Source organism: Kordia sp. (genome assembly GCF_022447245.1).
Lineage (GTDB): Bacteria > Bacteroidota > Bacteroidia > Flavobacteriales > Flavobacteriaceae > Kordia.
The window spans coordinates 1-57,671 of the sequence record NZ_JAKVBC010000030.1 but is presented as its reverse complement, the minus strand read 5'-3'; the positions used below and the strand labels follow the sequence as shown (position 1 = coordinate 57,671).

56 protein-coding genes and 1 pseudogene (1 of these 57 running past the window's edge) are annotated in these 57,671 nt (G+C 33.1%); 25 read left to right on the top strand and 32 right to left on the bottom strand.

Translation table 11 applies throughout. From position 1 onward, the window contains the following. The 6 genes from secDF to MK119_RS18005 form a co-directional block, all read right to left on the bottom strand. Nucleotides 1-2,469: the 5' portion of a protein translocase subunit SecDF gene (secDF, locus tag MK119_RS18030; protein ID WP_290681652.1), read on the bottom strand. Its footprint begins 582 nt before the window's first position; the window shows 2,469 of its 3,051 coding nt (coding positions 1-2,469); its start codon is at nucleotides 2,467-2,469; the stop codon falls past the left edge of the window. Between the two features lie 219 nt (nucleotides 2,470-2,688). Then, nucleotides 2,689-3,318, bottom strand: a complete 630-nt coding sequence (locus MK119_RS18025; RefSeq protein ID WP_290681649.1) for a hypothetical protein — start codon at nucleotides 3,316-3,318, stop codon at nucleotides 2,689-2,691. A gap of 96 nt (nucleotides 3,319-3,414) precedes the next feature. Further along, complete coding sequence (locus MK119_RS18020; RefSeq protein WP_290681646.1) at nucleotides 3,415-4,386, bottom strand: hypothetical protein; 972 nt, start codon at nucleotides 4,384-4,386, stop codon at nucleotides 3,415-3,417. An 80-nt stretch (nucleotides 4,387-4,466) separates the two neighbouring features. Further along, the gene (locus MK119_RS18015) at nucleotides 4,467-5,120 is read right to left on the bottom strand and encodes a DUF4412 domain-containing protein (protein ID WP_290681643.1); all 654 of its coding nucleotides are present in this window, start codon (nucleotides 5,118-5,120) and stop codon (nucleotides 4,467-4,469) included. 135 nt (nucleotides 5,121-5,255) lie between these two features. Further along, nucleotides 5,256-6,182: a malate dehydrogenase gene (gene mdh / locus MK119_RS18010; protein ID WP_290681640.1), complete on the bottom strand. Its 927-nt coding sequence runs from the start codon at nucleotides 6,180-6,182 to the stop codon at nucleotides 5,256-5,258. 99 nt (nucleotides 6,183-6,281) lie between these two features. Beyond that, nucleotides 6,282-7,328, bottom strand: coding sequence for a DUF6588 family protein (locus tag MK119_RS18005; RefSeq protein WP_290681637.1), 1,047 nt, complete (start codon nucleotides 7,326-7,328; stop codon nucleotides 6,282-6,284). A gap of 203 nt (nucleotides 7,329-7,531) precedes the next feature. On the opposite strand from MK119_RS18005, the gene MK119_RS18000 reads away from it, so the two are divergent. Next, a complete protein-coding gene (locus tag MK119_RS18000) occupies nucleotides 7,532-7,915 on the top strand; it encodes a hypothetical protein (RefSeq protein WP_290681634.1) in 384 nt (127 codons plus the stop codon). A gap of 26 nt (nucleotides 7,916-7,941) precedes the next feature. Further along, nucleotides 7,942-8,163, top strand: a complete 222-nt coding sequence (locus tag MK119_RS17995) for a T9SS type A sorting domain-containing protein (RefSeq protein WP_290681631.1) — start codon at nucleotides 7,942-7,944, stop codon at nucleotides 8,161-8,163. Between the two features lie 78 nt (nucleotides 8,164-8,241). On the opposite strand, the gene gyrB is transcribed toward MK119_RS17995, so the two are convergent. Then, complete coding sequence (gene gyrB, locus MK119_RS17990; RefSeq protein ID WP_290681628.1) at nucleotides 8,242-10,179, bottom strand: DNA topoisomerase (ATP-hydrolyzing) subunit B; 1,938 nt, start codon at nucleotides 10,177-10,179, stop codon at nucleotides 8,242-8,244. 377 nt (nucleotides 10,180-10,556) lie between these two features. On the opposite strand from gyrB, the gene MK119_RS17985 reads away from it, so the two are divergent. After that, a complete protein-coding gene (locus MK119_RS17985) occupies nucleotides 10,557-11,570 on the top strand; it encodes a T9SS type A sorting domain-containing protein (RefSeq protein ID WP_290681625.1) in 1,014 nt (337 codons plus the stop codon). Nucleotides 11,571-11,843: 273 nt separating this feature from the next. On the opposite strand, the gene MK119_RS17980 is transcribed toward MK119_RS17985, so the two are convergent. Beyond that, nucleotides 11,844-12,287, bottom strand: a complete 444-nt coding sequence (locus MK119_RS17980) for a hypothetical protein (RefSeq protein WP_290681622.1) — start codon at nucleotides 12,285-12,287, stop codon at nucleotides 11,844-11,846. Between the two features lie 196 nt (nucleotides 12,288-12,483). Between MK119_RS17980 and MK119_RS17975 the strand changes: the two genes are divergently transcribed. From MK119_RS17975 to MK119_RS17955, 5 genes are all read left to right on the top strand, one after another. Then, complete coding sequence (locus tag MK119_RS17975) at nucleotides 12,484-12,675, top strand: hypothetical protein (RefSeq protein ID WP_290681619.1); 192 nt, start codon at nucleotides 12,484-12,486, stop codon at nucleotides 12,673-12,675. A 266-nt stretch (nucleotides 12,676-12,941) separates the two neighbouring features. Next, nucleotides 12,942-13,250: a hypothetical protein gene (locus MK119_RS17970; protein ID WP_290681617.1), complete on the top strand. Its 309-nt coding sequence runs from the start codon at nucleotides 12,942-12,944 to the stop codon at nucleotides 13,248-13,250. Nucleotides 13,251-13,305: 55 nt separating this feature from the next. Then, complete coding sequence (locus MK119_RS17965) at nucleotides 13,306-13,689, top strand: hypothetical protein (RefSeq protein WP_290681614.1); 384 nt, start codon at nucleotides 13,306-13,308, stop codon at nucleotides 13,687-13,689. Between the two features lie 91 nt (nucleotides 13,690-13,780). Continuing rightward, nucleotides 13,781-14,365, top strand: coding sequence for a hypothetical protein (locus MK119_RS17960; RefSeq protein WP_290681611.1), 585 nt, complete (start codon nucleotides 13,781-13,783; stop codon nucleotides 14,363-14,365). A 142-nt stretch (nucleotides 14,366-14,507) separates the two neighbouring features. Further along, a complete protein-coding gene (locus MK119_RS17955; RefSeq protein ID WP_366512841.1) occupies nucleotides 14,508-15,563 on the top strand; it encodes an AAA family ATPase in 1,056 nt (351 codons plus the stop codon). A gap of 15 nt (nucleotides 15,564-15,578) precedes the next feature. Here MK119_RS17955 and MK119_RS17945 read toward each other — a convergent pair whose 3' ends face one another. Further along, entirely contained in the window at nucleotides 15,579-16,598 is a 1,020-nt protein-coding gene (locus MK119_RS17945; protein WP_290681609.1) for a dipeptide epimerase, read from the bottom strand. Between the two features lie 42 nt (nucleotides 16,599-16,640). On the opposite strand from MK119_RS17945, the gene MK119_RS17940 reads away from it, so the two are divergent. Next, nucleotides 16,641-16,844, top strand: coding sequence for a hypothetical protein (locus MK119_RS17940; RefSeq protein WP_290681607.1), 204 nt, complete (start codon nucleotides 16,641-16,643; stop codon nucleotides 16,842-16,844). Nucleotides 16,845-16,928: 84 nt separating this feature from the next. Here MK119_RS17940 and asnB read toward each other — a convergent pair. After that, nucleotides 16,929-18,614: pseudogene (gene asnB / locus MK119_RS17935) on the bottom strand (asparagine synthase B). 421 nt (nucleotides 18,615-19,035) lie between these two features. Here asnB and MK119_RS17930 point away from each other — a divergent pair. Then, entirely contained in the window at nucleotides 19,036-19,575 is a 540-nt protein-coding gene (locus MK119_RS17930; RefSeq protein WP_290681604.1) for a DUF2911 domain-containing protein, read from the top strand. 132 nt (nucleotides 19,576-19,707) lie between these two features. Here the strand turns inward: MK119_RS17930 and MK119_RS17925 are convergent, their stop codons facing one another. The 4 genes from MK119_RS17925 to MK119_RS17910 form a co-directional block, all read right to left on the bottom strand. After that, nucleotides 19,708-21,111 carry an AraC family transcriptional regulator gene (locus MK119_RS17925; RefSeq protein WP_290681601.1) on the bottom strand — a complete coding sequence of 468 codons (1,404 nt, stop codon included), beginning with the start codon at nucleotides 21,109-21,111 and terminating at the stop codon, nucleotides 19,708-19,710. Between the two features lie 46 nt (nucleotides 21,112-21,157). Next, nucleotides 21,158-22,783: an amidohydrolase family protein gene (locus MK119_RS17920; protein ID WP_290681598.1), complete on the bottom strand. Its 1,626-nt coding sequence runs from the start codon at nucleotides 22,781-22,783 to the stop codon at nucleotides 21,158-21,160. Between the two features lie 251 nt (nucleotides 22,784-23,034). After that, nucleotides 23,035-24,789 carry a TonB-dependent receptor gene (locus MK119_RS17915; protein ID WP_290681595.1) on the bottom strand — a complete coding sequence of 585 codons (1,755 nt, stop codon included), beginning with the start codon at nucleotides 24,787-24,789 and terminating at the stop codon, nucleotides 23,035-23,037. A gap of 52 nt (nucleotides 24,790-24,841) precedes the next feature. Then, nucleotides 24,842-27,877 (bottom strand): tetratricopeptide repeat protein, encoded by a 3,036-nt coding sequence (locus tag MK119_RS17910; protein ID WP_290681592.1) that lies wholly within the window; start codon nucleotides 27,875-27,877, stop codon nucleotides 24,842-24,844. A gap of 396 nt (nucleotides 27,878-28,273) precedes the next feature. Between MK119_RS17910 and MK119_RS17905 the strand changes: the two genes are divergently transcribed. The 5 genes from MK119_RS17905 to MK119_RS17885 all read left to right on the top strand — a co-directional run bounded on the left by MK119_RS17905 (nucleotide 28,274) and on the right by MK119_RS17885 (nucleotide 31,801). Beyond that, the gene (locus tag MK119_RS17905; RefSeq protein WP_290681588.1) at nucleotides 28,274-28,423 is read left to right on the top strand and encodes a hypothetical protein; all 150 of its coding nucleotides are present in this window, start codon (nucleotides 28,274-28,276) and stop codon (nucleotides 28,421-28,423) included. Between the two features lie 131 nt (nucleotides 28,424-28,554). Continuing rightward, on the top strand, nucleotides 28,555-29,235 hold the full coding sequence (locus tag MK119_RS17900) for an ATP-binding cassette domain-containing protein (protein ID WP_290681584.1): 681 nt from the start codon (nucleotides 28,555-28,557) through the stop codon (nucleotides 29,233-29,235). Continuing rightward, nucleotides 29,228-29,992 carry a class I SAM-dependent methyltransferase gene (locus MK119_RS17895; protein ID WP_290681582.1) on the top strand — a complete coding sequence of 255 codons (765 nt, stop codon included), beginning with the start codon at nucleotides 29,228-29,230 and terminating at the stop codon, nucleotides 29,990-29,992. The genes MK119_RS17900 and MK119_RS17895 overlap by 8 nt, the downstream gene beginning before the upstream one ends. Continuing rightward, nucleotides 29,964-30,860: a glycosyltransferase family A protein gene (locus MK119_RS17890; RefSeq protein ID WP_290681579.1), complete on the top strand. Its 897-nt coding sequence runs from the start codon at nucleotides 29,964-29,966 to the stop codon at nucleotides 30,858-30,860. Before MK119_RS17895 ends, MK119_RS17890 begins: the two co-directional genes overlap by 29 nt. Then, entirely contained in the window at nucleotides 30,860-31,801 is a 942-nt protein-coding gene (locus tag MK119_RS17885; protein WP_290681576.1) for a glycosyltransferase family 2 protein, read from the top strand. Before MK119_RS17890 ends, MK119_RS17885 begins: the two co-directional genes overlap by 1 nt. Before the next feature lie 59 nt (nucleotides 31,802-31,860). Here the strand turns inward: MK119_RS17885 and MK119_RS17880 are convergent, their stop codons facing one another. Beyond that, nucleotides 31,861-32,286, bottom strand: a complete 426-nt coding sequence (locus tag MK119_RS17880; RefSeq protein WP_290681573.1) for an FdtA/QdtA family cupin domain-containing protein — start codon at nucleotides 32,284-32,286, stop codon at nucleotides 31,861-31,863. 3 nt (nucleotides 32,287-32,289) lie between these two features. Continuing rightward, nucleotides 32,290-33,375 (bottom strand): glycosyltransferase family 4 protein, encoded by a 1,086-nt coding sequence (locus MK119_RS17875; RefSeq protein WP_290681570.1) that lies wholly within the window; start codon nucleotides 33,373-33,375, stop codon nucleotides 32,290-32,292. Between the two features lie 38 nt (nucleotides 33,376-33,413). Between MK119_RS17875 and MK119_RS17870 the strand changes: the two genes are divergently transcribed. After that, nucleotides 33,414-34,568 (top strand): glycosyltransferase, encoded by a 1,155-nt coding sequence (locus MK119_RS17870; RefSeq protein ID WP_290681567.1) that lies wholly within the window; start codon nucleotides 33,414-33,416, stop codon nucleotides 34,566-34,568. 147 nt (nucleotides 34,569-34,715) lie between these two features. Beyond that, nucleotides 34,716-34,943, top strand: a complete 228-nt coding sequence (locus tag MK119_RS17865; protein WP_290681564.1) for a hypothetical protein — start codon at nucleotides 34,716-34,718, stop codon at nucleotides 34,941-34,943. A 41-nt stretch (nucleotides 34,944-34,984) separates the two neighbouring features. On the opposite strand, the gene MK119_RS17860 is transcribed toward MK119_RS17865, so the two are convergent. From MK119_RS17860 to MK119_RS17850, 3 genes are all read right to left on the bottom strand, one after another. Next, nucleotides 34,985-35,437, bottom strand: a complete 453-nt coding sequence (locus MK119_RS17860; RefSeq protein WP_290681561.1) for a tRNA (cytidine(34)-2'-O)-methyltransferase — start codon at nucleotides 35,435-35,437, stop codon at nucleotides 34,985-34,987. Beyond that, nucleotides 35,437-35,676 (bottom strand): hypothetical protein, encoded by a 240-nt coding sequence (locus MK119_RS17855; protein WP_290681558.1) that lies wholly within the window; start codon nucleotides 35,674-35,676, stop codon nucleotides 35,437-35,439. Before MK119_RS17855 ends, MK119_RS17860 begins: the two co-directional genes overlap by 1 nt. 182 nt (nucleotides 35,677-35,858) lie before the next feature. Further along, nucleotides 35,859-36,317 carry a CIA30 family protein gene (locus MK119_RS17850; RefSeq protein WP_290681555.1) on the bottom strand — a complete coding sequence of 153 codons (459 nt, stop codon included), beginning with the start codon at nucleotides 36,315-36,317 and terminating at the stop codon, nucleotides 35,859-35,861. A 185-nt stretch (nucleotides 36,318-36,502) separates the two neighbouring features. Here MK119_RS17850 and MK119_RS17845 point away from each other — a divergent pair, with 185 nt between their 5' ends. Continuing rightward, nucleotides 36,503-36,991, top strand: a complete 489-nt coding sequence (locus tag MK119_RS17845; RefSeq protein WP_290681552.1) for a DapH/DapD/GlmU-related protein — start codon at nucleotides 36,503-36,505, stop codon at nucleotides 36,989-36,991. A gap of 290 nt (nucleotides 36,992-37,281) precedes the next feature. On the opposite strand, the gene MK119_RS17840 is transcribed toward MK119_RS17845, so the two are convergent. From MK119_RS17840 to MK119_RS17825, 4 genes are read right to left on the bottom strand one after another with little or no spacing between them, the layout of a single operon-like run. Then, nucleotides 37,282-38,022: a transferase gene (locus tag MK119_RS17840; protein WP_290681549.1), complete on the bottom strand. Its 741-nt coding sequence runs from the start codon at nucleotides 38,020-38,022 to the stop codon at nucleotides 37,282-37,284. Then, nucleotides 38,019-39,506, bottom strand: a complete 1,488-nt coding sequence (locus MK119_RS17835; protein WP_290681546.1) for an oligosaccharide flippase family protein — start codon at nucleotides 39,504-39,506, stop codon at nucleotides 38,019-38,021. The genes MK119_RS17840 and MK119_RS17835 overlap by 4 nt, the downstream gene beginning before the upstream one ends. A 17-nt stretch (nucleotides 39,507-39,523) precedes the next feature. Further along, nucleotides 39,524-40,633: a DegT/DnrJ/EryC1/StrS family aminotransferase gene (locus tag MK119_RS17830; RefSeq protein WP_290681542.1), complete on the bottom strand. Its 1,110-nt coding sequence runs from the start codon at nucleotides 40,631-40,633 to the stop codon at nucleotides 39,524-39,526. After that, nucleotides 40,630-41,502 (bottom strand): GNAT family N-acetyltransferase, encoded by an 873-nt coding sequence (locus tag MK119_RS17825; RefSeq protein ID WP_290681539.1) that lies wholly within the window; start codon nucleotides 41,500-41,502, stop codon nucleotides 40,630-40,632. The genes MK119_RS17830 and MK119_RS17825 overlap by 4 nt, the downstream gene beginning before the upstream one ends. Nucleotides 41,503-41,749: 247 nt before the next feature. Here MK119_RS17825 and MK119_RS17820 point away from each other — a divergent pair, with 247 nt between their 5' ends. Genes MK119_RS17820 through MK119_RS17810 form a run of 3 tightly spaced genes read left to right on the top strand, consistent with a single transcriptional unit; the run spans nucleotide 41,750 to nucleotide 43,441 of the window. Then, nucleotides 41,750-42,091, top strand: a complete 342-nt coding sequence (locus MK119_RS17820; RefSeq protein WP_290681536.1) for a hypothetical protein — start codon at nucleotides 41,750-41,752, stop codon at nucleotides 42,089-42,091. 30 nt (nucleotides 42,092-42,121) lie between these two features. After that, a complete protein-coding gene (locus MK119_RS17815; RefSeq protein ID WP_290681533.1) occupies nucleotides 42,122-42,784 on the top strand; it encodes a hypothetical protein in 663 nt (220 codons plus the stop codon). Nucleotides 42,785-42,844: 60 nt separating this feature from the next. Further along, nucleotides 42,845-43,441, top strand: coding sequence for a hypothetical protein (locus tag MK119_RS17810; RefSeq protein ID WP_290681530.1), 597 nt, complete (start codon nucleotides 42,845-42,847; stop codon nucleotides 43,439-43,441). Nucleotides 43,442-43,451: 10 nt separating this feature from the next. Here the strand turns inward: MK119_RS17810 and MK119_RS17805 are convergent, their stop codons facing one another. From MK119_RS17805 to typA, 5 genes are all read right to left on the bottom strand, one after another. Next, the gene (locus MK119_RS17805) at nucleotides 43,452-44,930 is read right to left on the bottom strand and encodes a hypothetical protein (RefSeq protein WP_290681527.1); all 1,479 of its coding nucleotides are present in this window, start codon (nucleotides 44,928-44,930) and stop codon (nucleotides 43,452-43,454) included. Next, nucleotides 44,923-46,311 (bottom strand): class I SAM-dependent methyltransferase, encoded by a 1,389-nt coding sequence (locus tag MK119_RS17800; protein WP_290681524.1) that lies wholly within the window; start codon nucleotides 46,309-46,311, stop codon nucleotides 44,923-44,925. The genes MK119_RS17805 and MK119_RS17800 overlap by 8 nt, the downstream gene beginning before the upstream one ends. Then, the gene (locus tag MK119_RS17795; RefSeq protein WP_290681521.1) at nucleotides 46,301-46,513 is read right to left on the bottom strand and encodes a hypothetical protein; all 213 of its coding nucleotides are present in this window, start codon (nucleotides 46,511-46,513) and stop codon (nucleotides 46,301-46,303) included. The genes MK119_RS17800 and MK119_RS17795 overlap by 11 nt, the downstream gene beginning before the upstream one ends. Nucleotides 46,514-47,168: 655 nt before the next feature. Further along, on the bottom strand, nucleotides 47,169-47,408 hold the full coding sequence (locus MK119_RS17790; RefSeq protein ID WP_290681518.1) for a uroporphyrinogen decarboxylase: 240 nt from the start codon (nucleotides 47,406-47,408) through the stop codon (nucleotides 47,169-47,171). Nucleotides 47,409-47,553: 145 nt separating this feature from the next. Beyond that, complete coding sequence (gene typA / locus MK119_RS17785) at nucleotides 47,554-49,353, bottom strand: translational GTPase TypA (RefSeq protein WP_290681515.1); 1,800 nt, start codon at nucleotides 49,351-49,353, stop codon at nucleotides 47,554-47,556. 325 nt (nucleotides 49,354-49,678) lie between these two features. Here typA and MK119_RS17780 point away from each other — a divergent pair, with 325 nt between their 5' ends. From MK119_RS17780 to kdsA, 4 genes are read left to right on the top strand one after another with little or no spacing between them, the layout of a single operon-like run. Continuing rightward, entirely contained in the window at nucleotides 49,679-51,331 is a 1,653-nt protein-coding gene (locus tag MK119_RS17780; protein ID WP_290681512.1) for a DUF4836 family protein, read from the top strand. Between the two features lie 25 nt (nucleotides 51,332-51,356). Beyond that, nucleotides 51,357-51,989: an ATP-binding cassette domain-containing protein gene (locus tag MK119_RS17775; protein WP_290681510.1), complete on the top strand. Its 633-nt coding sequence runs from the start codon at nucleotides 51,357-51,359 to the stop codon at nucleotides 51,987-51,989. Then, a complete protein-coding gene (locus MK119_RS17770) occupies nucleotides 51,986-53,179 on the top strand; it encodes a hypothetical protein (protein WP_290681508.1) in 1,194 nt (397 codons plus the stop codon). The genes MK119_RS17775 and MK119_RS17770 overlap by 4 nt, the downstream gene beginning before the upstream one ends. 27 nt (nucleotides 53,180-53,206) lie before the next feature. After that, the gene (gene kdsA, locus MK119_RS17765) at nucleotides 53,207-54,025 is read left to right on the top strand and encodes a 3-deoxy-8-phosphooctulonate synthase (RefSeq protein WP_290681505.1); all 819 of its coding nucleotides are present in this window, start codon (nucleotides 53,207-53,209) and stop codon (nucleotides 54,023-54,025) included. A gap of 83 nt (nucleotides 54,026-54,108) precedes the next feature. On the opposite strand, the gene MK119_RS17760 is transcribed toward kdsA, so the two are convergent. The 4 genes from MK119_RS17760 to MK119_RS17745 all read right to left on the bottom strand — a co-directional run bounded on the left by MK119_RS17760 (nucleotide 54,109) and on the right by MK119_RS17745 (nucleotide 57,594). After that, nucleotides 54,109-54,456 carry a DUF1801 domain-containing protein gene (locus tag MK119_RS17760; RefSeq protein ID WP_290681502.1) on the bottom strand — a complete coding sequence of 116 codons (348 nt, stop codon included), beginning with the start codon at nucleotides 54,454-54,456 and terminating at the stop codon, nucleotides 54,109-54,111. Between the two features lie 19 nt (nucleotides 54,457-54,475). After that, nucleotides 54,476-55,459 (bottom strand): hypothetical protein, encoded by a 984-nt coding sequence (locus MK119_RS17755; RefSeq protein WP_290681500.1) that lies wholly within the window; start codon nucleotides 55,457-55,459, stop codon nucleotides 54,476-54,478. Between the two features lie 156 nt (nucleotides 55,460-55,615). Then, the gene (locus MK119_RS17750) at nucleotides 55,616-55,918 is read right to left on the bottom strand and encodes a class I lanthipeptide (RefSeq protein WP_290681499.1); all 303 of its coding nucleotides are present in this window, start codon (nucleotides 55,916-55,918) and stop codon (nucleotides 55,616-55,618) included. Nucleotides 55,919-56,016: 98 nt separating this feature from the next. Continuing rightward, nucleotides 56,017-57,594, bottom strand: coding sequence for a helix-turn-helix domain-containing protein (locus tag MK119_RS17745; RefSeq protein ID WP_290681497.1), 1,578 nt, complete (start codon nucleotides 57,592-57,594; stop codon nucleotides 56,017-56,019). Nucleotides 57,595-57,671: the final 77 nt, after the last annotated feature.

Below are 57,671 nucleotides of genomic sequence, written 5' to 3'. Positions count from 1 at the left end.
TTGCATAATACCGACTGTCTTATTTTCTGCTCCATCAACAAACGTCGTATACTTCATTCCTGATGGCAAGTAACTTCCTAAACCTTCGTGTAATTTCTTCTTGATTTCATCATCAATATCAGTTCCCGTCTCGTTTACTTTATAGTTCGTAGTAATCTTTAACTGATTATCTTCTCCAAAAGTTTTTACTTCTAACGAAACCGCATTTTCTCCATCAACAAATACATTTTGTAATGAAGCTTTTACATCTTGTGGACTTACTGTCTTCTCAAAACGTACTTGGTACGAACGTCCTCCAACAAAATCAACTCCTTGATTCAATCCACTTCCTAAGGTAATTGACCATAAACCAACAGCAATAATAACTCCTGAAATGATATATGCAACTTTACGCTTCTTTAAAAACTCAATATTCATGTTTCTAAATAAGTTCTTTGTAGCTCCTGTAGAGAATGCCAATTCCTTTCCTTTTCCAATATACCAATCAATTAGTAATCTTGTGATAAAGATTGCAGTAAATAACGAAGTAGCAATACCGATTAATAAAGTAGTTGCAAAACCTTTAATTGGTCCTGTTCCGAATAAGAATAAGATCAAGGCAGTTAAACCAGTTGTAATGTTGGCATCAAAGATAGAAGACATAGCTCCTTTCCAGCTAAATGCATGATTGATTGATTCTTGTAATGACTTTCCTTTTGCCAATTCTTCACGAACTCTTTCAAATAAAAGTACATTTGCATCCACCGACATACCAATGGTTAATACGATACCGGCAATACCAGGTAGTGTTAACACCGCTCCTAAGTTTGCTAATACACCAAAGATTAATAGAATGTTAAACGCTAAAGCTACATCAGCAAAAAGTCCAGCTCTACCATAGTAGAATACCATCCAAACTAACACCAATCCCAAGGCAATTAAGAATGACATTAAACCACTGTTAATAGCTTCCTGACCTAATGATGGTCCAACTACTTCTGATTGTAAAATTTCAGCTTTAGCAGGTAATTTACCAGCTCTTAATACGTTTGCTAAATCTTTTGCCTCTTCAATTGAAAAGTTTCCAGAGATTTCTGTATTTCCTCCTGTAATAGCTCCTGTCGTTACACTTGGTGCAGAGTATACAATATTATCTAAAACTACAGCAATGTTTCCATTTGCTTTATGTACTTCTCCAGTTAACTTCTCCCATTGCTTTGCTCCTATACCATTCATTTTCATTGTTACAACTGGCTTCATGTCGTTACCATAGCTTTGTTGTGCAACGTCAACCACATCACCTTTCATTTGTGGTGTAGCTTGTCTTCCTTTACGCTTTCCACTTAAAGCATACATTTTTACTCTTCCTTGTGCATCTACCTCTTTTCCAAAAGCAAAACGTACATTACGTAAGTTTGCAGGCAATACTTGCTTTAAAATTGAATTATCTAATAAAGCTACAACTTCACTTTTATCCTCTTCTTTTATTGTAGCTACAACACCACCAGTATTTGATCCAACAGGAGAAAGTGCTAACTTACCTAATAATGGTTGCACAACAGCTGCTGAATCTTGCTCTGTAGAAGTCGTTAACTCATCTAAATCAGTATCTGTAGTATCTTTTACTTTTTCTACTGCAAATTCAGGAAGTTCTTTCAACTTTGCATCAGCTGTAACTAAATATGAAAGCAATTCAGAGTTATTATTGTTTGTTTTCCAAAACTCTAATTCTGCAGTTGTTTGTAATAATTTTTCAATACGAATTACATCTTTCGCACCTGGTAATTCAATTAAGATACGTCCAGAAGTTCCTAAACGTTGAATGTTTGGCTGTGTTACACCAAATTGGTCAATACGTTTGTTTAATACTTCTTTTGCAGATACAACAGATTGATCAATTTTTCTTCTAAGTACATTTTTAACAACATCATCAGGCGTGTTAAATGTTTCTTTCTTTAATTCATCTTGTAAAGATGCCGTATAAAAAAGGGTTGGATCTGCCAATTTTAAACCAGCAGGCTTTAATTCATCAAAAGCTCTAAAGAAAGATTCTACATAATCTTCTTGTGCATCTTTTTGTAATTCGTCTGCTCTATCTAAAGCTTTCTTGAATGTTTCATTTTCTGTGTTATTAGCCAATCCAGTAAGAATGTCTCTTACAGAAATTTGAAGAATTACGTTGATTCCTCCTTTAAGGTCAAGACCTTTGTTTAATTCTTTTTCCTTCGCTTCACTGTATGTAAACTCTGCGAATCCGAAGTTGATAGGTTCATTCCTATCAATAGAATCTAAATACGTTTCTTCTACAAGACTTCTAGCGTCTGCATTTTCTTTTGTGTCAGCACCATCTACTGGTTTTGGCACTTGTGTTACCGCGTAGGCTTTTGCGTCTGTTTCAATTTTATTCGTAATAAATGTGAATGATAATTGGTAAATACTTACCAATCCGAATAAAAGCGCAAATAATTTTACGAGTCCTTTGTTCTGCATTATTCAGTTTTTTTGGTCAAATTTTTTAAACGGGCAAATATATCATTTACCGTCACATTTGACAATTATTTTTTTTGTGATTTGATTGTGATTTTAAGTGCTCTTTGATTCATCATCAAAAACACTATTTGACATGCTTATAGACTATGTTGATAGTTTTTAGCATGCATTGTGGTGAGATACACTTTAAAAAGTAAAATCAATGATAATTTTTAAAACTTAAGAAAGTATAATTGTGAAAGGGCCTGCGCGAACGTCAGGAATTTCGTAAGAAATATTTTCTTTAAAAGTGACCGTATAATCAGATTCGCTATACGTTAACACTAATGAGTTTACATCAAAATCTCCCGTAATAAAGGAATTAGCATTCGCAAATGAACTCGATGTTGGAGATTTATCATATTCTTTTTGTAAGTCTAAAATGTATTTTCCGTGTGTCCCTAGATATGAATCAGAAGTCGTTTGCAATTCGTAGATATCTAACTTGTAGCTATCTGCATTGGCAAAAATTTCATGACTTCCTGTTTCTTCTGTTGGTGTTTTCGGCAACTTTTTTGAAGCAAATCCTTTTTCGATAAGGAATTCCTTAATCACTGCAACATTTTCATCACTATAATACGCAATAGCAAGTGTATTATTTGCTAATTGACGCACTTGAATGTTGGTAACACCTAAAGACTCTAATTGTTCTTTGATTGCTAGAATTACATCTTCCGTTTCTTCAGAAACTACCTCATTCTGAGAAAATTGAAGTTCAATTTCCTGATTAGGGACAGGTGCTTGTTCTTGGTAATAACCAAGCAAGACTAAGAAGATTATTAAAGCACTAAAATACTTTTTTGCAATCATGCACCAAATATAAAAATAAAGAGGAGACTAACGTAGTGTTTTCTTAATTAATTTCGTTTTAAGTAATTGGATTATATCACTCTACACGGGAAATTTTTAGTTTTTCTGAAAATATCGCTTAAGAATAGTTTCTTGCAAAATTTTCATTTTTGGAATGGAACCTGCACGAAATGCGTTTGCCAAATCCATCGCTTCTTCTTCGGTAAAATTTCCTGAGATCTGCGTTTTTCCTCCCGAAATTGGCCCAGTAAAAACCGAAGGCGCCATGTATACATAATTATCTACAGCAACAGCAATATTACCATTGTTTTGATATACCTCCTCAGTCAATTGTTCCCAAATATAACTTCCATCTGCATTCATCTGTATATTTATGATCCAATTTCCAAGTTGATCATATCCTACAGCAGCATCTGTTACATAACTCCCATCAAGCGATGCATTATTTTCAGCAGTTACATATACAGCATATAATTCATATAGATCTTTACGGTCGCTTTTTCCTAACAAAAACTTTATTTTTTTTTCTAACCCATTTATTGAAAATGGTTCTTTTTGCAACAATTTTTCAGCTACTTTTTTTCTATTTTCTTTCGGAACTGTAGCAAAAACAGCATCATTTATAGTATTTAAAGAAAGACCTAAAGTACTATCAATAGCCACTTTATCATTTTTTACTTCCGTTAGAAGCTTGTCTTGTTCTTCGAAAGTTTCATCTATTTGACGTAGATATTTGTACAGTAAATTTTTCTCTTTACACACTTCAAAAAACTCTAGTTTTCCTGAAAAAGTAAAGCTTTTACGTAGTTTTTGAGGTTTTATTTTTCCTTGAAATTCAACTGTTATTTTTTGATCTTCCTCCTCAGTAATAGCGACATTCTCTGCACCAACCGACACTAAACGTCTTTCTATATTTCTGATAGCACGTGTCTTTTCTTCTGGTGTTAAATTAGTTTCTTCAATTTGCAATTGAATACTATAAATAGACTGCTTAGCAATAGTCTCACAAGCCGTAGTTATCACTACCAAAAAAAGTAAGCATGAGAAAATAGAATATTTTTTAAACATGGAATCGTTTTTAATTTTGAATTTAAAAAGAAAGGCTACAATAGAGCATTCTAGCCTTTAACATTTTGCAGTGTCAAATTTTATTGACCTTTCATGTTTTTGTATCCTTCTGGTGGAGTTGTATCAAATAAATCAGAAGAAACTGATTGTGGCTCAATCTTCGTTACTACCGTAGTTACCGTCATGTCAATTCCCATTTGGTTCATTTTCACTTCAGCATATAAAGGAAATCCTTTGATTTTGTCTCCTAAAGATGTTGTTTGTTGAGAAACTACTGGAATTGCTTCTGTGGTATATAATACCATATCTACTTTTACACCGTCTTTTGTGATGCTTGTTGTATATTTCTGGCACGTATATCCTAAAACCGTTTTAGTTTCGCTTCCTTTAGTAACTGTTACACTTTTTAAATCCTCTTCACTTAAAGAAATATCTTCCACAGAATACATTTTTCCTAATGCAGGATTACTCATCAGCACTAACATTTTTTTTGTATCAGAGTTGATAACAGTTGTTACTTTACCTGACATTGGATTATCTAATTCAGATCTTGAGCTTTGACCTTTGAATAATGTTACTGTTTCCATATCACCAATCATAGCCAACTGCGCTTGCATTTGCTCATTATCTGTAGATATTGTTTGCTTAGAAATGATTTTTCCTTCTGTTATTTTTTTCTGAGCAGAAACCATTACGCTAAATGCCAATGCTGTTAATAAGAATATTTTTTTCATGTTTTTAGTTTTTGTTTATTTACAACTATTAAGGTTTGTATCGATTTGTACAAATATGTTACATTTTATGGACATAAAAAAAACCTCAAAGCAATTAGCCATGAGGTTTTAGGGTATTTTTTATAAATAACGAGATTATAATTCTAATAATCCGTTTGTTTTCTTAACACCTTCTGCACTTGCAGCTAAGTGTGCTTTTTCTGCATCACTTAAGTCAATTTCTACGATGTTTTCAATTCCGTTACTTCCTAAGATTACAGGAACTCCGATACATAAATCATTTAATCCGTATTCTCCATCAAGTAAGGCTGAACATGGGAACATTTTCTTTTGATCACAAGCAATTGCTTGAACCAATCCTGAAACTGCTGCTCCTGGCGCATACCATGCAGAAGTTCCTAATAATTTTGTTAATGTTGCTCCACCAACTTTCGTATCTTCTTTTACTTGGTTTAAACGCTCTTCAGATAAGAACTCAGATACTTTGATACTGTTACGTGTTGCATGTGCAGTTAAAGGAACCATACCTTTATCACTGTGTCCACCAATTACCATTCCGTCTACATCAGAAATTGGCGCTTCTAATGCTTCCGCTAATCTGTACTTGAAACGAGCGCTATCTAAAGCTCCACCCATTCCGATGATTCTATTCTTTGGCAATCCAGTTGTTTTGTGAACTAGGTATGTCATTGTATCCATTGGATTACTTACTACAATGATAATTGTATTTGGAGAATGCTCAATTAAGCTAGCAGAAACTGATTTTACAATTCCAGCGTTGATTCCGATTAATTCTTCACGAGTCATTCCTGGTTTACGTGGAATTCCAGAAGTAATTACACAAATATCGCTACCAGCTGTTTTTGAATAGTCGCTTGTACTTCCTGTGATTTTTGTATCAAAACCATTTAAAGAAGCTGTTTGCATTAAATCCATAGCTTTTCCTTCTGCAAATCCTTCTTTGATATCTAATAAAACGACTTCTGAAGCAAAATTTTTAATTGCAATATATTCTGCACAACTAGCGCCTACTGCTCCTGCCCCTACAACTGTAACTTTCATATTTTTATAATTTTTTTGATGTATTGTTTTTAAAGCTGCAAAGGTCATATTTTTTACATTGAAAAACAATGATATTTTGAATTATTTACATCAAAACTATTATCGAATACTTACAGCGAGTCCTGCGCTTAATGTATTGAATTTCTGAAAAGTGTAGTCTCCAAAGATTTTTACAGGCCCCAAATTGAATCGCGCTCCTAATGTTGTTCGGACTCCATTGGCTTCAAAATCGAGATTCACTGGATTTGAAATAGTTTCATTTATGGTTGACACTACATTTCCACTACTATCTTGCACATCATAAGTAAGATTGTAATCACCTTTGATATTGATCTCAGATTTTCCTTGATTGTATCCAAACCCACCATACAATGTGATGATTTTAAAATCTAAAGAACCTAAAGCTTGAATTGTCCACGCACTCATTGTAAAATCAGCTTCTCCATTTCGGATAGTCACATTATCTGAAAAACTGTCGTCATTGATAGCATAGGTTGCATTCAAACGTGTATAGGCTGCTAAAACCGAAACATTCAAAGGCAGTTTATCAATTGGGCCTAAATATTGTGTGATATCGTGTTGCAATCCTATTCCAAAAAGACCTGCTTCCACATCGTCATCAAAACTCAATTTAGGTACATATCGCAATTTTATATCGGTACGAGAAGGCAATCCGACACCAACTTGAATCATGGGTGCTGGAACCGCGTTGATTGGAAAGTCTTCTGCTATTCCGCCAGGCATTTCAAAACTTCCAACTTTGAATGTATTAGTGCCATCAATAGGAATTCGAACATCCATCGTAGTTTGCGTACCATCTTCGCTCATTACTGCAGGAATCGATGTTTCTCCGTTTGCAGTTAATAAAAATTCATAATCTGCAGGATTAAATGTGAAACTTTGACTTGAAGTAGGCACAAAACTTGCGCTTGCTGAGATTGTGACATCAAAACCAAATTTTTTATGTGTTTTTGCAGTAGTATACCATCCTCCATTGATACTATACAACAGTCCTTTCATCAATGGATTCATGTAGTTTTCAGTCAATTTACTAGCATCGTCACCAGCTAACAATAGACTCTCTAGTTCTTGGGCTTGCAATGCAGAAAAGCATAGCACAAGAAGTAATGTAATTCTTTTTTTCATTTTAAGTGTAGGTTTGTTTGTTAAGCTAAAAATAATGAAATCACCCAAGACTATTTACAGGAAATAGCCCCTTTTTTTTACTTTTTTTCCATAAAAAAATGATATAAAAAATTGCACTATTAATTTGCATATTTTTCGCCTTTCACCTAGGGTTTGCACAACAAGATTTACTGAATAATGAAAACAAGTGGTTCTTACACTACATGGTTATTGAAGGAACTACAATTAATGTTCCTCAAGCACCGTTACCCATGTACATTCCGGGAATTCGATTTTTAGTAACTGATGCTAGTAATTATAATTTTACTGCTAATGTAGCCGGCATTAACAGCGCCTTTGATTTAGCTCCTCCACTTGCCATCTCTCCAACTTCGTTTACAGTTCAACAACCAAGTGTAACGCTAGGAGATTGCTCTCCAAATTGCCTTCTTGAAAGTCAATATTCACCTACAATTATCTTGGGAAACGCAGAACCTTCAAGAACACTTAATTATGAAATTGTGGATGAAGGCAATAATGGGAAGACGTTAACAATCACATCACCAGAGGAAACATTGCTGTTCATGGAAATTGTATCCTTCCTTTAAAGAAATTTGATAAGAAACGATTTTTGATGTACCCAAATCCTGTAAAAAACAAATTACATTTTGACTTAAAAGGGTATTCCACCGAAAAAATTAATGTACTCTCAATAGTAGGCGCTAGTATCTTTGAAACGGAAGTTTCACGTCAACAAAATTTCTTAGACTTATCGTTTTTAAAACCTGGAGTTTACTTTTTAAAAACGACGTATCAAGACGGAGATGCTACTATTTCTCGTTTTATTAAAGAATAGTGACATTAAAAACACTGCTTAACGCAAAAAAAACACCTCAAAAAGAGGCATTTTCAATTTTTTTATTATGTATGTGTATTATGCATCAATATTTGCATATACTGCATTTTTCTCAATAAATTCTCTACGTGGCGGAACTTCGTCCCCCATTAACATTGAGAACACACGATCTGCTTCTCCTCCATTATCGATCATTACTTGGCGTAATGTTCTAAATTCTGGATTCATGGTTGTATCCCATAATTGCTCTGCATTCATCTCTCCAAGACCTTTGTATCGCTGAATATTAGCGCCTCCACCAAATTCATCAACAATAGCATCACGTTCTTGATCGTCCCAAGCATATCTACGTTTTGCACCTTTTTTCACTAAGTATAATGGTGGTGCTGCAATATATATGTGTCCGTTTTCAATCAATTCTTTCATGTAACGGAAGAAGAATGTTAAGATTAATGTTGCAATATGTGATCCATCGACATCGGCATCACACATAATTACAATTTTATGATATCTTAGTTTTGAAAGGTTGAGTGCTTTGCTATCTTCTTCTGTTCCAATGGTCACACCTAAAGCTGTAAAAATGTTTTTGATTTCCTCATTTTCAAATACTTTGTGCTGCATTGCCTTCTCTACATTCAAAATTTTACCACGCAATGGCAAGATTGCTTGAAAATTTCTATCACGACCTTGTTTTGCAGTTCCACCCGCCGAATCTCCCTCAACGAGGAATACTTCGCATTTTGCAGGATCTTGCTCAGAACAGTCACTCAATTTCCCAGGTAAACCTCCGATGCTCATCACCGTTTTACGTTGCACCATCTCACGTGCTTTTTGCGCTGCATGACGTGCTTGTGCCGCAAGGATTACTTTTTGTACTATTGTTTTTGCATCATCTGGATGTTCTTCCAAATAATCCGTTAACATTTCAGATACTGCCTGACTTACAGATGCAGACACTTCACGGTTTCCTAATTTCGTTTTCGTTTGCCCTTCAAATTGTGGTTCTGCAACTTTTACAGAAATAATTGCCGTTAATCCTTCACGAAAATCATCACCAGAAACATCAAATTTTACTTTGTCGAGCATTCCAGAAGTTTCCGCATATTTTTTCAATGTGTGCGTTAAACCTCTTCTAAATCCAGACAAATGTGTTCCTCCTTCGTGCGTATTGATATTGTTTACATACGAATGTAAATTTTCAGAATACGACGTGTTATACGTCATCGCAACTTCTACAGGAATTCCGTTTTTCTCTCCTTCAAAGGCAACCACATCTGCAATAATTTGCTCACGGTTTCCATCTAGGTATTTGATAAATTCTTTTAAACCTTCTTCAGAGAAGAAAACTTCTTGAATGAACTCACCTTTTTCATCTTTATTACGTTTATCCGTAAGTGTGATGGTAATTCCTTTATTTAAATATGCTAATTCACGCATACGATTGGCAAGCGTTTCATAGTTATATTCTAAGGTTTGTGTAAATATAGAAGCATCTGGCTTGAACGTTACTACTGTACCATTTTTATCAGAATCTCCAGTAGCTTTTACAGGATATAATGGTTTTCCTCGTTCGTATTCTTGCTCCCAAATTTTTCCTTCTCTAAAAACAGTTGCTTTTAAATGATCCGATAATGCATTCACACAACTCACACCAACTCCGTGCAATCCACCGGAAACTTTATACGAATCCTTGTCAAACTTTCCACCTGCTCCAATCTTTGTCATTACAACTTCTAGGGCAGAAACTCCTTCTTTTTGGTGAATTCCAACTGGAATACCACGTCCGTTATCTTCTGTGGTAATTGAGTTGTCTTCATTGATAGTTACACTAATGGTATCACAGTGACCTGCTAATGCTTCATCAATAGAGTTATCGACAACTTCGTATACTAAATGGTGCAATCCACGTACACCAACATCTCCAATATACATGGAAGGACGCATACGTACGTGCTCCATTCCTTCTAGTGCCTGAATACTATCGGCTGAATATTGTTTTTTTGCTTCTTCGCTCATAAATATTCTCCTTAATTTTATATTGTTTGGAACAACTTGTATTGTTCTTTTTATTTCAGTTGTAAAAAAACAAATATAAGATTTCAAAAATTCATTTTAGCATACTTTTAAGCAGCTTTTAAAATAGTTATTAACATTTATCCTTTTTAATGAAAATTGCTTAAAATGGCTAAAAACACCCTTTAAAGCATTTTTAGAATGTTTTTTTCTGTAAGTCTGGTTGAAAATTTTAAAAAACGCTTAGAAGTCGTTTAAATTCGTTTTGTTTTTTGTGTAAAAACCCACAAAACGACTTTTTTTCCAACAGAAACAACCTTTTAGTAACATTGTTTTAGTAGTTTTACATTACTAATAACTTTTCTACTAAATATTTATCAATGAAAACAAAATTACTCGTACTTGCATCACTTTTTAGTATTGCAGGATTTTCTCAAACTATTTCAACCTACGAAAGTGATGATGGCACAGATTTTACCATCCTTGCTGCTTCTGGTGCTTTGGATCAATCACCAACTGGAGCAAATGTTTTTTGGACATTTAATGGGCTAACTCCAGAAGGGACAAACATTGATACGTATGCTGCGCCAGACGCTACACAGTTAACCACTTATCCTGGCACTACCAACGTACAAACTATTACCACACAAGGAATGCCTCCAGTAGCAAGTACTTTTCTTTTAAGAACAGACGGAACTGGAACATATATTACAGGTGGAGAACAAGCAGATATTACCTTAAACTACAACACTACAAATGCTTTTATTGGTTTGTTCCCGTTAAACTTTGGTGCTAATAATTCTGGTACAGCGGCAGGGACATTTTCTTTTATGGGAACTAACGGAACGTTTACAGGAACTCTTACAGCTACTGTAGACGCTTATGGAACATTAACCTTAACAGATGCAGTAGCCAATGATTATGTTGCACCTGTAACTCGTTTGCGTATTGATCAGAGTTTGAGTTTCAGTATTCCTCCTATTTTTAATAATATTGGAACGTTAACACAAATAACGTATTACTATTATGACAACAATGCAGATAATATTGCTTTTAGATATACAAACGCACATTTAGTATCTGCATTTTTAGGAATTGACCAAACAACAGAAACATTTGAACGTAATACAATCTTAACTCTTTCTAGAAATACTGTTGATGCTTCTCAGTTTCAATTGTACCCAAATCCAGCAAAAGATTTTATAACAATTGATTCAAAGAATGGACAAATCATCAAAACGATTTCTATTGTAGATGTTCAAGGAAGAAATGTGTATACTTCTAACGACATTGCTTCACAAATTTCTGTAGTAAATTTACAACAAGGAATGTATTTTGTAACGCTAGAAACTGAAATTGGCGCTATTACAACAAAGAAATTTATCAAACAGTAAAGATTTATTTTTTATATATACGAAACGCTCAGAGTTGTTATAAATTCTGAGCGTTTTTTTATGTAATCCTCTTAAGCTTACTTAGAGTATATAAGCTATTTTGGGTACTAATGCCAAGCCTCCAATATTTTCTCTGACAGCTCCTTCAACTTTATAAGGAGCATAATGCATACTAAGCCATACAATAAATTGCGCATCTTCATTAAACTTATGTTTATATTCAAATCCGGGCGCAAATAAAATAGCTGTAACAGTTTCATATTTATTCTCTCCTTATTGTCCTGAATAGAACGGATTTCGAGCATCTGTTGTGATCATAGAACCACCAACACCAAGCTTTATATCAAATTGTCCTTTAGTAGAAGTTGCCAGACTCTTTTTAAAATTTACAAGTACATTAAACATCATGGTACTTTTTACCTGAATTGTATCAATGGCACGCCTGTAAAGAAAATCATCTTTTTGGTTGGGAATTAAGAATTGTAACGAGAGTCCAATTGACTTTTTACGCTTTAGACCATAATCTAAACTTACATCAAAAAAAGTAGCTGTTCCAAAAAATTGACTTAAATCTCCCTGTGGCATAAATACACCTCCAACAAGACTGATTGCAAATTCATCCAATGGATTATAAGTATCTATGTCATTTGAATCATTTTGGGAATGAAGTTGGAAACAAAAAAAACTAATGAGAATGAGTAAGGTAATTTTTTTCATAAAAAACGGTTTTAATGTTAACTCAAAAGTATTGTAAATGTGATATTTACAATTAGTATCACCACAAACAACATGCCTGTTTTTTGCGATTTTCGCAAAATGATATGGACTCTAAAAACACAGCTTCTTAAACCTATTGACACATAACAAGTCTAAAATCTATTTAAAGATTTGAACTATATCCATTTTATATATCATGAAAAAACTACTAACATTCTTATTACTGTGTATTGGATTTCAATATGTGAATGCTAAATGTGGTGTGGAACTCATGAGGTTTTATCCAATGGAAACAGCTATTAGTCAAAATGCAATATTTGTGATTGAAGCTTCTGGCGGACGAACTATTTCAACAATTTCTTCTTTTCAGCATAGAAAAGTACATTAAGAAAGTAAATCAGGAGATATTGTAGCATTACAACTTCAAGAAGTGTTGTACAGCAAGGAAAATCTAGCGCAAGCTATTTTTAGACCGAGTCATCCATTACAACCAAATACAAAGTACTTTTTAAAATATGAGAATCAAACTGAGCAAAAAACTAAAGATATTAAAAAACTCACCAAACAAGTCATAAACGGAAAAAACTGTATTGGATTACAGACACTACTTCTAATGTTTCCGAATCATCTTCAAGCATTGCAATAGAGTACTCCATGTCCAAAGTCACAGAATTTGGTTGCGGACCTGCCGTTTTTGCTATTTTTGATATCAACTCAACATTGAATCAGCAAACTTGGTATAAAACCGAACTTTTAGACGTAAGTACAAACGCAATCTCAACATTTTATATTCAATCTAATAAAAACAAATTAAGTGTTGGCCACGACATGTGTTTTGGGGCGTTTAGCTTTAACCGAAAAGGAACTATGTATAAAGTTCGTTTTACACCTATAAATTCAGATAGAAAAACTGCTACAACTACCGATTGGATCAGTTTTAAGAATCCTTTTTTCGAAAATTAGCATGACTATTAATCTAAAAAGAGTAGCTTTAAGAGATTAAAACTGTATTTAGATTATGAAAAACTTTATTCTCACCATTACCCTTATTACCATTTGTTTTACTGCCATTGCACAAACCAATAAAGAAAAAGCCCTTATAAAAGTCAGAGAAGCCATTAAATTGATGGATAATGGCAGCATTGACGCAAGTATTGCGATTTTAGAAGAATGCGAAAAATTAGATCCTGAAAATTATCTGTATCCGTACGAGAAGGCTTTTGCCTATCTTAAAAAGAAAGAATATGACAAATCCATCAAAATATTAAAGAAAACATTGAAATATAAAAATATCAATGATCAGGTATATCGGATGCTAGGAAATGCATATAGCTTTGCTGGAAAAAAGAAAAAGGCTATTAAAACGTATGAACAAGGCATGAAAAAGTTTCCAAATGCTTGAAATTTACATTTAGAAAAAGGAAATGTATTTTGGATTGCTGATGACTATAATGAAGCTGCGATAAATAAAAAAAGGGATTGCAGCCGATCCTATGTTTCCTTCTAATTTCTGCCGCTTAGCATTGCTGTATTTGAGTTCCTCTGATAAATTGTCTGGATTGATTTATGCGGAAATTTTCATGAATTTAAAACGTTCTACACAACGTACCAAAGAAATGAGCAAGCTGATTTATGAAACTTTTAAAGGTGCCATTACACTAGGAGAAGAAGAATCATCTATGGATTTTTGCGAAATTATTGTTGATGCGAAAGATTTGGAAAAAGGTGATCTTATGATGCCACTTTGCGCTATTTTTGGAAAACATTTCGTGTTGGGTATCGTAGAAATGAAAGAAGTAAATTCTAAAACTATTTCAAAAATGCGTGCTAGTTTTATTGAACGCTTTTTTGAAGAAGATCACAAAAAATATTCAAACGTCTTGTTTGATTATCACAAAGAGTTATTAGATACTGGCTTACTTGAAGCTTACACTCATTATATATTACAAGTTGGTGATCCGCATGGATTTGAAGAATGGGCAGCTTCCCTTGAAAAAGAACTGAACACCTATTTTGACTGGTATTTAGAAAAAGATAATTACTTAGAAGTGACAAAGAAGAATCTGTTTATAAACTAAAGTCTTACAATTCAGATCACTTCCAATTTAATCTATATTTATAAAAAGTGAAAATCATCAAATTTTACCTTAAAAACTTGAATTAGTTAGGAGTCCATACTTATATTTGCATTTTATGTTTTGATACTCAAAAAAATAGTATATGCGACTAGATGATTTAATACTGAAATCTTCTGAAACTACTCTTCCTTTAGATGAAATACATTTAAGCGCTCATAAAAAAGAGCAATTATACCAAATGCTTGATGAGTTCAATTATTTTGAAGCCTTAAAAAAGTATGATTTACCAATAGCTAATAAAGTATTATTACACGGGCATACTGGTTGCGGAAAAACAGCTACAGCCAAAGCTATTGCACAGGAGCTAGATAAAGAAATCATCATTTTAAATTTAGGAAGTTTTGTTTCTTCTAAATTAGGAGAAACTGCAAGAAACATTACAAATATATTTAAAAAGGCGGCTCGTCAAAAAGCGGTGTTATTTCTTGATGAGTTTGATTACATAGGTAAAGTTAGAGATTACGACAGTAAGGATTCTGGAGAAATGAAACGTATTGTAAATACCATCATTCAGCTTATAGATTATTTACCTAATGATACTTTGCTAGTTGCTGCTACAAATTATGTAGAAATTATAGATACTGCTTTGTTGCGACGTTTTCAAGTAAAACTTCAATACAATTTACCAACAAAAGAAGCCTTAGACACATATTATGATGATATGCTGAAAAAGTATCCTACACAGTATCAAAAATTTACAAGAACCTACAATATATCCTACGCAGAAGCAAAAGACATCATCACACATTCTGTAAAAAAACAAATTATTGCTACTGAAAAGAAAAACGCTGCAGAACAGAAGCATTATTTATTTTCTTATGGAACCTTGCAACTAGAAAAAGTACAACAAGAGACGTATAACCGAATTTTATCTGGCAGTAAAGATTCATTGTCTAACTATACACTGAAATCATTAGAAATCACCGATACCGAAGTACTTTCTAAAAGCGAGCGAAAGTTTCATCCAATTGCTGTGAAAACCTCAAATTCCGATGATTTTATTGAAGGTATTATTTTTGAACTCACTGCACAAGAATTGTCAGATACTGATGCATATGAAGTTGAAGAGTACAAACGTGTTTTAGAAACTTTTAATTCCGGAAAAGAGGCTTGGATTTATGTAGCCAAGAATATGTAAATAGTTCTTCTTTTTTTAAGTTAGAAAAGCTCCTGAACCATTTCCTCTTGCATATACAATTTTTCCATTAGTAAACGTAACGCCAGTAGCAATATCGTTTTGAAGCAACATTGCGCCATCTGCATCCATGTAATCTAGTAAAGGAGCTAATTGTGTAAGATTAGAAATTCCTATGGTAGATTCTGTCATACAACCTGCCATAATACTGAGTTGTTTTGCTTTCGCGATTTGAATCATTTGTAAAGCTGGTGTGATGCCGCCACATTTCATGAGTTTGATATTGATGCCTTGAAAAACATCTGCACATCTATAAACATCGGCTAGTTTTTGACAGCTTTCGTCTGCGATGATAGGCAATACACTTTGTTTTTTAAGAATTTCCATACCTTTCCAATTGTCCGCTTTTAGTGGTTGTTCTATGAATTCGACATTAAGTCCTTTTAGAATTTCTGCGTTTTTGAGCGTTTCTGGTACCGTCCAAGCACAGTTTGCATCTACTCTAAAGGTTGCATTGGTGACTTTACGAAGCTCCTGTATGATTGCAATATCCTTTTTCGTACCTAGTTTTATTTTGTAGATAGGCCAAGGCGTTTGCTGAATCTTTGATTGCATGATTTCTACAGCATCAATCCCAATGGTAAAGTTTGTTTTTGGCAAACTTAAATCGTGTTCACTCCAAAAACTTCGCAATGGCTTTTGCTGCTGTTTTGCATACAAATCCCAATATGCACAATCGAGCGCACATAAGGCAAAATAATTGTCTTGCAATTTTGGCTCAAGTTGCTTCCACAGTTCTGTAGGATCCATGTTTTCGGGAAGATTTTTAAAAATACTGCGTATACTTTCTAAAGCAATTTTCAGACTTTCCTCCGTACTTTTGTAATACGGATTTTCGGTTGCTTCTCCGTAACCTGTATATTGTCCATCAGAAATCGCAACTACAATCGTTTTTTGCACGGTAACTGTATATCGAGAAATTGTAAACGGATGTTTCAGTGGAAGTTCAAAGTTATGTATTGTGAGTTGTAGTTGCATGTTTTAAAGATACGTTTTATTATCTCGTCAAAAATTATTTTTATGAGTAAAGCTACCTATAAAAGATTGGCTATTCTTTGCTTATTGATCATAGCTTTTGGAGCAATCCCAGAAACATTCAGAATAATGACTTCAAACGCACCAGATATTGCTCCACAAAGAACCTATCTAACCATAATGGCTTTTGTCATGACTTTCGGAATCGTATATCTGGCAGTCTATTTTTGGCGGAAAGGCAATAAGTAGTTTATTTTAATTTACAAAAAAACGTCATACAAATACTTGCATGACGTCTTAGAAACTATAATTGAGAAAATGTTTGTACTATATTTAAGAAACTTTTTCTTCTGCTGAATACGCTTCTTCATGAACATTTGCTACGGCTCTTCCAGATGGATCGTTCATGTTCTTGAAAGATTCATCCCATTCTAAAGCCGTTACAGAACTACAGGCTACCGATGGTACAGATGGCACTGTTAACGAAGCTGTTTCTGATGGGAAATGCTCCTCAAAAATACTACGATAGTAATATTCTTCTTTAGCTCTTGGTGTTTGTACTGGGAAACGGTATTTCGCGTTTGCCATTTGCTCGTCAGATACTTCGCTTTCTACTAATTCTTTTAAAGTATCAATCCAGCTGTAACCAACTCCGTCACTAAATTGTTCTTTTTGTCTCCAGGCAACGCTCTCTGGCAAGTAGGATTCGAAAGCTTTACGCAATACCCACTTTTCCATACGTTCGCCGTTGATCATTTTATCTTTTGGATTGATACGCATAGCAACATCCATAAATTCTTTATCTAAGAAAGGTACACGACCTTCAATTCCCCAAGCTGCTAGCGATTTGTTAGCACGTAAGCAATCGTACTGATATAATTTATCTAGTTTACGAACTGTTTCATCATGAAAATCTTTCGCACTTGGTGCTTTGTGGAAGTATAAATAACCTCCAAAAATTTCGTCTGCTCCTTCACCAGAAAGTACCATTTTGATTCCCATAGATTTGATAACTCTTGCCATCAAGTACATTGGCGTAGAAGCTCTCACTGTAGTGATATCATAGGTTTCTAAATGATAAATTACATCTTTGATAGCGTCTAAACCTTCTTGAATGGTAAATGTAATTTCGTGGTGCACTGTTCCAATATGATCTGCTACTTTTCGTGCAGCTGCTAAGTCTGGCGAACCATCCAATCCGATAGAGAAAGAATGCAATTGTGGCCACCAAGCTTCAGTTGTATCATCTGATTCAATTCGCATTTGTGCATATTTTTTGGCTACAGCAGACGTAATAGAAGAATCTAATCCTCCTGAAAGTAATACACCATACGGTACATCTGACATTAATTGTCTGTGAATAGAAGCTTCTAATGCATCGCGCAATTCATCGATACTCGTTTGATTGTCTTTTACAGCTTCATAATCCATCCAATCGCGTTTGTACCATTGTCTTAACTCTCCTTGTTTACTGTCTAAATAGTGTCCTGGAGGAAATACCTCTATTTTACTACAAACACCTTCTAATGCTTTTAATTCAGACGCAACATAGAAGGTTCCGTTTTTATCCCAACCTATGTATAAAGGAATAATCCCCATATGATCTCTTGCTACTAAGTATGAATCTTGTTCTTCATCATACAGTGCAAATCCGAAGATTCCGTTGAGTTCATCTAAGAACGTGCTTCCCTTTTCTTTGTAAAGGGCTAGAATTACTTCACAGTCAGACTGTGTTTGAAAGTTATATCTTCCTTCAAATTGTTTACGTAATTCTCTATGATTATATATTTCTCCGTTTGCAGCTAAGATGAGTTGTTTATCTTCACTAAATAACGGTTGTTTTCCAGAAGCTGGATCAACAATTGCCAAACGCTCATGCGCAAGGATTGCTTTTTCAGAACTATAAATTCCGTTCCAGTCTGGTCCGCGATGACGGATTTTTTTTGACATTTCTAAAAGTTGAGGTCTCAACTCTTCTGTTTTTTCTTTTAGCTCAAAGGCTCATACAATTCCACACATAATTTTCTCTTTTTTACAATTACAATACAAATATTGATTTAAACTTTCATTTTAAAAATAATAATTACAATTATGATTACAAATTAAAACTTAAAAAAGGGTTTTATATAATTATTAAAACTTTTTTAATCTAAAAACGCTCATAAACTTTTGTTCTGTAAAATTAGCTGAGATCGCATGAGAAATCTTTACCCTTTTTTGTGGTTTTTAAAATTTTAGAGCAATTTAAACGTTTTATATACATATCATTATTGAAATTTTTGCTTAGCACATTTTTGAGTCTAACAAAACAAATATGGCTTTGCCTTACTTATTTACATGTAAATCTTTTGTATTGTGTATAATTTTAACATAATGATTGAAAGTTTAACATAATGCTAAGAAGAAGTTTTAGTAATTTTATATCGAAAAAAATTGCATCATGATAAAGAACGTTTTAGTTTCTATACTGCTTGTTGTTACTTTATTTTTTAGCATTGATGTTGCTGCACAAAAATTCAGTGATATTGATAAAAGTCCGCATGATATAAGTTATTACAAAGCAAAACGAAATGCTCCACCAGTTATCAAGGTAATTTATGGAAGACCACAAAAGAAAGGACGTCGAATTTTTGGCAGTCTAGTTTCGTATGGTAAAGTTTGGCGCACTGGCGCAAATGAAGCTACTGAAATTACTTTCTTTCAAGATGTAAAATTAGGAGACCAAGAAATTAAAAAAGGAACGTATACCTTATTTACGATTCCAAATAAAAATACTTGGACTATTATTATAAACTCTGATACAGATGTTTGGGGATCATACTATTATGATCAAGAAAATGATGTTGCTCGCCTAGACGTTCCTGTAAAAAAAATTGATGTAGTAGAATATTTTTCTATTGCATTCACAAAGGAAACTGATGGTACTCGTATGACACTTGCATGGGACAATATTAGTGTTGCGGTACCGTTTAGTTTTTAATTATTCTTTATTTATTGTTATTATTGGTTATTTAAAACTCAGAAATCTTACGATTTCTGAGTTTTTGTTTTTAATAGAATAAGACTTTCTTCGCTTTTAGAATGTTGGATACACTGCACTGAATTTAAAGTTTTAAAATTCAAGTATGGCTCTTAATTCATGCATGAATTTAAAAGATCCTTGTTCTATTTCCTCTATTAAACTATTCATGTTATCAAAGCTTGCTTCTTTCACAATAACATGATCCATTATTGACAGACTTTCACTTATAGAAGTTGCTAGCGTGTATTTAGACCAATTACTTTCATGAAATAAGTTCCAATATTTTTTTCGAACGTCTTTATTTTGACCCGATAGGCAGATTTTGAAACAAAGATGTACATGATCAAAAATGATCACAAACTTTAATTTTAACCTTTTTAAGTCTTCGCTGGTTAGTGAAAAATAAGAATAGTCTTTGTTTCCTTGATATATACTTCCAAATGTAAATTCAGCTTCATATTCCGCAAGAAAATAAGCTCTTATTTTTATCATATGAGCTATCAATTCATGATAGTCAAGTTTTTCGGAAACCACTATGGGGCTATTTTTATAATTTGAGAAATCTAAAGTGCTAGATGATTTGATTGTTTTCTTGGGCTTTTCAATAGGAATACAGATTTCAATGATAAATTTCTGTTCAGGATGTGTTTTATGATCGTTTAGGTATACTTCAAAATAAGTTCCATCTCTAAATTCACAATCGTTTTCTAATACCCACATTGAAAGATTTTTCCATGCTTTAGGAAATTCATCTGTGTTTAAAATAAAATTCCCGACAGCATATACTCCTTTTTGTATAGAAAGTGGTCTAATTTTCCCTTCTGCCTTTATGGGTTTGTCAATTGTAACACACGCACTATAACGTACTTTTGAAAGCTGTGTTACATTTGGATTGTCGTGATACATGGTAATTGCTCTAAAGTTTGAGGTAGAAAGTACTTCTTTTTTGTGTCCCCATTCTATTAATTGTTGGTAAAAACCACCTATTTTTTCAAACTCTCCAATATGCATGATTCCTGCAAGTGGTATTTCTTGGAGTTCTTTTACTGTTATTTGCGCATTCATATCAATCCATTTTTTAAGGTTATCAATGCTGCAAATGTATTTTTCAGTTGAAAAAACTTCTATACCAATCTTGCTAAGTATTTCTTTTCCTTTGGTTTTAAATTGCGTTGGACTGACCCCATAATATTTTTTAAACGATCGAGAAAATGAGCTATCGCTATTGAAACCATAGGTAAACGCAAGTTCTTTAATTGGTCTTTTTGAATCTACTAATATGATGGAAGCAATACGCTCTATACGTTTTCTATTGATGTATTCATTCAAATTTTCATCAACAACGGTTGCAAATAATCTATGAAAATGATATGCTGAATAATGTGCTTTTTGCGACAATAGCTCTAGTGATAATTTTGCATCCAGATTTTCTTCAATAAAATCTAATACCTGCTGTATTCGCTTGATATACTCTTGCTCTACGTCTTTGCGCATTTTTAATTCTACTTTTAAAAAATCGCTCTAAGCAACAATTAAAAAACTATTTTACTTTTTTGCCTGCTACATAGGTAGATTGTACGTTAGCATTTAGAATTTCGTTTTCAGGAATTTCCATCAGATTCCTGTCAAGTACAATGAAATCTGCAAATTTCCCAACTTCAATACTTCCTTTTTCATTTTCCTCAAAATTGCTAAAGGCTGCCCAAATCGTCATTCCTTTGAGTGTTTCTTGACGAGATAGTGCATTTTCTTTTTGGTAACCACCTTCAGGATAATGTTCTGAATCTTTTCTCGCTACTGCCGCATAGAAGGTTTTGAACGGACTTACATATTCTACTGGAAAATCGGTTCCTAATGCTACTTTTCCAGACAAATCTAAGAGTCTTTTGTAAGCATACGCACCTTTTTCACGATGCGAACCTAAACGATCACCTGCCCAATACATATCACTAGTGGCATGTGTTGGTTGTACCGATGGAATGATATTTTCATTTTTAAATACTTCAAAATCAGGTTCATCAATAACTTGTGCATGTTCTATTTTCCAACGACGATCTTTTTGTCCTTCTAAGACCTTTGCATAAGTTTTTAACACTTGATAATTAGCAGAATCTCCAATAGCATGCGTATTCATTTGATATTTTGTTTTGGCAATACGCGCTGCCAATTTTGATAATTCTTCTGGACTAATTACCATAGCGCCGAAATGATTTTCTTTGTCTGAGTACGATTCTTTTAACACAGCTCCGCGAGAACCTAAAGCGCCATCTCCATACACTTTGAACGAACGCACATTTAAGTAATCTGTTTTGTAAGGTTCTTTATTGATATAATGTGCTACATTTTCTGGCGTATTGCTAATCATCGCATACATGCGAATTTTGAGCGTTTTTGCTTTTTGCAAACTATCGATTAAATTAATAACATCTTTGCTTAATCCAGCATCATTTACCGTGGTTAAACCGTACGAAAAACATTCCTTTTGTGCATCTTGTAAGGCTTGAATTTGCTGTCTTCTGTTAGGTTGTGGAATTACTTTATCAATTAAATCCATTGGATTGTCTACCAAAATTCCTGTAAGTTTCCCGTCTTTGAGTTGTATTTCGCCTCCTGCAACTTTAGTTTCTGCTGTAATTCCCGCCATATCCAACGCTTTTTGATTTACTAGATATGCATGTCCATCTACTCGAGTTAAGGCTATTGGCGTATCAGGAAATAGTTTATCTAAGCGTTCTTTAGTTGGAAATTCTTTGATTTCCCAATCGTTTTGATCCCATCCACGACCAGTAATGAATGGTGCATTTTTTTCTTGTTGAAAGTCATAAATACGTTTTATCACTTCTTCATAGCTTTTTGTGCCTATTAAATCTACGCTTTGCTTATTTAACCCTAAACCATAAAAATGACAGTGTGCATCTATGAAACCTGGGTATACTGTTTTCCCGTTGATATCTATCTTTTCTTCAGCTTCATATTTTGTTAGAATATCACTTGTATTTCCAACATCTACAAATTTTCCATCTTTTATTGCGAAAGCTTCTGCTTTGGAAAAGTTAGTATCTACCGTGTAGACTTTTGCATTGTACACTACTGTATCAACTGTTTCTTTTTGAGTACAAGAAAAGCAAATAAGTAAGAATGATAGTAGGAATAGTTTTTTAGTCATTGCAGGTTAATTTTACAAGTTTAATCTAAACAAAAATGGTTACAAAAAGTATTCTTTTGAAGTACTTCTATATACAATTCACTTTGGCGAACCGATCGAAGTAAGGTCAAACGTTCCATTTTACATTTTGAGGAACTAAAATACAATTTTTAAACTGGTTTTTAGCATCCGAAATTCATCTAACTAAAATTCACAAAAAAAGCGTCCAATATACATTGAACGCTTTTGCTTTTTTTAATATTATTTTTTACCTAGAAATCAAACTTATACGTTGCTCCTGCCATAATTTGGAATTGCTGTACAGGGAAATTCACCCAACGTTGGTAATCTTGATTTGCAATATTGTTGGCTTTCACAAAGGCTGATAAACGATCGTTGAAACGATATCCTAAGTGTGCATTTACATCGATAAAACTATCTAGAGTCATAAGTTGCATTGGCGCAATAGCGGTTCCTGGCGCAAAGGTAACTTCATCTTTACGTTCTCCTATGAAGAAGATATTAGCACCTGCAAACCAGTTTTCTGTAATTTGATAATCCGCAAAAATTGAAGCTTCCAATTCTGGCAAGTTCCATGCTTCTTGCTGACGATCTGTACTATAATTGAAGTATTCTGCTTTGGCTCCAAATTTGAAATTGCTTGTTATATCTACATTCACTTCTCCAAAAATAGAAAGTGTTGTTACATCATCATATACCGCTGAGAATGAATTCCCGTAGCTAAATCCATTATTTGGCGATGGATTGAAAGTATTTACTTTGAATAATGCTTTGTTATTTTCAGAAACATACGAGGCTCTTGCGTTATAGCTTACGCTAGATGTCAGCTTTCCTTTGATTCCTAAGTATCCATTGTATTGTTGATCGGTTGGAGCGATTGCTTGCGTTGGCGACATAAAAAAGTTCGTTTGTACAAAGTCGTAATACGAATTTTGTTTTAAGTCACCTTCTAATCCCGCGTAAGCGATTACATTATCACCGCTTAAGCGATATTGCGCTGTTACTCTGGGATAGATATAAAAATCACTATTACTATTTTCAGTATCTAATCCAACATAGATTCCTGCACCTAAGTTTACTGTTAAATCATCACGTAAGATGACTAAACTTGGCGAAATTCCAGCTTTTAGTATACTGTAATCTAAACTTCCTGTTCCTGCAAAATTGTTTTCAAATGTTCCACCAACATAATCTATATCAACTAACGCATTGATCAATTCTCCTGCAATTTCTACCTCAAATTCTGGTTGTACAATCAATCTGTTTTCTCCTGAACTTGATGCATCAAACATTCTTCTATACATGAGTTTTCCTCCATTAAAGAATGAATTTTCCATATCAACATCTGCTCCTAAATAGAAGTTGTGATAGGTTTGTTGCTCATCAATTCCCGCAATTTGCGTTGCTGTGATCGCAATATTAGGCAAACCATACCAATTGTAGATTTGATGTTGATATCCTGCTTTGGCTTTCCACGATAAGTCTCTACTACGATTGATGTATGCCAAATCTAATTTTGTGTCAAAGAACTTATCATCCAACTCCACGCCATCAATTCCTCCTTGCGATGAATGGTGACGTAAAGCAATATCAAAAGTTTCGTCTCTACTAATAGCTCTACTTGTATAAAAATCAAGTGCTGCTGTATTGTAGTTTCCTAAGCCTAGAGAAACATAGGAGTTGTATAGTTTTACTTTTTTAGCCTTTTTTAAACCTGCCGCTCTTCCTTTGGCTGGTGTAAATGTTGACGCTACTGGAAACGAAAAAATAGAATATTTAATCTCTTTCTTTTTCGCAGTTTCTTTATCGTTCAACGAAGGTGTTTGTTTTATTTTGAACGCATCCGAAACAGAAGGCGTATAAGGTTTTACTACGTTTACGACTTCCGTACCAATGTTTTCTTTCTCTTTATCTTTGTCCTTGTCTTTATCATCCTGAGCGGTCGCCAAATTTGCTATAAAAAATATCGCTATGATACAAGTTGATTTTAATATATGAATTCGCATGTTGTGCTTGCTTTGTAAGTTTTTGTTTGATTTCAATATGTCGTATTGCTTATTAGTTCCCACCTTCCTCTTCTACTGGTGTTACTGACGAATTTCGCTTGGCTTCTGCCTTTTTTATTTTCGCCAATTCCGCTTCTGCTTCTACAACTTCTTCTGGGAATTTTTTGAAGTTTTTAATGACACTTTCTAAAATGTATGTTGCTTGGAACGAATCTTCTAAGGCATACGAGTTTTTCGCCATCAAAATCAATCCTTTGGCACCAAATTGTTTGTAACTAGAATAGTTTTTAACCAAGTTTTGAATAGCCTTGTTGGAACCTTCATAATCGTTTTCTTTATTCTTGAAATACGCTTCATAATACAATGCTTCTGCTGCCAATTTTCCTTTGGCAATTTTTTGCACTTCTGCATAAGCTTCTTTCGCTTTATCCTCATCATTTGTAGCAATTGCCGAACGTGCAATGATGACATGTGCATCACTTCGGATACGATCGTCAATTTTATCGTTTGCCAATACTTTTTCTGCATACGTTACTGCTTCCGTATAATTGTCTTGCTCGTAGTTTGCTTTCATTAAATTCGATTGTGCAAACGTAACGTTTTGTGGAAAATCGGCACTTTCTTCCAAACGTTTTAATACCGGAATTGCTTTTGTGTAATTGTCGGTTTCCAACAATACTTGTGCTAGTCTTGCCAACGCTTGCTCTGTATACTCATTTCGTTCACTTTGCAACACATATTCGTAATGTGGAATTGTTTTTTGCGTTTCTCCTTTGCTAAAGTAAGATTGTGCTAGATAGAAGTTTGCTTTTACTGCATTGATTCCGTTAGGGAATTGTTGTACATATTTTTCAAATCCTTCAATAGCTTTGTCAGTGTTGTTTTGGATGAATTGTTTTTCAGCAGATTCATACGTTGCTTTGTCTAACTCTGCATCCGAAACATCTACGAAATCAAGATTTTTCACCCAATTTGCATACTCTTCTACTTTACCTAATTCGATATAAATCAACTTCGCTGTTGCAACAGCTTGAATAGATTCTTCTGTATTTGGGAATTTAGATACTACAGCTCTAAACTTGGTTAACGCAACTTGGTTTTTCCCAGTGTTGTAGTTGATCAATCCTTCTTTCAACATCGTTTTTGGCACATAAGAACTTCTTGGATATTCCTCGATCATTTTAGCATAGGTATTCAATCCTTTTGCCGTTTCATCGATATTAATGTATGTATCACCTAGTTCATATAATGCATCATCACGTAGCGATGATTTTTTATAGGTATCAATGAATGTATTTAATTCGCTAATTTTCGTGTTTGTTTTCCCTGCAAAACCTTGGCTAACTGCTTTTTGGAAGAATGCATAATCTTCGTCAATACCTTTCATTGCAATGGCTTTGTCATACTCTTTGATGGCACTTGCATAATCGCTTGTTACAAAGTGACTGTCGCCTAAACGCAAGTAAGTGTCATTTATACGTGCTTTGTCGTCTGCGTTATTGGCAATAAACTTCTTAAAACTTGCTATAGCACTTGCATATTCTTTTTGTTTGAAATATGTATACGCTAAGTTGTAGTCAATTGTTTGCGCTTCTTCAGTATCTGAGATCCCTGAATTTGCGAATGATTTGAAGCCTTCTAAAGCAATATCATAATTGTCTAACAAATAGTTTGTTTCTGCTTTCCAAAAGGTTGCTCTTGCAGTGTATTCTGGAGATTCGTTTTCTTTGAGCGACTTTTCAAAAAATTCTAATGCATCTTGATATTTACTATCGTTGAACAATTCAATAGCTCTATAGAACGCTACTTTTTGATACGTAGTTTTGTCACTGTATTTTTTACTTGATTCTAACAGATTCAATGCAGCTTCATAATCTTTTGAAGTAATGTAAGAACTTACCAATAGTTCTTCTAATTCTGCTTGATGTTCTGTTTCAGGATACTTTTTCAAATACGCTGTTAATACAGAAGGAACACTTTCGTATGGATTTCCTATTTCATAACTCAACCGTGCATAGTTTAATCCTGCATCTTCTTGAATTTTTAAATCAAAGTCCATTTGCGAAGCATTACGAAATGCATTCAATGCTTGTTGTTTTTTATCTGTATTCAAATAACATTCTCCTAAATGATAGTATGCATTTTGCGCTACAAAATTGCTTCCATCTACAATTTTATTGAACTGCTTGATGGCCTTTTTGTAATCTTTTTGTTTGTAGTATGCATATCCTAACTGATAAAAATCGGTGTTGTTCCACTTTCCTTTTTTCCCTTTGTATTTTTCTAAATACGGGATTGCTTCTTCATATTGTTTTAAGTTGAAATGACTTTCACCTATAATTTTGTTAAGCTCTGAAATTTCCTTGCGATCAGCGTTTGGCAATTCTTTCTTAGATAAGTCAATTGCTTTTTTAAAGTTTCCAAGTTTAAAGTTCATATCTGCTTTAAAGTATGAAAGCTTTTCATTGTATTCTTCATCTTGAGAAACACCATCAAAATATTCGCTTGCTTCTTTGTAGTTGTCTTCTTGATAGGCAATATATCCTGTATAGTATTTTGCTTGCGAACCGTATTTTGGAGAATCTAATAGCTTTTGAAAAAACTGTTTAGATTGCTCATATTTTTTAGAAGTAAAGTACGCATATCCTTTTTTAAAGTTATAATCTTCTCGTTGCGAATTTGTCAATCCTTTGTCTCCAGATTTGTCATACCATTTTAAGGCGCGTGAATACTTTCCGTTCTCAAAATAATAATCCGCTACATCAATATAAGCTGAATTTCTTTTTGTGCTAGTTGGATATCTTTTCACAAAATCTTCCATCATATTATCCGCGCCAAGTTGGTTCAATCTTACTGCACAATTGGCTATATAATACGCACAATTGGCTTCGGTTTCATAATCGGAAGTAGCACCTTTTACTTTATCAAAAAGTGCTTGTGAAGCCTGATATTGTTTACTATTATACAAATGTAATGCTTCGTTATACTCCTTTAAATCATGTGTGTACACTTTGGTTTTTTGTGCATGCGATAGTTGAATACATACGAGCACTAAGCATAGAATGAATTGAAGATTTTTTTTGCTCATGAATCTTGTGGTTTTATGAGGTTTGCAACGCTTTACGTATTGAATTTCTATTCCGTACAAACTTAGTATAAATATATCTGTTTCGCCAATTTTGACAGGTTAAGAAATTCTATTCTTACTAGAAATAACGTCTCTTTTTTAGTATAATTATATCAATCATAGGTAAAAAGCAATTTCTACCGTGTATTTAGTATTTTATTAACAGTTCATTGATCCATATCTTCTAAATAGTCACTTATTTTTATCAAAACCACCCGTTTATAATTGTAAAATCCTTAATTCTAAGCTACTAAAATTATCAAATTCACAAAAAGAACGAGGATTCAACGCATTACAGGTTATTTTCATGACGTTCTTCATATCTTATAACATATTAATAATTAAATCATTACAATCATGAAAAAAAAGGAAATCAAATCACTTGATCTTAACAAAGAAACTATTTTCACAATCCAAAAATTGAAAGGTGGAACAGATTCAAAACCTCGTTCCATTTGTCATTGTCCATCATACGGACATTGTCCAACAAAAGATGTTGATCAATAGGAGGAATTTTCAAGAGCGAACTTAAAGTTCGCTTTTCTTTTATTCAAAATTCACCATTTATTACAATAAGTTTTCGGTATTGCGGTTTAATTGTTTACTTTGTGTAATCGATTTTAAATCATATATAATTCATGGAGCAAATTCTCAGTCTTAGAAACGTTTCTATTTTTCAAAAAGAAAACCTAATTCTTTCCGATATCAATCTCGCCATTAATAAAGGTGATTTTGTGTATTTGATTGGAAAAACTGGTTCTGGAAAGAGTAGTTTTATGAAAACATTGTATGGCGATTTACCTTTGACAGACGGAGAAGGCACTGTTGTTGATTTTGATTTGAGAACGTTAAAAGAAAAGGACATTCCGTTTTTGAGAAGAAAGCTAGGAATTGTTTTCCAAGATTTTCTATTATTACAAGATCGAACCGTTGCAGATAATTTATTGTTTGTTTTAAAAGCTACTGGCTGGAAAGACAAAGATAAAATGCAAGCTAAAATTGATGAGGTATTGGACAAAGTTGGCATGAAAACAAAGAACTTTAAATTTCCTCATGAACTTTCTGGTGGAGAACAACAACGTATTGCTATTGCACGTGCATTACTAAATGATCCAGAATTGATTATTGCAGATGAACCAACTGGGAATTTAGATCCACAGACTAGTGTTGAAGTCATGCAAGTACTTCAAGAAATTAATAACAGTGGACGTACTATTTTGATGGCAACTCACGATTATGCATTAATTTTAAAATATCCTTCTAAAACGCTCAAATGTGATGCAGGAAAAGTGTTTGAAGTAGTTCAGAAAAATGTATAATTCACTTAAAAAAACTATTAAAAAGGTAATTCCAAAACGTTTTATCTTCAAAAACGAACCTTTTTTCAGATTTTTTCACGGTATTTTTTATTTGGGAAACTCCCATCAATGTGGCGTTTGTCAGAAGAAATTACGCGCGTTTATTCAGCTCGATAATAAAGACTTATTGTGTCCTTTTTGCGGAAGCTTGAGCAGAAACCGTCGTTTATGGCATATTTTAAACACAGAAAACCTCTTAAAAGGTTGTGTGTTACATTTTTCTCCCTCAAGAAATATATACCGAAAGCTAAAAAAACGAGATGATTTGCAGTATATCACTTCCGATTATGAAGATGAATTTATTGCCGATCATAGATTTGATATTACTAATATTAATCAAAAAGAAGCTTCTTTTGATACTATTATCTGTTTTCATGTATTAGAACATATTCCTGACGATAGGAAAGCGATGCAAGAATTGTATAGAGTTGCAAAACCCAATGCAAATGTACTAATACAAACACCTTTTAAAGAAGGAGACATTTATGAAAATCTAGCTATTACCAGTCCTGAAGACCGATTGAAACATTTTGGACAAGAAGATCATGTTCGTGTATATTCTCCGGAAGGATTAAAAACACGCTTAACACAGGTTGGTTTTACGGTAAAAACCTTATCTTTCTGCCCTGAAAATGACGATGTCCATTTTGGATATTCATCACCCGAAATTGTACTAATTGCTACCAAAAATGTTGTCAATACTGATTCCAACGTATGATTATGATATTTCTTCTTTAGTGGAAGAGATTCACGAGCAGATTACAAAGACAACTTGTGTTTTTGAAATTTTATGCTTAGACGATCATTCAAACAATCAGGAAACGATTCAAAAAAATGAACGCATCAACACATTTTCAAATGCTGCCTATACGGTTTTGCCTCAAAATATTGGGCGTAGCCGAATTCGAAATTTACTTGCGCAAAGAGCAACCTACGATTGGTTATTATTTTTAGATGCCGATGTGATTCCTGTTGCTTCTAACTTTATTTCTAAATATATAGAAGCCATTTCTGATGAGAAAGAAGTAATTTACGGTGGAATTTTATATCAAAAAGAAAAGCCAAAGCAAGAAAATGTATTGCGCTGGATTTATGGAAAAGAACGCGAAGCTTTGAACGTACAACAAAGAGAAGAAGCCTTGTATTTGCGTTTTTTGACACTGAGTTTTTTGATTAAGAAAAATGTGTTTCAAAAAGTAAAATTCAACGAAGATATTCCAAATGCACGTCATGAAGACACCTTGTTTGCCAACGATTTGAAACATGCGGAAGTTCATATGACACATATTCACAATCCTGTGTATCATTTGGGCTTAGATACTAGTAAAGAGTTTATTCGAAAATCAATGGAATCGGTTGAAGTCTTGATTTTATTTTTAAAGAAGGGATTGATTGAACACAATGACATTTTGATTACCAAAGTATTTGGGCGTGTAAAAAAGTTTGGCATCAATCATATTTTATCGTTGATGTATCGTTGGTTTGGGAAACGATTTGAGAAAAATTTGCTTTCCAATAATCCTTCTATGTTTGTTTTTGACTTATACAGATTAACGTATCTTTGTTACTTAGATAAGCGTCAATAATGCCACTTTTTTCCGTTATTATTCCATTATACAATAAAGAAGAATACATCCTACAAACTGTAGAAAGTGTATTGCAACAAACGTTTACGGACTTTGAATTGCTGATTGTAAACGATGCTAGTACAGATAAAAGTGTCGCTGTGGTTTCTCAACTTTCTGACGACAGAATTCAACTGATTGAAAATCCAAAAAATTTAGGATTGTCTGCCACTAGAAACCATGGGATTTCAAAAGCTAATGGCGATGTTATTGCGTTGTTAGATGCAGATGATATTTGGCTTCCTACTTTTTTAGAAACGATTCAAAATTTATATCTCACGTGTCCAAAAGCTGCTATTTTTGGAACTGATTATGTAGAAACTTATACTTCGCATGAAGATTTAACGCCGCAAAAAAATATAGCAAGTTCGTTGAAAGGCACATCTTTTTTGATGGCGGATTTTTTTGAAGCAAGTATGTTTCAACCAATTTTTTGTCAAAGCAGTTTGGCTTTCAAAAAAGAGATTTGCACCGAAACCGAAGTTTTTAACTCAACAATTTCTTTTGCAGAAGATATTGATTTTTATATTAAATACGGTTCTCAATATCGCGTTGCATATCATTATGAAGCGCTTGCAAAAGTTCGTTTTGAAGTGCCTGATCAGATGAGCAAGACTTCTATTGCGACAAAAATTTTACCCGATTTAGATAGCTATGAAGGACTCGCAAAAGAGAACAAATCTTTAAAGAAATATTTGGATTTGTATCGCTATATTTTTGCTTCCTTGTACAGTTTAGAAAATGCTATTCCGAAACGAAATGCGATGTTACAACATATTGATTATCAAAACTTGACTTTGAAACAAAGGTTGTTATTGAAAAGTCCTCGTTTTGTATTGGTGTTGCTGAAAAAATTAAAAGGCTTTTTATTGAGGTTGAATATTAGGGTGACTTCTTTTTAGATTGCTTCACTTCGTCTCCGCTCAGTGTAAGCATTTGAGTCACATTTTACTTTTTGTATTTACTTCGAAAGCTTTACATCTTCTTTGGTTATTACAAAATTTTGATAATCACGAATGTAGTCAGATTCATCGAATTCGTCAGAAGCCAATACTAAGCAAACAGCTCCAGAAGAGAAATTTTCCAGTTCACGCCAAATTCCATGAGGAATTAAGCAACCTTGATTTGGTTTGTTTAGCAAGACACGTCTTTTGGTAGTCCCATCTTTAAAAATTACTTCAAAACTTCCACTTAACGCAATCAAAACCTCGTGTTGATATACATGCGCATGTCCGCCTCTTTTTGCACCACTGGGAATATCAAACAAGTAATACACACGTTTACATTTGAACGGAATAGTTTCTCCTTCAATGACAGAGATATTTCCTCTATAATCCTCGATTTTGGGAATCGTGATAAGTTGAATATCAGCAACAGTTGTAGACATATTTTAGGTTGTTATTAGTTCTATCCATTTCTGGATGGTTGGTATTTCAGTGAATTTTTTTATGGAAGATAATGCATTTTGTTCACAAATAGCATACAAATCCAAATTTTCGATTAAAAGTATCATTGCTTCTTTTAACTTCGCAAAGTTTTGATCTTCAACAAGCAAACCATTGATTTTATGCTGAATTATCTCGCTTGGTCCTGACTTACAATCAAATGAAATTACGGGTGTTTTTTGTTGCAATGCTTCTATTAAAACCATTGGAAAGCCTTCTACCCTACTCGATAACACTAAAAATTTTGCATATCGAATATAATCAGACACATTTTCTACAAATCCCAAGAGCTTTACATGTTGTTCTAATTGCAATGTAGAGATCAATTTTTCCAGCGATTTCTTATCACTCCCATCGCCACAAACATACAGTTTTATATTTTTATCTGCTAATTTAGAAGCATGATATGTTTCAATCAAACGATCGAACTGTTTGATATCATTTTGCAAACGTCCAACCGCAATGATATAATCATCTTGCATTTTTAAAGTAGTGATTTCTTCTCTCTTTTCAGTAGTAATATAGTTGGGAATGTATAACTGGTTTTTAAAAGCATACAAACGGTTTAATTTTTCTTCAATCGCCTCAGAAACAGACACAACCGCATGCGTATTATTATATATTTTTTTAAAAATATTTCCTTTTGGGATATGCCATTCAATCTGATAACTGTGTACCATCATGATCATTTTATTAGCTTCAAAAATAAATTTGTGCAGTGCATATTCCATTAGAAATCTGCTACGCGACCTGAAATCAATGTACATGTCAGCATTGCACTTTTTATAGGCTTTTTTGAATGCCAAAAACTTTTGAACTTGCTTGATGATTTTGATAGAAGATTCTCGTTGACCCAAGTTGTATAATTCTCCTTCATATTCATACGTAACTTGATCTTTTAGTGAAATGATAGCAACTAAAAACCCGTATTTATGAAGCGATTTGGAAAAGTTTGCTGCCTGCTTTTCTGCGCCTCCACCACTGAGACAATCAACAATTATACAGATTTTCTTTTTAGAATTTTGCAGCATAAAGTTTTCCTACTATCTTTCACGCAAATATACTGTTTATGCGAATATTATTGATAGGAGAATACAGTAGATTTCATAATTCGCTAAAAGAAGGTCTACTAGAGTTACAGCACGATGTTACATTAATCGGTCGCGCTGACAACTTTAAAAACTACCCAATTGATATTTCGCTTGAAGCTACTTTTTTTCATAAAAAGATTCCTAATGCTTTTCGTCAATTATTTTTTAAAATTTTCAATGTAGATATCGCTTTTTTAGAAATTGTGTATCGTTTTTATAAGCACAGAAAATCATATCGTAATTATGATGCCGTTCAATTGATTAATGAGTTTCCATTTGCTACCGTTCCTTGGGTAGAGCGAAAATTATTGAAGTATATTTTTAGACATAATAAAAATGTATATTTGTCTTCTTGTGGAGATGATTTTCATTATGTGAATTATATTTTGAATGCAGATTTGCCATATCATATGTTAACAGCTTATGAGAAGGATAAGAGTACTAAAAAATGGTTTCGTTATTCGCTGCAATATTTGTCCAAAGCACATGAAAAGCTACATCATTATGTCATTAAAAATGTAAAAGGCATTATTCCTGCAAATTTTGACTATGAAATGGCGTATCGCAAACATGCAAAAGTATTGCCATTAGTTCCATTCCCTATTAATGTAGATTCACTTGAGTTTAAGCCCTTAGTATATAATGGAAAAATCAATATTTTTCATGGTGTGAATAAGGTGAATTACCTAAAAAAAGGAAACAATCTGATTGAAAAAGCTCTGAAAATTATTGAAGAAAAGTATCCAAATCGTGTAGATGTAAAAACGGCAAGTAATTTACCTTACAAAGAATATATTGATACCTATAATGAAGCACATATTATTATGGATCAGTTGTATGGTTATGATCAAGGATATAATGCTTTGGAAGCTATGGCAAAGGGAAAAGTAGTGTTTTCTGGTGCCGAAAAAGATTTTCAAACCTACTATAAATTGAAAGTTCCAGCTTTGATAAATGCAACTCCAAATGTGGATGACTTGGTGGAAAAACTAAGTCATTTGATTGAAAATCCAGATGAAATGGTTGCGATTGGCAAAAATGCGCGTGTTTTTGTAGAGCAGTTTCACGAGTATACTTCAGTTGCTAAACAATATGTGGAACGTTGGCACTTAGACTCCGCTCAGCGCTCCTGATTTTCATTATTCTCTTCTTATTTTCTATTCAATTTAATTTTCAAACTTTAGTCTTATTAATAGTTCATAAACCATCAGTAGTGTTTGTTTTTAATGATGATTCGTATGTATAGCTTTGACTCATTACTCATTTAAAACAGAACTATTATGAAAAGAAGAAATTTTAAATTCTTACAATTAAACAAAAATTATATTTCAAATTCAAATGCTTTAGAAGTTAAAGGAGGAAGAAATTCGTATGACACTACTTGTCCAATTAACGGCTGTAATTTAGGAGGTAATGAAGCCGAAGAAGAAGCTCCAGATCTTTACATAAGTTATTTACCAACTGAAGAAGGAGGCGGAGTTCCTAGTCAATTTGGAGCGGACGCATAATATTTAGATAAGCGGACTTCGGTTCTTTTTTTTTGTATAAATTATTGAAGTCTTCGAATGCCTTCGTACACCACAATACTAACTGAATTGGCTAAGTTTAGACTTCGTATATGTTCACTAAACATAGGAATGGTATATACGTCTTCTTTGTTGAGGTCTGTGATTTCTTCAGACAATCCTACAGATTCTTTCCCAAAGATCAAAAACAAATCATCTTCAAACGGGATTTCGGTATATATTTTATCACTTTTACTTGACAGATACACCATTTTTTTATCCACATTTTTAGCATAAAACTCTTCTATATTTTCATAGATTTTCACATCCAAATACTGCCAATAATCGAGTCCAGCACGTTTGAGTCGCGTATCTGTAATTTCAAAACCAAAAGGTTTTACCAAATGTAAGTTGGAACCTGACGCTAGGCTTAGACGCCCTATATTTCCTGTATTTGTATGAATTTCTGGTTCAACCAATACGATGTTGTATGCCATTATTTTTCTTCTTTCCCTATGTATGAAATACCTAAAGCTAATAAACTCATTCCACTAATAAGTCCTAAACCAATGGCACTTCCATTGAGTGCCGGGTAGCTTGTTACGGAATCGGTAGTTGTTTTTTGGTTATCAAAATAATTATCTTTATTATTTTGCAATACTATTGTTTTATAATTTGTAATATGTATGCTTCCAATACTAGCACATCCAATTCCTGCTGCGAGTGCAATTGTCATAAAAAATCTTCTAATAAAAGTCATCTAATTAAATTTTCTTTTTGTTATGTATAATCGGCTATTATCAAAAGCAATTACTGTGGAGAATATTCAAATATAAGTGTTCTTGAAGAAGAAACAAGATTTTACTCAAACTTTATATAATCTACTTCTATTTTAAATGGACCTGTTTTTTTCTCATTTTAAATAAATCCTATGCGTAAAATATTTTTCAATTCTTTTTGGGAGAGTTTCCCATCACGCTCTCGTCCAATATTGTATTTTACAAAATCTGAAAAAGCAATTTCTTTTTCTTCCCATTTCCAATTCGTAGCTGGTAAATTAGCTTTGTAATACGGAACAAACCAGCGTCTGTCCATTTCTAAGGTAAATCCCATGTCGTACTGCTTGGAACGGTAACGAATGATGAGTTTTTTAAACGAAGAAAGATCACGTTTTTTATATTGACTTCTATATGAAGAAAATCCGCCATTATTTTCTAGCGAAATTTTTCCACTAAAAACGACACCATCGTCCGAAAAACGGTAATCTCCTTCGGAAAGTCCACCCATTACACCATCATTTGTAATTTTCCAACGTTCACCATCTTTGTATTTTCCGAAATCAACTAGCGATTCTTGTGACCATAAGAAGGTAGTCATTACAAGAAGGCATAATGTAAAGCGTATTTTCATTCCTTTTTTTTATAAATATACGAAGTTTTTAGAAATTTGAACACGCTACAATTCATTTCTGAATTGTGATATTTTGATTATGTATCTGCTTTTTAGTTTTATTTTTCTATTTTCGTTTTTTAACATGTATTCACCCATTTTCCCTTATTTCTATGGAGTTTAATTTTATATCTGAAAAAGCTACTATTGGTAAAAATGTTACTATTGGTAAGTTTTGTATTATTGAAGATGATGTTGTTATTGGAGATAATACGGTGATAAAGAATTATGTAGAATTGCGAAAAGGCACTATCATTGGTAACAACTGCTATATTGATTCGCGTGTGACTTCTTCTGGAAATTGCATCATCAAGAATAATGTCACCATTCGTTATGATTCTATTTTGGCCAGAGGTTTGGTTGTAGAAGATAATGTGTATATTTCTCCGAAGTTAATGACTAATAACTTAGATACTGAGAAGAAACAAATTGGTGGTGCGCATATTGGCGAGAATGTTTTTATTGGAACCAACTGTATTCTACACCACGGAATTACAATTGGTAAAAATAGCGTGATTGGCGCATTGTCTTTTGCGAACAAAGATATTCCTGAAGATGAGATTTGGTTTGGGAATCCTGCCGTTTTTAAGCGTAAGAAGTAGTTTTCATCTCGACTCCGCTCGATGTGACATCAGGATTATTGGGTCATTTCGTTTTTCGGTATTGGGTATTAGGGCGCTTTACTTTTAGATCTTTTTATTGATTTATCTTTTTTGAAAACACTTTAGATTTTACTACGAATTCGCAAATAATGTATAGTTACTCATAATTTCTTTGAACTCGAATACTTTTACATTTTATATTTTGTATTTCATAGTACTATTCGATACAACTTTCTAAAGAAAATCACTCGAAGTGACGTTTTGTGAGACTCAACATACAACCCAAATTCTCACCAAATAATCTTATACTTTTTGAGCATTTCTTTTTCGCCTTCCCAATCGCGATTGTAGTTCTTTTTGATAAGTTTTGCGGGCACGCCACCGATTAAGATATTGCTTCCCCATTCTCGATAATCCTTATTGACAACTGAGTTGGAAGCAATGACACAGTTTTCTGGAGTTCTCGTCCCTGGCATGATGGAAATTCTGTTTGAAAACGCATTGTATTTTGCCAAATATACTGGATTCGTCATTGGATAGTATTCGCCAGTTTCGGTATTCATCATGGGATGAAAGTTGGAATCTGTCAGTTGTGATTCGTAGCCAATTCCAACCCAATCACTTAGAATAACTTTTTCTTTACAGATTAATTTTACGTTTGAACCCAAACAAGACATATAACCAAATTCACAGTACGCACCTTCTCCTACATGTACAAAACAGTCAATTCCGATATGTGCATTTCCTTTGAAGACTAATTTTCCCTGAACCGAGAGTTCTGCAATTCTTTTGGAGCGTGAAGGCAATTCAAATTTTTGCCCAAAACCAATCATTCCTTTTTTGATTTCAGGAACATCCAATACAATTTCGCCACTGATATCCGAGAATTTTACCGAACCGTAGAACATTACAGGTAACTTTTTCGCAATATGAAATGGAAACTTTTTGAAATTAAAATAGATCGTTTTAATCCAATTTACGGCAAAATAAAACTTCCAGATGCTTCGTAGTTTATTAAAAATCCGTCTCATGATCGTTTTGAAAGCTTATTTTTTATCAATTGTTTGATGTTCATTTTTTTCTGCAGTTCCGAATATGTAAAGATATAAGAAAGTAGCATTATGACAATGATTCCGCCATATTTCAGATAATTACTTTCTAAAAACGTACACGCAAATGCAGCTCCGCATAACAATACGCATTGCATAAATAGCTTGTAAAATGTACTTTGAAACAGTAAACCGTAACTCATTTTGGTAATGATCAATAATCCTGTAAAGTGAATGATATAATAAGCTAATACACTTATTCCTAAACCTGTCAATCCACCAAAATAATAGCCTGCACAGTTCATCGCTAGCATTAACAAACTAAATCCAATGGAGGTTTTTACAAATATTTTAGAGTCACCTTTTGCTAAAATCACATAACCAACGGACCATGAAACTGCTTTAAATACCATTCCTAAAACGCCCCAAGAAATTAATCCTATGATCACTAAGAATTCTTTTGAGTATAAAATTTTTACTATTAACGGTGCCGCAATAAAAAAAGTTGTAACAATCGGAGTAATTAACAAAATCGCAATTGTAGCCTGATTTCGAACAGCATTTTGCACTTGCGCATTGTCTGTATGAATTGATGATAATCGTGGAAAGTAATCGGTTCCCATAGCATTAAAAACCATTCCTACATACGAGTTTATGATTAAAAATCCAGCCGTGTAATAACCAACTTCATCCAATCCACCCATGTATCGAATGTAAATTTGCAAAAGATACGTTGTTGTGAAAATTACAATTCCTGTTATACTCAACACAAAACCTAAGTGCAGCATATCTCTGCCTTTGTCATAAGCTTCCCGAATTCCTAACGAAATACGTTGAATTTTCAGTGTATTTTCAAAATACCAAAAGAATATAAAAATAATAACTGCTGTTATGATAATCGTAGGCACAATGGCTTCTAATCCATAGATGTAATACAACGGAATAGACACCACTAACCCAACCGTACTTCCCAACACATTCGCAACTGCTAATTTTTTTAGTGCTTGTGTTCCTTGTAAAATAGCAATTTTCCCATTGGTCAATTGCATAAAAAAGATTGCAATCGCTAACCAGATAAATTCAAAGGTATAGTCAGTATTTCCGAAAGTCAATTGACTTAATAATGCTGAAAATACAACAGTGAAAATAGCTCCAATAATTGCTGTAATAGCAATGAATTTTTGAAGAATACTTACGGTTTTAATGACTGCTTTTTCGTCTTTGGATGCATGTACATGCGCCAATTCTTTTACAGCACTTGTATCCAAGCCTAATTTTGCAATTTCACTCACCACTTGAATCGTACTATTGAACAAGCCAATAATTCCCATACCGACACCACCTAATAAAATTGCAACAATTTTTACACGAATGATCGAAATCAGAATCTTAAACACCTGAACTCCACCGAATAGTGATGTCGCTTTTAAGATATGCGTGTATGAAAACTGCTGCTTGTCTGCCATAAATGCATGGTAACTGATTACTGATTTTTATAGTGATTGAGTACTGAAATGATTTGTGTGACTTCGGTAGTTTCTAATATTGGATTGATCGGTAAACTCAAACATTCTGCATGTATTTGTTCGGTGATTGGAAAGTGTAAATGATTCCATTCTTTGTATGCTTCTTGCTTGTGTGGCGGAATTTCGTAATGAATCAAAGTTGCGATACCATTTCCATTTAAATGCTCTTGCAATCCTGATCTATCTTTTGTACGTATGACAAATTGATGAAATACATGTGAAGCATTATTTTGATAACTAGGTAGTGTAATATGCGAATTTTGGATTTCGTTTAAATACCTTAAAGCAATTTGCCTTCTAATTTCATTATCAGCATCAACATGCGGTAATTTTACTCTTAAAAACGCTGCTTGCACTTCATCCAAACGATTATTTACACCTTTGTATTGATTTACATATTTGGATGCGCTACCATAGTTGCGCAATTTTATAATGATTTCGGCCAACTCTGAATCATTAGTTGTTACTGCACCAGCTTCTCCCAATGCTCCTAAGTTTTTGGTTGGATAGAAACTAAATCCTGCCGCATCGCCAATATTCCCTGCTTTTTTTCCTTCTACATTTACAGCCCCATGTGCTTGCGCCGCATCTTCCATGATTAGTAGATTTTGCTTTTTAGCAATGTTATAGATTTCACTCATATCAGTCAACTGACCATATAAATGTACCACCAAAATCGCTTTCGTTTTCCGACTAATCGCAGCTTCTATTTCTGATGCTTCTATATTAAATGTTATCGCATTTGGTTCTACTAGTACTGGTTTTAATCCTGCTTTTGTAATTCCTAAAATACTTGCAATATATGTGTTAGCCGGCACGATAATTTCATCACCTTCTTGTAACTTCCCCAAGATTTTATAGGCTTCTAAAATTAACGTCAACGCATCTAAGCCATTACTAACTCCTATACAATGTTTGGTGCCGCAATACGCTGCGTATTCTTTTTCAAACGCTCTTACATTGTTGCCCAATACATAATAGCCTGAATCCAGGAATTTCTTGAATTCAGATTGAAATTCTGCTTCAAATCGCGCATTGAGTTTATGTAAGTCTAGAAATTTTATCATATAAAAATCGTATCCAATTTGTGACTGTTTTTCACGTCTATTTCATAAAAATCTTGCGTCATTGTTCGTGCTCCAAAACCTTCTTTCCAATAGTGTAGACCTTCATTTACGTTTCTTCCTTGATTCTCGTTTGAAATTCCAAAGTCAAAGTACATTTTATCTTTAAAGACTTCATCCAACAAATAGATGTGTAAAAAATCTAGACTTCCCAATATATTTCTGTCATCATCTCCTGAAATGTACTGTGAATGTGCCACATATTCTGTTTCAAAAATAGTCGTTCCTGCAACAATTACACCATCCTTATACACATTAAATTGTCTGATGTTATTTGGAAAGAATTTTTTCAATTTTTGAATCTCTTCTAGGGTATGTACTGGTTTTGTATTGTATCGTTCTTTAAGGTTTGGAATTAAAATTTCATTCCAAAAATCATCAAACGCATCTACTTCTTTAACGGCTAATTTATTTTTTAACGCTCTTTTATTTCCAGCTATTCTGTCTCTAGATAGCTTCGGTCGATGCTTCATATTTATTACTGAAAGTGCATCTCTTCGTGTGAGTTTCGCTTTTAGAATAAAAAACAAATAGTTCAATTCATCTATCGGAATAGGACTGTATAATGATGGTAACGACTTGATGTATGCTTTTTGAATGTTATTTTCTTTTAAATAGTCTAAAAGTATTTGCAGACACTCTTTGACATCGCGAAGTTTTATATCTTTTTTGATTAATAAACCGCCATATGTTAAACCTTGATGAGAGTACAATATATTTTCATCTTGATTTGCAGGAAATAGTGCTATTAACTTGTCTTTTTTGTAGAGCATTAGTGAATGATCTTTGAAACGATCTTGATGGTAATCCATAAAATTGCGATAGAACAAAAATGTGCTATTTTTTGCTTCTGAGACAAAGTTGTCCCAACGCAATTTAGATTCACTCGTATATTTGGTTAGTGTGTAAATTTTAGGTTTGGTTTAGAAAAAGTGAATTTACTAATTTTAACGTGAGTTTGGTAAAAGTCGTATATAAAAATGAAATTTGTTTACTTTTTTGGGTTTTATATGAAATTTCCTTAATTTAAATTTTCTTATTAATTTCAAATATTACAACATGGAAATAGATAATACATATCCTGATTTTAATACTGCTATTAGATGGTGGGAAAGAAAAAGATGGATTTATAACATCATAACCATTTTTGGAGCATTAACCGTTCTTCTGGTAAGAGGTGAAGTCCCTAATGGCTTATCACCGTATGATGATTATACTATTGTATTATTTTATGTGTTGGGAGCAAATATTTGTTACACGTTTAGTTGGGCGTTTGAAGCTTTTTTAAACTATTATTTTAAAATATCGTTTTGGAATCGTGGAACTCGACAAGTATTTTTTGTTTTGGGGAGCATACTTTCCTTTTATTGGATGTCCGTATTAGTCATAGAATCATTTTAATGATTTCAAGTAAATTTACATGAAAATGAAATGCATATAACTGACATCCTAAATAAAAAGTTACTCCAAATTGGTGCTTCAGTAAGCCTAGATAAGGATTCGAATGAAATTGGAGAGCAAATTGCTTATCAAACTACAAAGAACCGATCTATGGAAATTATTCGTGTTAATGATGAAAAAGAAATTTGGGTTTCTTTTCAATGCGGAGGTGTTTTTTTACCGAGTAAATATTTTTCAGAGATAGAAAAAGTAACCAATACTATTTTTGAGTTTTTAGAATTAAAAGTGCCTCTCAAAGATTTTTTAAACACTCATATAAAGCCTCCAATAGACATTTCAAATTTAAAAACTGACGCAGAAATTATTTTTGAAATTTGTTGGTTCAACTTTTTACAACCCTCAGCACATGATGCTACAGATTCTCCAAAATGGTTAATTATTAGAGAGTTTGCTACAACAATTCAGTCGATTGCAAAAGCAAAAAAGCTATTTCCTTATAGAAGTTTAGATCGTTTGTACTTTGCCTTTGATACAAACAATAATTTAGATAATCTTCCGTGTATCTGGGTTTCATCTATAGAAAAAGACATTCCGATTTTTACAATTGGTTATTATGATGGCACAAAACTACAAAGTGGGACAGCAGAAGAAATACAAATTGCTTTTGAGGAAATAATAACTAAGTCAAAATAGGTTTTCGCTCATTACTCCTTTTAATTTTTATCTAAATCAAAGAGATTTGACAAAAAAAAGATGAAAGCATTAGCAATACTACTAGTTTTATTCTCAACAATTACTTGCCGAGCACAAAATCTCGAATTAAAACCTCCTTTTAAAAATCAAGGAGCACAAGAAGGCTATTGGGCACAAGAATTTTTTAAAAAGGAATATGTAAAAACTACTTATAAAGTATATACGGACAGTATAAAGAAAACTACCGTCACTAATTTTATGTATACTGATAAAACTTTCGAAGTTCACAATCTCAATAAATTACTAGCACCAATTTTCTCAAAGGGAATTCTGTATCCACAACTGATTAGTGATTTTGAAACACAGCCTAAAAAAACAGCAAAAGAATTGGATTCACTTTCTACAATACAACGTTATCTTTATGACATTAGCCGTGGAGATCATCTTATTATTTCCAATATAGAAGAACTCCCTTTTTTATCTAATTCTTCAAAAGTGAAACGTTTTCGATTTTGGATGTATAGACCAAACATAGCTAATCCGCAAGTATTTTTATTTGAGTTAACAAACGATAAGGCAACTAAAAAAACAACACTGAAAGAGTTTGTTGAAAATGCAACATTAACTTTTTTGAAAGCTGGCTGGATTGTTATTTAAACTGAAATAACTACTTCTCAACCTTCTCAAAAACTACATTTTCATTAGAATCAATATATTCATACACATCACCTAATATACCATTGGTAATGATAGCATGACTTGTGTCTTCTTGCCTATTTTTAAGTAAAGATTCATCGTTACTTAAATATGCAAATAGTGTTCTGAATAAATTGACTGGAGTTTTGAGTTGTGCATCGTAATTTAGCACATTACTATTTGGCCATTTGATTGCCAATGCCGCCGAAAATGCAGAAAAGACTAGTTTTTCGTCGGTTTGTTTTTGAAAGAGTTCTTTGGTATAGTTAAATCCAACATAACCGCCATGATCGGCTGCAATGATGATTAAACTGTTAGGATCATTTTCTATGATGACACTTGTAATTTCTTTCAGCCATTTGTTGGCAGCTTCTACTTGTGTAAGATAGTTTTCTCGCTCTACTTCTACTCCTTTGGAAGCATTTTTAAAGGTGGAAATATGTCCAGGTAGAATTTTTTCAATGAAATAAAAACTACGCTTTCCTTGTTGTTTTTTAATTGTTTCTGCTAATGGTTGAATCATTTTTTTACGTTTGCCAAATGCACCAACTCCAAACCAAGGAACTTCATCCATCGTGTAATTGCAGAAATCATACTTCACTTCTGGACGATTTAATAGCAAATACGGATTCTCCATGAAGAGAAAGGTTTCGTAATGGTTGTTTTTGAGGGTTTGTATCACAGGATTATCACCCATTATCACTTCTCTTGCTCCAAATAATTGTTCGCCTTTATAATGATGTTTCATCGCAAACATGGAACTGTTCGACAAGACTGTAGAGGTATAATTACTTCGGTAATTGTTGTATAATTTGAATCCAATATTTTTTAAAAATGATTCAAATGCTGTATTTTCAAAATTGTACGGATCTTTTGCTAATTGGCTAAAATTCGCATAGCCATCAGGTTGAATGACATATATATTTGGAAATTGTTTGAATTTTGTCGCCACAACTTCTTCAGGAAATTTTCGCCATTCATCACTATCAAACATTGCTCTGTACAATGTAGGCAACAATGTTATGAGTGCCACAAACGCCATAATGAATTGTAAGACTATTATTTTTTTGTATTGTTTTCTGAGCACAATCGCAAGTAACGCACAAATAATCACGGCTACCAAAATGATTTTTCGCTGTTGAAAACTATAAATTCTTCCCACAAAGAAAAACCCAAAAAACATGGCATTTAAAACTGGCAATAAATAGTGTTGGAATTTATTGAGAAATTTGAGTCGCTTTATCAATTCCCAAGAAACTGTAAAAACTAGCACAGGAAGTATAATATACGAGCATAAAATTATCAGAAATTGAAATCCCGAATTGACCAACATAAAGTTGGAATGATATACATAAATAAACGAATACAAACCTGCAGCCAGCGCAAATACGATTGGATATTCTTTAGTACTTGCAACAAATTTTTCTATGTATTGTTTTAGTTTACTCACGATGTTTGTTCTTAAATAGATATAGAACACGTTCGGAATCGTCGATGTTCTTTTTAGCTACCAGTTCGAAATATTCTGAATAGGTTTTTTCAAAATTCTCCATATTGTAGTGTCCAAATTGATCTTTGAATTCCGCTTTAGCATTGAGTAAACGTGTTGCGTACGAATCCGCACGTTTCGGAAATTCAATGATGAGGTTTTTGGAGAACGACGCAAAAAATTCAGCAGAATTTTCAAAAGGTACATTTCCTGTTAAGGATAAATGATGAATCAGCGCCAACGCCAACGTTGCATCTGGTTGAAAATCTTGTACACGTTTTATAAACGAAGAGCGTTCCGTATTTTGAAAACCGATAGATGCTGACGGATTGAGTAAATCAATCACAAAAGGCAACATGTTGGTTTCTTTGTTTTTTTTGACTTGAAAATGATTTTGATCTACCGCATTATTGTCAATATCACCAACCAAAGCGACTTCGATTCCGCTTTTAATTTGTCGCACAAAAGTGCCATCATTACCTCCAACATCAATCACATTCTTTGCATTTAACTCTTGAATCCAATCGTTGATAATCGTTGCTTTTTGCTGAAAAGCGGCGTCAGAGTAATTTGTTTTTTGATAGTAATTTCCCCATTCCGACTGCTCCATGAGTTGCAACTTTTTGATGTAATTATACAAACTGTCAATGATATTGAACAATCCCTTTTTTGATAAAGACGCTTGCTTGCTTTCTTTTACATTTTCTTCTTGGTGCTTGTTTTCATACTTTGCCAATAAGTGAATGTTGGTGTATAAAAACGGATTCAATTTTGTTTTTCCAGGTAATAAGGAAGAAATTAACTTTAAAGGAATTCCATCAATGAAGTTAGACATTGTTTTTAGAAATTCGGCTCCATGATATTTTGCCACAACCAACGGACCTAAGAAATGTGTAATGAATTGTTTGTACGCGCGCCACGGTGAATTTTCCGTATAAAAATCTAGCGAAAGTGTATCAATAAATACAGCGCTTCCTTTGTGAAAAGCAATATTATACGCGGTTGCATCTTTTAACGAAAAGTCATGTTGCAACGCATATTTCTGCAGTTTTAAAGTGTGTAAAGCTGCTTCTTTGTATTGCTGAAAACTCCATTCGTACGGATAGGTTATAAACGGAATTTGTTCTGGTTGAATACAAATATGTGTTGTTGAATTTTCAATTTCTTCATGTGGAATCAACAATTTGTGTTGAAATGTTTTTTGAAAAAATCCAGAAGATGTTAGTTTTTCATACTGCGAAAAGTAGCTAGGAAATATGATTCTTTTAATGGTATCATTTTCTACATACACATGTCCGCTAGGATCACGATAAGAAGAATCATGTCGGGTATTATTTGTCATCTTGCGATGCGTTTTCTATGGCAGAATCGTCAATATTAATATCGTCAAATACTTCTGTCTCAGCAGTATTTTTGTGCAAACCAATGATGGTTTTTATTTTATGAGTTATGCTTTTGTAAAACAATGCGATTCCAGCAACAGCGGCAACAAGTGCTTGTACCAACATTGCTCCTAATCCTGCATCAAAATAAAGAAATTCCATAGCTTGATATTTCGGTAAAGATATAAAATTTTACTTTTTAGTTACGATTAGTTTATCTAAACTAAATTTTAGCTAATGAGGCGAGTACCAATGATTATCTTCATCTTCTGTTTTCATGGTTATTTTGTCAACTTTTGAACTTTTTAGCAAGTGTTGTTTTGATGAATGGACGATTCTCAAAAATAACATATTGGTCTTTGTAATATTATTTTACCCGATAACAAATTTTCGTTTGTCAAATTTATATTGCATTGAATTCCTTTTACATCTTTTTTGGAGAACACTAGGTTAAACATTTGACCTTCAGATTTTTTAACGTTATTTCCGCATATAACCCATACTCTTTTTCAGTATTTTGTATAACTATGTCTTCTTTTAATTCGAAACTAGTTTTTGCTTAAACGTTCTGAACTTTTCACAATGTATATTGTTGTTTTTTGCTTGTTATTGGAATGGCTAAAAGCAAACAAAAAAATTACCGATAAGGATTAAAAATAAGAGTCGCTTATATTCATAATGTTACTTTTTTTCAATGATTGTTAGTTTGTTTTTACTGAAATTAAATTCAGTACATATTAAAGCTAAGATGCTTTTTTACGCAATCAAAGAAAACAACACGGAATAAAATTAATACTCTTTAAATGGTCAGTATACACTAAACGTTTTTCCTAGTCAAATGATAAATATTGATTCCAAAAATTGCTACATTGGTAATGATAATTGGTAAACCTACACGCAAGGTTGGCATTAAACAACCGTATAAAACGAACAGTAAACAACCTATTCCATTGATCATTCTCAGGTTTCGTAAGTCTTTCATTGTGAATGATATTAACACAGCTATAGAGGCTAAATATCCTACCAATTCAGTTCCTGTTATTCCAAATATTTCCATGTCTTTGTTGTTGATTTATTCGTTGCTTTTTTGTTGATTCTTTGATTTGTTTTTGTTTCACATCAACAATCGCGTCTGTAAAAAGCAAAAAAAAGGTTTCACTACGTAGCGCAATGAAACCTTTTTACTATTATGAATTGTAATATTAAATCGTTTTGTTACGCTTTCTTTCTACTTCCGTTAGATATATTTTTCGCAGACGTAGATAATTTGGCGTTACTTCTACATATTCATCTTTTTGAATGTATTCTAACGCTTCTTCTAGAGAGAACTTGATGGCAGGAACAATTTTAGCTTTGTCATCTGCTCCAGCTGAACGTACATTAGATAATTTTTTTGTTTTTGTAACGTTTACAGTCATGTCGTCTCCACGAGAATTTTCGCCAATTACTTGACCTTCATAGATTTCTTCTCCTGGATCTACAAAGAATTTTCCACGATCTTGTAATTTGTCAATTGAGTATGGAATTGCTGTTCCTTTTTCCATAGATACCAACGATCCATTTTGACGCTCTGGAATTCCACCACGAACTGGTTGGTATTCTTTAAATCTATGTGCCATGATTGCTTCTCCAGCAGTTGCCGTTAGTAATTGATTACGCAAACCAATAATTCCTCTTGATGGAATCATAAATTCGCAAATCATACGATCACCTTTAGCTTCCATACTTAGTAAGTCTCCTTTACGAAGCGTTACCATTTCTACTGCTTTTCCAGAAACGTGTTCTGGCAAATCAATTGTTAGCTCTTCGATTGGCTCACATTTTACACCATCAATTTCTTTGATGATAACTTGCGGCTGACCAATTTGCAACTCATATCCTTCTCTACGCATCGTTTCAATTAATACAGATAAGTGCAAGACACCACGACCGAAGACTAAGAACTTATCAGCACTATCGGTTTCTTGAACACGCAAGGCTAAATTTTTCTCTAATTCTTTTGTTAAACGATCTTTGATGTGACGTGAAGTAACAAACTTTCCATCTTTTCCGAAGAAAGGAGAATCGTTAATCGTAAACAACATACTCATCGTTGGTTCATCAATAGCAATCGTTTTTAACCCTTCTGGATTTTCTAAATCAGCGATCGTATCTCCAATTTCAAAACCTTCCAAACCAACAATTGCACAAATATCTCCAACCTGAATTTCAGTAGTCTTTTTTCTTCCTAAACCTTCAAAAGTGTGTAATTCTTTGATTTTTGATTTGATGATGGTTTTATCACGCTTTACTAAAGAAACTTGCATTCCTTCTTTTAATGTTCCTCGTTGCAAACGTCCAATAGCAATTCGTCCTGTAAAAGAAGAATAATCCAATGACGTGATTAACATTTGAGTACTTCCTGTTTCAAATTCTGGTGATGGAATGTGTTCCATAACCATATCTAATAGAGGCTCAATAGAATCTGTTGGCTTTTGCCAGTCATCTGACATCCAGTTTTGCTTAGCTGAACCATACACCACTGGGAAATCTAATTGCCATTCTTCTGCACCTAATTCAAACATTAAGTCAAATACCTTTTCATATACTTCATCAGGCGTACAGTTTTCCTTATCTACTTTATTTACAACGACACAAGGCTTCAATCCTAAATCAATTGCTTTTTGTAGCACAAAACGTGTTTGTGGCATTGGACCTTCAAATGCATCTACTAACAATAAAACACCATCAGCCATATTCAATACACGTTCTACTTCTCCACCGAAATCGGCGTGACCAGGTGTATCAATGATATTGATTTTAGTTCCTTTATAGTTTACGGATACGTTTTTTGAAGTAATTGTAATTCCACGCTCACGCTCTAAGTCATTATTGTCAAGGATTAAATCTCCTGTATTCTCATTTTCACGAAATAGCTGACAATGATACATTATTTTATCAACCAATGTTGTTTTTCCGTGGTCTACGTGCGCAATTATTGCAATATTTTTAATTGAAGTCATTTTACCTCTATTTTTTAAGCGTGCAAATGTACTATTTATTTACCAGAGAAAAGAATTTTACTTGTTTTTTAGGTTAAATTACTATTAATTAACATTTTAGCCTTAATTTTTACAGATCAATTCTTAACTTGATTTTGAATGTTTTTTTGATGACATTTCCAAGAATTGTAACATTTTAGCGCGGTTTCAGTCTTACATAAGGTCGCAAACGTAAATATCAATATTTTATAGTGTTTTTATTTCAAAACATTTAGATATTATTAAATTTGCATTCCTCCACAGATTAATAATAAATAAATAATAAACCTTTAAGACTTCATTCAATATGAAAAAAATTTTATGTCTACTTGCAATTACCATTTTAGTTGTAAGTTGTGGAAAAAAACCTTCTGAAGCATCCTTCATACCAAAAGATGCTACCGGAGTAATGTATGTAAATCTCGAATCTTTGTATGAGAAAAGTAAAGATGTTGATTTCAAAAATTTGAATATTAACAAAATGATCACGCAATCTGCTCCTCAAAAATTAAAAGACTTCATGGCTGAGCAAATAAATGCTGAAAATATCAAGACAACTTTCCGTAATGATATGATGTTTGGATTTATGAAAACAGATGGTGGATCAACTTCTGGGGCACTTATCATACCAATACAAAATGCTTCTTCTTTCGAAAAAATGATCGCTCCGATGCTAAAAGATATGCCACGTGCAGAAAAGCAAGAAAACGTTGGTAAAGATAATGCATTCACAGTATATACTCAGAGAGATGCTGCAATTGGGTGGAATGAAACCACTGCACTGTTTATGGTAGGTTCAAGATTTGCTGGTCAAGATTTAATTGATTTGACAAAATTAGCATCTTCAGAAAATATTTATGCAACTGACTATTTCAAAGATTTTATTGGTGCTGGAATGGATATGGGAATCCACATAACTTCCAGTCCTGTCAAAGATTTAGCAAACTCTTTGTTATCAATATATGGAGTTAATCTTAATTTAGGAGATAATAATTTTTCTTATCATGGGAGTTTTGAGGATGATCGTGTTTTAGTGAAATCAAATTTAGGTTTAAATGACGACTTGAAGTCTTTAACAGGATACAAAACATGGGCAGCTAAAGGATATAATGCTGATCTATTAAATGTACTACCTGAAAATCCTTTAGCAGTAGTGAAAGTATCATTGAACACTTCTGCATTATACAAACATATTGAAAGTTTACAAGAGAATAAATTGATTCCTGAGTTGTTTAGAAAAGGATTAAAAATGAACCTGGAAAATACCAATAATCAAATGGAAAGTGCTATGGGAATGAGCATTGCTGATGTTGCAAATGTCTTTGACGGTTCAATGATGATTGCTTTTACGGAAGGAAAAACTGTAAAAGATAGCATCATTGATTACTACAGTGATGATTACAGATATAAAGTATTTGACAAAAAAGTTCCATTTGTTTATGGTGCCGTTGCCATCAAAGAGACTGAAAACTTTGAAAAGTTGATGAATATCATGATGACGATGCAAAGACCAAAATCCACCAAAGGAAAAAATTACTACCAATTGTCAAAAGACGTTTTTGCACTCTTGAAAAATGATATTTTATTTGTGACAAACGATGTAACTAAAGCAGATGAAGTGTATAATAATGGAAAATTAGCTACAAATCTCTCAGAATTTAAATACAAAGCTAATCTAGACAACTCAATATATGTCTTCACTTCAGAAAACCTTTACTCAAATATGAGTGAAATGTTTAACAGTTTTGATCCATATGCTTTTTCAGATGGAAATGAAATAAACACTAATACTGAAACCATGAACTATTCTGAATTCTTTGGTGACTCACACATGATGATGAATGCTGATGGTATGGAAGCATATTATGAAGTAAAAGGTGAAGGAGGCTCGTTGAAGCGTACCATAGAATATATGGATGCTACAATGAAAGAATCTCTTAAAATGATGTCTCGCTATTAAATAATCTCTCAAGATTTCTTAGAGCATGACAATACAAATACAAACCATAATTCCAACATACTTTACTCCAGCTTCTTCAGAGGGCTGGAGTAAAGTTTTTAGTTTGAAGTCTGGCCAAAAGTATTTGGTAAAAGCTGCTTCTGGTAGTGGAAAGAGTTCATTCTTTAATTTTTTATACGGTTTAAATAATAAATTCACAGGTGCGATTCAGTTTGATGGAAAAGATATATTATCATATACTGAACCTGAATGGACACAACTTCGACGTAAAAAAATAAGCATCGTTTTTCAAGGATTACGCTTGTTTCCTGAATTGACTGCTCTGGAGAATATTCAGTTAAAAAATCAATTGACAGCTCATAAAACAGAAGCGGAAATTTTAGCGTATATGAAGCGCTTAGACGTAGACCAATTGGCACACAAACAAGCAGAAACTTTATCCTACGGTCAACAACAACGTGTTGCTATTGTAAGAGCTTTGTGTCAACCGTTTGAATTGTTATTATTAGATGAACCATTTAGTCATATTGACGATGTGCAAATTGCCAATGCGACATCACTAATTTTAGAAGAAGTTAGCCAACGAAATGCTACGTTAGTAATTGCTAGTTTGGGAAATTCATACAATATTGACTATACAAAAACATTGCTGTTGTGATTAGTGATTTGTTACATAAACAAATTCGCTTTTCGCAATTATTATTTTTTGCGCTGACTTCTAGTTTAGGATTGGGAATTTTGCTGGTTGTTTTTCAACTTTTTGTAGATACACAGTCCCTTTTTGGTTCTTCCAACGATTTATTAGGCAATCAAACGGTTATTATATCGAAAGCCATAGGCAAAGATAATGCTTTTACAGAAGAAGAAATTGAAACACTGAAACAGCAAGATTTTGTAAAAAAAGTCGGTAGTTTTACCAATGGCACCTACAGAGTTCAAGGAAGTGTTTCTTTACTTGGAATGGGCGGCATGAGTACCGACATGTTTTTGGAATCTGTTTCTGACCGATTTATCGATGTTCAAGATGAAAACTGGAAATGGTCTCCCGAATCAAGGAGAGTTCCTGTCATCATTCCCAAAAATTATATAGACTTATACAATTACGGATTTGCTCCTGGCGCTGGTTTACCACAAATTAATCAAAAGGTGATCAGTCAAATTCCAATTAAACTAAGCTTAACAGGATCATCCAAACGAAAGATGTATGATGCTTATATTTTAGCTACTTCCGAGAAAATTAATACGATATTGGTTCCAAAATCATTTCTAGAATATACCAATCAAGTATTGAGTCCTGACATAGAGGTTAAGATATCGCGTGTTATTATGGAAGTTACCAATCCATCAGACCCGAAACTGTTAGATTTTTTTGAAAAAAACAATTATCAATATTTTCAAAGCGAGTTATTAAGTTCTCGTATTAGTTACTTTTTACAATTGGTATTAGCGATTGTGTTAGGGATTGGAATTTTAATCACTGCATTATCTATCACTTTGGTTATTACCAATATAAACCTTCTTATTTTAAAGAATAAACAAACCATTTGTCAGTTATACTTTTTAGGTTTTTCGCGCAAGCAAATCGCTAGTGTATATCATAAGATTTCCTATAAAATTTTAGGCGTTTCTATTTGTATTGCACTTATTCTTGTGGTGATTTGCAAGTTTATTTTTGCACCATTTTTGACAATTTTGCAAACTGAAAGTAGCGCATTCTCACTCATATACGTTTTTATTGTTGCTATTGTATTGTTTGTCGTACTTGCCTTGTATTACACCAAGCATACCAATAAAAAAATTGCACAAATGACTGCGGTAAATACAAGCTTACTTACTACTGAAATTTAGTGTATCTTTGCAGCAAATTTACAATTTATGCAACTGAGTTCTATTCCAAAGATCAAACATACTACATCCGGTAATTTCTTTTTATTAGCAGGTCCATGCGCTATTGAGAGTGAAGATATGGCATTACGCATTGCTGAAAAAGTGGTAGCCATTACTGATAAATTAGAAATCCCATATGTATTTAAAGGAAGCTTTAAGAAAGCCAATCGTAGTCGTATTGATAGTTTTACTGGTATTGGAGACGAAAAGGCTTTAGCGATTCTTAAAAAGGTTTCTGATACCTTTGACGTACCAACAATTACCGATATTCACGAAGCTTCTGATGCTACCAAAGCTGCAGCGTATGTAGATGTGTTGCAAATTCCCGCTTTTTTAGTGCGTCAGACCGATTTGGTAGTTGCTGCGGCAAAAACTGGAAAAGTAGTGAATTTGAAAAAAGGACAATTTATGAGTCCTGAAAGTATGCAACACGCTGTGAAAAAAGTACATGATGCTGGAAATGAGAATGCTTGGATTACAGATCGTGGAACTATGTTTGGTTACCAAGATATGATTGTGGATTTTCGCGGTATTCCAACCATGAAACAGTTTGCACCAACTGTATTGGATGTAACACATTCGTTACAACAACCAAATCAGTCAAGTGGTGTGACTGGTGGAAGACCTGAAATGATTGAAACTATTGCACGCGCAGGTGTGGTTAATAATGTAGACGGATTGTTTATTGAAACTCATTTTGATCCGGCAAATGCAAAAAGTGATGGTGCCAATATGTTGCATTTAGATCATTTAGAAAATTTGTTAAGCAATTTGGTGAAGATTCGTAAAACGGTTAATTCGTTGTAAACTTTCTTAGAATGTTAGACCGTTAGATATTGTCACATTGAGCGAAGTCAAAGTATACCTGATTCAATAAAAATATAAAGCCGCTAGTAAAAACTAGCGGCTTCTTTTATGACATCAAAAAAAATGTCGTGATTTATATCTTGAAGTTGCTCGTAACGTAACGAAGCCATCTTTTTTCGATCTTTCGTAACCAAATGCTCCGCATGCACTGTGATTTCGCCACCTTTTACAATTCCGATATCTACAAACTTCTTTTTATGACTCGCGTTCAAATAGCAAAACGGTTTCCCTTTATAATAGTAAAACGGAATTCTGTATTTATACTTTAACTCTACAGTTGGCACAGTATGCTCCATCAAGACTTGTAGTTCTAACAAGATAGATTTATACGGCTCTGGTTGTTTTAAAATATAATCTTCTGCTGGGTTCATTGTGTAAACTAAAATTTGACTAATTATTCGTTATCAACTTTAACGTACTAGCTAATTTTTTGACTTCTTTTAGATGTTCTTTAAAATCAGATTTAATAAGTCCTTGTAAAATAACTACTTTTTCGTAATCTACCGCAACCAACATGTGCATAATAATTTTTTCTCCTTTAAGACTACCATGCACATCTATTTGATACATACTGACTCCATCAACGGTCTTTGCGGCTTTATTTTTAATTTCTGAAACCACTAAGCCTTTTTCTTTTAAACCGTTAATCAAACTTTCTGCAGTACTTCGCAAGGTCATATTTCCATCTATTGGTAATGTACTCACCATAACTATAGATTCATTTTCATAAGATGGCTTATCTATTCCATCAATGGTGTACATCATAATATTTGCTCCTGACTTTGCAAATTTGAATTTAGATACATTTTCGTCAAGGGTAAATCGTGCTGTTGCTAGTGAATTAACTTCATGCGATTTGTCATAATAAATAGTTTCCAATGATTTTTTAAGCTCAGCTTCAATTTCATTATTGGAAGCAGGAAACATTGCCATTACCATTGTGCTAAATGTAGTGTCTCCGAAAACTAAATTGATTCCTTTTAAGTTTCCTTCGCCTTCTATCATTGCATATTTTGCAGAAAATCCATTTACCTTTAGTTCTCTGTATTGGTAAACCTTTACGCCACCTTTTTCAAGAGCTTCTTTGCTAAATGTGTTGGTATTTGTATAAAAATTTCCACCAATAAGGTCAAAAATTTGAATTACCATATCGTCTTTCTCTAAACCTGTTGTAGCTGTAGATACTTTAAAGCCTTTAGGAGGAACTATAAACAAACGTGTTCCAGGAATATTGATATGTTTACTCGTTTTTTGATTCGCAGTAAATTCTTCCGTTGTTGTAGTTGTTTCTTTTTGTTTGTTTTTAGTTTCAACCGTCTCAGTACAAGCGTTGACTAAAATAATTAGTGCAATTAACAGTAACCTTATTTTCATAGTGTTTTTATTGATTCACAATATCTGTGTGAATGTACTGAATTTTGTTACATGCAAATTTTGCGTTTGTTTGAAAAAAGCACCAACAAAAAAAGAGCTTACAATTTGTAAGCTCTTTTTTTTTAAGTTTAGTAGTTTTCTTCAAGTTTTTAATTTTTAACAAACATCTCTTGTCTCAAAACATCCAACTCTAGTTACATCGCCTGTACAACCATTAGAATTAACCGTATCAGTTCTTGTTGGCCTAGGGCAATCATTGCATGTAATAAAACAAGTATGTTGATTGTCTTTTGTTTGAGTTTGACAATCTTGTAATGTTAAGCAAGTTAAACCATCAACCGAAATTGGCACAGTATCAACATTTACTAACTGTCCTCCATGAATTTTTTTCATGGCATTAAAAGATACAATAGTTGTTTTTTGAAATAAGAGCTTGGTATTAAATTGTTTTTTCTTCATATCATTTAGGTTTCATAAGTTGTATCAAATATAAATCCAGAAGTATTTTTTTTTTACAAAATACCTCTAGAAATTCATAAATATCGAGTACAAAAAAATCACTCAACACCTTGAATACCAAGTCTTTTTATATAATACGACGGATATAAACCAGTTCTATTTTTAAATGCTTTTGAAAAGGATTCGGAACGGTTAAAACCGATCTCCCTTGCAATAGAATCTATGGTATAGGATCTAAATTTTTTGTCTTCTTTTAAACGTCGAATGGCATAGTTGACACGCAAATCTGTAATGTATGCCGTAAACGATTTTCCTTTGTGTGCATTTACTAATTTCGACAAATACGACGTATTGGTCTTTAATTTTTTAGCTACATCATTCAAGCTGCTATTTTTACTTAAGTACAATTCTTTAGCTTCAAATCTTTCTAACTTTTTTAACAATCGTGCCTTTGTTTCGTCAATAATTTCAACTTCTTTTATAGGATTTTCTTTTACAATTTCTTTTGAAACCTCTTTTTCCTTAATTTCTATTAAAGCCTCTTTCTTTTCTGTTTTCTTTTGAATTTCCTCAGCAACGGCTTTAGCTTTTTCTTTTTCTTCATCTAAACTTTGTAATAAAGCTATAAACCTTTGCTGATTTTCTTTTTCTCGTTTTTTATAAAAAAAGATCACTCCACAAATGATTAATATTGCTAAAAAGATACTTGCATAAAGAATAACTCTTGTGTTTTGTGTTTTTTGTTCTGCTTTACTTAATTCTTCTTTTAAAGATTGTGAATCAAATTCTTTGATAATTTCTATCCCAATTTCACTTTGTTTTTTGTCATTCTGCGTGTAAACTTCATTGGTTTTTTCAAAATAAAATAAGCTCTTTTCAGTATCTCCTAGTGCTTTATAGGATTTTCCAAGATATTTATACATATCTTCTAAACCGAAAAAATTTGTGTTTTTTTGTTGTTGCGCAATCGCTATTTTTTCTAGAATAGTAATTGATTTGTGATATTCCTTTTGATAATAATATACTTTGGCTATATTTAAATTTATAAATGGTAATTGAGTACTTGCTGTTTTTACCTTATTTGCATAATTTATGGCCTCATCTAAAAATAAAATTGCTTTTTGATATTTCTGTTGAACAAGATTTATTTCGCCTAAATAATTATACAAATACGCTTTTGCATCTTCATCACCATATTGATTACTGAATGTTATTCCTTTATTACCATAGTATTCAGCCTTGACATAATTTTCTAAACGCATATATGACTTGGTTAATGCTATATAAATACTAACCTCCAATCCATTAAACCTTTTGGATTTCTGTTGTTCAAGAATTTTTAATGTTTCTTCCAATAATTCTGCAGCTCCTTTATTATCATCAACTTCAATTTTCAGCAATGCAATATTATGAGATATTCCTAGTTGTCTTCTCAAATCTTTTAGTTCCTTAGCAAATTGTATTGCTTCTAGGTAACTTTCCATAGATTCTCTATACTTTCCATAGTCATAATAAAAATTACCTTTATTCATAAGTGCAGATAATATTAAGCCGCTATTATTAATTTTTTTTGCTACTTCATGTAATTTATTAGCATAAATTATTGTTTTTTGGAAGTCTAATTTATATTTATACCAATGTGATAAAGCATAATTTCCCCAAAATTGAGTTAACAAATCGTCAGATGGTAACATAACACTATCAATATGTGTTAAACACGCATTAGCTTTTAATGAATCTTGTCTGTACTCGT

Coding starts and splice junctions, on each gene's coding strand:
- MK119_RS18000 (WP_290681634.1), top strand. CDS start 7,532: ATGGTTATTGAAGGAACTACAATTAATGTTCCTCAAGCACCGTTACCC.
- MK119_RS17890 (WP_290681579.1), top strand. CDS start 29,964: ATGTTGTCAATACTGATTCCAACGTATGATTATGATATTTCTTCTTTA.
- MK119_RS17985 (WP_290681625.1), top strand. CDS start 10,557: ATGAAAACAAAATTACTCGTACTTGCATCACTTTTTAGTATTGCAGGA.
- MK119_RS17840 (WP_290681549.1), bottom strand. CDS start 38,022: ATGAGACGGATTTTTAATAAACTACGAAGCATCTGGAAGTTTTATTTT.
- MK119_RS17800 (WP_290681524.1), bottom strand. CDS start 46,311: ATGACAAATAATACCCGACATGATTCTTCTTATCGTGATCCTAGCGGA.
- MK119_RS17860 (WP_290681561.1), bottom strand. CDS start 35,437: ATGGCATACAACATCGTATTGGTTGAACCAGAAATTCATACAAATACA.
- MK119_RS17760 (WP_290681502.1), bottom strand. CDS start 54,456: ATGAACCCAGCAGAAGATTATATTTTAAAACAACCAGAGCCGTATAAA.
- MK119_RS17945 (WP_290681609.1), bottom strand. CDS start 16,598: ATGCAACTACAACTCACAATACATAACTTTGAACTTCCACTGAAACAT.
- MK119_RS17850 (WP_290681555.1), bottom strand. CDS start 36,317: ATGACTACCTTCTTATGGTCACAAGAATCGCTAGTTGATTTCGGAAAA.
- MK119_RS17930 (WP_290681604.1), top strand. CDS start 19,036: ATGATAAAGAACGTTTTAGTTTCTATACTGCTTGTTGTTACTTTATTT.
- MK119_RS17830 (WP_290681542.1), bottom strand. CDS start 40,633: ATGATAAAATTTCTAGACTTACATAAACTCAATGCGCGATTTGAAGCA.
- MK119_RS17780 (WP_290681512.1), top strand. CDS start 49,679: ATGAAAAAAATTTTATGTCTACTTGCAATTACCATTTTAGTTGTAAGT.
- MK119_RS17970 (WP_290681617.1), top strand. CDS start 12,942: ATGTCCAAAGTCACAGAATTTGGTTGCGGACCTGCCGTTTTTGCTATT.
- MK119_RS17955 (WP_366512841.1), top strand. CDS start 14,508: ATGCGACTAGATGATTTAATACTGAAATCTTCTGAAACTACTCTTCCT.
- MK119_RS17875 (WP_290681570.1), bottom strand. CDS start 33,375: ATGCTGCAAAATTCTAAAAAGAAAATCTGTATAATTGTTGATTGTCTC.
- MK119_RS17870 (WP_290681567.1), top strand. CDS start 33,414: ATGCGAATATTATTGATAGGAGAATACAGTAGATTTCATAATTCGCTA.
- MK119_RS17905 (WP_290681588.1), top strand. CDS start 28,274: ATGAAAAAAAAGGAAATCAAATCACTTGATCTTAACAAAGAAACTATT.
- gyrB (WP_290681628.1), bottom strand. CDS start 10,179: ATGAGCGAAGAAGCAAAAAAACAATATTCAGCCGATAGTATTCAGGCA.
- typA (WP_290681515.1), bottom strand. CDS start 49,353: ATGACTTCAATTAAAAATATTGCAATAATTGCGCACGTAGACCACGGA.
- MK119_RS17915 (WP_290681595.1), bottom strand. CDS start 24,789: ATGCGAATTCATATATTAAAATCAACTTGTATCATAGCGATATTTTTT.
- kdsA (WP_290681505.1), top strand. CDS start 53,207: ATGCAACTGAGTTCTATTCCAAAGATCAAACATACTACATCCGGTAAT.
- MK119_RS17880 (WP_290681573.1), bottom strand. CDS start 32,286: ATGTCTACAACTGTTGCTGATATTCAACTTATCACGATTCCCAAAATC.
- MK119_RS17825 (WP_290681539.1), bottom strand. CDS start 41,502: ATGGATTACCATCAAGATCGTTTCAAAGATCATTCACTAATGCTCTAC.
- MK119_RS17855 (WP_290681558.1), bottom strand. CDS start 35,676: ATGACAATTGCACTCGCAGCAGGAATTGGATGTGCTAGTATTGGAAGC.
- MK119_RS17815 (WP_290681533.1), top strand. CDS start 42,122: ATGCATATAACTGACATCCTAAATAAAAAGTTACTCCAAATTGGTGCT.
- MK119_RS18020 (WP_290681646.1), bottom strand. CDS start 4,386: ATGTTTAAAAAATATTCTATTTTCTCATGCTTACTTTTTTTGGTAGTG.
- MK119_RS17910 (WP_290681592.1), bottom strand. CDS start 27,877: ATGAGCAAAAAAAATCTTCAATTCATTCTATGCTTAGTGCTCGTATGT.
- MK119_RS17995 (WP_290681631.1), top strand. CDS start 7,942: ATGTACCCAAATCCTGTAAAAAACAAATTACATTTTGACTTAAAAGGG.
- mdh (WP_290681640.1), bottom strand. CDS start 6,182: ATGAAAGTTACAGTTGTAGGGGCAGGAGCAGTAGGCGCTAGTTGTGCA.
- MK119_RS18025 (WP_290681649.1), bottom strand. CDS start 3,318: ATGATTGCAAAAAAGTATTTTAGTGCTTTAATAATCTTCTTAGTCTTG.
- MK119_RS17810 (WP_290681530.1), top strand. CDS start 42,845: ATGAAAGCATTAGCAATACTACTAGTTTTATTCTCAACAATTACTTGC.
- MK119_RS17795 (WP_290681521.1), bottom strand. CDS start 46,513: ATGGAATTTCTTTATTTTGATGCAGGATTAGGAGCAATGTTGGTACAA.
- MK119_RS17835 (WP_290681546.1), bottom strand. CDS start 39,506: ATGGCAGACAAGCAGCAGTTTTCATACACGCATATCTTAAAAGCGACA.
- MK119_RS17885 (WP_290681576.1), top strand. CDS start 30,860: ATGCCACTTTTTTCCGTTATTATTCCATTATACAATAAAGAAGAATAC.
- MK119_RS17750 (WP_290681499.1), bottom strand. CDS start 55,918: ATGAAGAAAAAACAATTTAATACCAAGCTCTTATTTCAAAAAACAACT.
- MK119_RS17845 (WP_290681552.1), top strand. CDS start 36,503: ATGGAGTTTAATTTTATATCTGAAAAAGCTACTATTGGTAAAAATGTT.
- MK119_RS17925 (WP_290681601.1), bottom strand. CDS start 21,111: ATGCGCAAAGACGTAGAGCAAGAGTATATCAAGCGAATACAGCAGGTA.
- MK119_RS17960 (WP_290681611.1), top strand. CDS start 13,781: ATGTTTCCTTCTAATTTCTGCCGCTTAGCATTGCTGTATTTGAGTTCC.
- MK119_RS18015 (WP_290681643.1), bottom strand. CDS start 5,120: ATGAAAAAAATATTCTTATTAACAGCATTGGCATTTAGCGTAATGGTT.
- MK119_RS17965 (WP_290681614.1), top strand. CDS start 13,306: ATGAAAAACTTTATTCTCACCATTACCCTTATTACCATTTGTTTTACT.
- MK119_RS17975 (WP_290681619.1), top strand. CDS start 12,484: ATGAAAAAACTACTAACATTCTTATTACTGTGTATTGGATTTCAATAT.
- MK119_RS17865 (WP_290681564.1), top strand. CDS start 34,716: ATGAAAAGAAGAAATTTTAAATTCTTACAATTAAACAAAAATTATATT.
- MK119_RS17920 (WP_290681598.1), bottom strand. CDS start 22,783: ATGACTAAAAAACTATTCCTACTATCATTCTTACTTATTTGCTTTTCT.
- MK119_RS17940 (WP_290681607.1), top strand. CDS start 16,641: ATGAGTAAAGCTACCTATAAAAGATTGGCTATTCTTTGCTTATTGATC.
- MK119_RS17895 (WP_290681582.1), top strand. CDS start 29,228: ATGTATAATTCACTTAAAAAAACTATTAAAAAGGTAATTCCAAAACGT.
- MK119_RS17900 (WP_290681584.1), top strand. CDS start 28,555: ATGGAGCAAATTCTCAGTCTTAGAAACGTTTCTATTTTTCAAAAAGAA.
- MK119_RS17755 (WP_290681500.1), bottom strand. CDS start 55,459: ATGAAAATAAGGTTACTGTTAATTGCACTAATTATTTTAGTCAACGCT.
- MK119_RS17775 (WP_290681510.1), top strand. CDS start 51,357: ATGACAATACAAATACAAACCATAATTCCAACATACTTTACTCCAGCT.
- MK119_RS18005 (WP_290681637.1), bottom strand. CDS start 7,328: ATGAAAAAAAGAATTACATTACTTCTTGTGCTATGCTTTTCTGCATTG.
- MK119_RS17980 (WP_290681622.1), bottom strand. CDS start 12,287: ATGAAAAAAATTACCTTACTCATTCTCATTAGTTTTTTTTGTTTCCAA.
- MK119_RS17790 (WP_290681518.1), bottom strand. CDS start 47,408: ATGGAAATATTTGGAATAACAGGAACTGAATTGGTAGGATATTTAGCC.
- MK119_RS17820 (WP_290681536.1), top strand. CDS start 41,750: ATGGAAATAGATAATACATATCCTGATTTTAATACTGCTATTAGATGG.